This is a genomic window from Rhodococcus sp. NBC_00294, assembly GCF_036163995.1.
GTDB lineage: Bacteria > Actinomycetota > Actinomycetes > Mycobacteriales > Mycobacteriaceae > Rhodococcoides.
The window spans coordinates 1-56883 of record NZ_CP108045.1 but is presented as its reverse complement, the minus strand read 5'-3'; the positions used below and the strand labels follow the sequence as shown (position 1 = coordinate 56883).

At 64.9% G+C, this 56883-nt stretch carries 55 protein-coding genes and 1 pseudogene; 38 read left to right on the top strand and 18 right to left on the bottom strand.

Going from position 1 to position 56883, the window contains the following annotated elements; all coding sequences use genetic code 11:
* Positions 1-69: 69 nt before the first annotated feature.
* Both OHB23_RS22630 and OHB23_RS22625 read right to left on the bottom strand, forming a co-directional pair.
* A complete protein-coding gene (locus OHB23_RS22630; protein ID WP_328811752.1) occupies positions 70-429 on the bottom strand; it encodes a helix-turn-helix domain-containing protein in 360 nt (119 codons plus the stop codon).
* 66 nt (positions 430-495) lie between these two features.
* On the bottom strand, positions 496-1215 hold the full coding sequence (locus OHB23_RS22625; RefSeq protein ID WP_328811751.1) for a hypothetical protein: 720 nt from the start codon (positions 1213-1215) through the stop codon (positions 496-498).
* Between the two features lie 270 nt (positions 1216-1485).
* On the opposite strand from OHB23_RS22625, the gene OHB23_RS22620 reads away from it, so the two are divergent.
* Together OHB23_RS22620 and OHB23_RS22615 are read left to right on the top strand one after the other, a co-directional pair.
* On the top strand, positions 1486-2439 hold the full coding sequence (locus tag OHB23_RS22620; RefSeq protein ID WP_328811750.1) for an AbiTii domain-containing protein: 954 nt from the start codon (positions 1486-1488) through the stop codon (positions 2437-2439).
* A 185-nt stretch (positions 2440-2624) separates the two neighbouring features.
* Positions 2625-3338 (top strand): hypothetical protein, encoded by a 714-nt coding sequence (locus tag OHB23_RS22615; RefSeq protein ID WP_328811847.1) that lies wholly within the window; start codon positions 2625-2627, stop codon positions 3336-3338.
* A gap of 441 nt (positions 3339-3779) precedes the next feature.
* Here OHB23_RS22615 and OHB23_RS22610 read toward each other — a convergent pair whose 3' ends face one another.
* Positions 3780-4124 carry a hypothetical protein gene (locus OHB23_RS22610; protein ID WP_328811846.1) on the bottom strand — a complete coding sequence of 115 codons (345 nt, stop codon included), beginning with the start codon at positions 4122-4124 and terminating at the stop codon, positions 3780-3782.
* A 323-nt stretch (positions 4125-4447) separates the two neighbouring features.
* Here OHB23_RS22610 and OHB23_RS22605 point away from each other — a divergent pair, with 323 nt between their 5' ends.
* From OHB23_RS22605 to OHB23_RS22585, 5 genes and pseudogenes are all read left to right on the top strand, one after another.
* Positions 4448-5380 (top strand): 3-oxoacyl-ACP synthase III family protein, encoded by a 933-nt coding sequence (locus OHB23_RS22605; RefSeq protein ID WP_328811845.1) that lies wholly within the window; start codon positions 4448-4450, stop codon positions 5378-5380.
* Positions 5311-5496 (top strand): annotated as a pseudogene (locus OHB23_RS22600) (3-oxoacyl-[acyl-carrier-protein] synthase III C-terminal domain-containing protein); the annotation flags it as partial. The gene OHB23_RS22605 and the pseudogene OHB23_RS22600, both read left to right, overlap by 70 nt.
* 1 nt (position 5497) lies before the next feature.
* Positions 5498-6922 carry an aspartate aminotransferase family protein gene (locus OHB23_RS22595; protein ID WP_328811844.1) on the top strand — a complete coding sequence of 475 codons (1425 nt, stop codon included), beginning with the start codon at positions 5498-5500 and terminating at the stop codon, positions 6920-6922.
* A complete protein-coding gene (locus tag OHB23_RS22590) occupies positions 6919-8103 on the top strand; it encodes an acyl-CoA dehydrogenase family protein (RefSeq protein ID WP_328811843.1) in 1185 nt (394 codons plus the stop codon). Before OHB23_RS22595 ends, OHB23_RS22590 begins: the two co-directional genes overlap by 4 nt.
* On the top strand, positions 8100-8480 hold the full coding sequence (locus OHB23_RS22585) for a thioesterase family protein (protein ID WP_328811842.1): 381 nt from the start codon (positions 8100-8102) through the stop codon (positions 8478-8480). Before OHB23_RS22590 ends, OHB23_RS22585 begins: the two co-directional genes overlap by 4 nt.
* A 21-nt stretch (positions 8481-8501) precedes the next feature.
* Here the strand turns inward: OHB23_RS22585 and OHB23_RS22580 are convergent, their stop codons facing one another.
* On the bottom strand, positions 8502-9059 hold the full coding sequence (locus tag OHB23_RS22580) for a CGNR zinc finger domain-containing protein (RefSeq protein WP_328811841.1): 558 nt from the start codon (positions 9057-9059) through the stop codon (positions 8502-8504).
* A 94-nt stretch (positions 9060-9153) separates the two neighbouring features.
* Here OHB23_RS22580 and OHB23_RS22575 point away from each other — a divergent pair, with 94 nt between their 5' ends.
* Positions 9154-10371 carry an MFS transporter gene (locus tag OHB23_RS22575; protein WP_328811840.1) on the top strand — a complete coding sequence of 406 codons (1218 nt, stop codon included), beginning with the start codon at positions 9154-9156 and terminating at the stop codon, positions 10369-10371.
* A gap of 47 nt (positions 10372-10418) precedes the next feature.
* On the opposite strand, the gene OHB23_RS22570 is transcribed toward OHB23_RS22575, so the two are convergent.
* Positions 10419-10607 (bottom strand): hypothetical protein, encoded by a 189-nt coding sequence (locus tag OHB23_RS22570; RefSeq protein ID WP_328811839.1) that lies wholly within the window; start codon positions 10605-10607, stop codon positions 10419-10421.
* 117 nt (positions 10608-10724) lie between these two features.
* Here OHB23_RS22570 and OHB23_RS22565 point away from each other — a divergent pair, with 117 nt between their 5' ends.
* Complete coding sequence (locus OHB23_RS22565; protein WP_328811838.1) at positions 10725-11075, top strand: LuxR C-terminal-related transcriptional regulator; 351 nt, start codon at positions 10725-10727, stop codon at positions 11073-11075.
* Positions 11076-11340: 265 nt separating this feature from the next.
* On the opposite strand, the gene OHB23_RS22560 is transcribed toward OHB23_RS22565, so the two are convergent.
* From OHB23_RS22560 to OHB23_RS22550, 3 genes are all read right to left on the bottom strand, one after another.
* Positions 11341-11943 carry a hypothetical protein gene (locus tag OHB23_RS22560; protein ID WP_328811837.1) on the bottom strand — a complete coding sequence of 201 codons (603 nt, stop codon included), beginning with the start codon at positions 11941-11943 and terminating at the stop codon, positions 11341-11343.
* 371 nt (positions 11944-12314) lie between these two features.
* Positions 12315-13019, bottom strand: a complete 705-nt coding sequence (locus OHB23_RS22555) for a hypothetical protein (RefSeq protein WP_328811836.1) — start codon at positions 13017-13019, stop codon at positions 12315-12317.
* Between the two features lie 3 nt (positions 13020-13022).
* Positions 13023-14030 carry a ComEC/Rec2 family competence protein gene (locus OHB23_RS22550; RefSeq protein ID WP_328811835.1) on the bottom strand — a complete coding sequence of 336 codons (1008 nt, stop codon included), beginning with the start codon at positions 14028-14030 and terminating at the stop codon, positions 13023-13025.
* Between the two features lie 415 nt (positions 14031-14445).
* Between OHB23_RS22550 and OHB23_RS22545 the strand changes: the two genes are divergently transcribed.
* From OHB23_RS22545 to OHB23_RS22535, 3 genes are all read left to right on the top strand, one after another.
* On the top strand, positions 14446-14844 hold the full coding sequence (locus tag OHB23_RS22545) for a type II toxin-antitoxin system RelE/ParE family toxin (RefSeq protein ID WP_328811834.1): 399 nt from the start codon (positions 14446-14448) through the stop codon (positions 14842-14844).
* A 122-nt stretch (positions 14845-14966) separates the two neighbouring features.
* Entirely contained in the window at positions 14967-15446 is a 480-nt protein-coding gene (locus OHB23_RS22540) for a helix-turn-helix domain-containing protein (protein ID WP_328811833.1), read from the top strand.
* The gene (locus OHB23_RS22535; protein ID WP_328811832.1) at positions 15443-15955 is read left to right on the top strand and encodes a SecB chaperone; all 513 of its coding nucleotides are present in this window, start codon (positions 15443-15445) and stop codon (positions 15953-15955) included. The genes OHB23_RS22540 and OHB23_RS22535 overlap by 4 nt, the downstream gene beginning before the upstream one ends.
* 90 nt (positions 15956-16045) lie before the next feature.
* Here the strand turns inward: OHB23_RS22535 and OHB23_RS22530 are convergent, their stop codons facing one another.
* Positions 16046-17101, bottom strand: coding sequence for an Abi family protein (locus OHB23_RS22530; protein WP_328811831.1), 1056 nt, complete (start codon positions 17099-17101; stop codon positions 16046-16048).
* A 354-nt stretch (positions 17102-17455) separates the two neighbouring features.
* Between OHB23_RS22530 and OHB23_RS22525 the strand changes: the two genes are divergently transcribed.
* Entirely contained in the window at positions 17456-18055 is a 600-nt protein-coding gene (locus OHB23_RS22525; RefSeq protein ID WP_328811830.1) for a hypothetical protein, read from the top strand.
* Between the two features lie 126 nt (positions 18056-18181).
* On the opposite strand, the gene OHB23_RS22520 is transcribed toward OHB23_RS22525, so the two are convergent.
* Positions 18182-19354 carry a site-specific integrase gene (locus OHB23_RS22520; RefSeq protein ID WP_328811829.1) on the bottom strand — a complete coding sequence of 391 codons (1173 nt, stop codon included), beginning with the start codon at positions 19352-19354 and terminating at the stop codon, positions 18182-18184.
* A 2202-nt stretch (positions 19355-21556) separates the two neighbouring features.
* On the opposite strand from OHB23_RS22520, the gene OHB23_RS22515 reads away from it, so the two are divergent.
* Complete coding sequence (locus tag OHB23_RS22515; RefSeq protein ID WP_308115840.1) at positions 21557-22477, top strand: ParA family protein; 921 nt, start codon at positions 21557-21559, stop codon at positions 22475-22477.
* 892 nt (positions 22478-23369) lie between these two features.
* Here the strand turns inward: OHB23_RS22515 and OHB23_RS22510 are convergent.
* Entirely contained in the window at positions 23370-25271 is a 1902-nt protein-coding gene (locus OHB23_RS22510; RefSeq protein WP_222647653.1) for a hypothetical protein, read from the bottom strand.
* Between the two features lie 766 nt (positions 25272-26037).
* Here OHB23_RS22510 and OHB23_RS22505 point away from each other — a divergent pair.
* Entirely contained in the window at positions 26038-26877 is an 840-nt protein-coding gene (locus OHB23_RS22505; protein WP_222647652.1) for a class I SAM-dependent methyltransferase, read from the top strand.
* Here the strand turns inward: OHB23_RS22505 and OHB23_RS22500 are convergent.
* Positions 26840-27820, bottom strand: coding sequence for a hypothetical protein (locus OHB23_RS22500; RefSeq protein WP_222647651.1), 981 nt, complete (start codon positions 27818-27820; stop codon positions 26840-26842). The genes OHB23_RS22505 and OHB23_RS22500 overlap by 38 nt on opposite strands.
* 28 nt (positions 27821-27848) lie before the next feature.
* Positions 27849-28196, bottom strand: a complete 348-nt coding sequence (locus OHB23_RS22955) for an ImmA/IrrE family metallo-endopeptidase (protein WP_374198550.1) — start codon at positions 28194-28196, stop codon at positions 27849-27851.
* Here OHB23_RS22955 and OHB23_RS22495 point away from each other — a divergent pair.
* Positions 28134-28319 (top strand): hypothetical protein, encoded by a 186-nt coding sequence (locus OHB23_RS22495; protein WP_261776383.1) that lies wholly within the window; start codon positions 28134-28136, stop codon positions 28317-28319. The genes OHB23_RS22955 and OHB23_RS22495 overlap by 63 nt on opposite strands.
* Positions 28320-28444: 125 nt before the next feature.
* Here OHB23_RS22495 and OHB23_RS22490 read toward each other — a convergent pair whose 3' ends face one another.
* Both OHB23_RS22490 and OHB23_RS22485 read right to left on the bottom strand, forming a co-directional pair.
* Complete coding sequence (locus tag OHB23_RS22490) at positions 28445-28909, bottom strand: hypothetical protein (RefSeq protein WP_222647649.1); 465 nt, start codon at positions 28907-28909, stop codon at positions 28445-28447.
* Positions 28910-28919: 10 nt separating this feature from the next.
* On the bottom strand, positions 28920-29630 hold the full coding sequence (locus OHB23_RS22485) for a hypothetical protein (protein ID WP_222647648.1): 711 nt from the start codon (positions 29628-29630) through the stop codon (positions 28920-28922).
* Between the two features lie 946 nt (positions 29631-30576).
* Between OHB23_RS22485 and OHB23_RS22480 the strand changes: the two genes are divergently transcribed.
* The 19 genes from OHB23_RS22480 to OHB23_RS22390 all read left to right on the top strand — a co-directional run bounded on the left by OHB23_RS22480 (position 30577) and on the right by OHB23_RS22390 (position 49076).
* Positions 30577-31686 carry a hypothetical protein gene (locus OHB23_RS22480; protein ID WP_328811828.1) on the top strand — a complete coding sequence of 370 codons (1110 nt, stop codon included), beginning with the start codon at positions 30577-30579 and terminating at the stop codon, positions 31684-31686.
* Between the two features lie 117 nt (positions 31687-31803).
* Positions 31804-32634: a hypothetical protein gene (locus tag OHB23_RS22475; protein ID WP_222647646.1), complete on the top strand. Its 831-nt coding sequence runs from the start codon at positions 31804-31806 to the stop codon at positions 32632-32634.
* On the top strand, positions 32631-33479 hold the full coding sequence (locus OHB23_RS22470) for a hypothetical protein (RefSeq protein WP_328811827.1): 849 nt from the start codon (positions 32631-32633) through the stop codon (positions 33477-33479). Before OHB23_RS22475 ends, OHB23_RS22470 begins: the two co-directional genes overlap by 4 nt.
* Entirely contained in the window at positions 33476-35110 is a 1635-nt protein-coding gene (locus tag OHB23_RS22465; RefSeq protein WP_328811826.1) for a cutinase family protein, read from the top strand. The genes OHB23_RS22470 and OHB23_RS22465 overlap by 4 nt, the downstream gene beginning before the upstream one ends.
* A 54-nt stretch (positions 35111-35164) precedes the next feature.
* A complete protein-coding gene (locus OHB23_RS22460) occupies positions 35165-36829 on the top strand; it encodes a peptidoglycan DD-metalloendopeptidase family protein (RefSeq protein ID WP_328811825.1) in 1665 nt (554 codons plus the stop codon).
* Positions 36826-37425, top strand: a complete 600-nt coding sequence (locus OHB23_RS22455; RefSeq protein WP_328811824.1) for a hypothetical protein — start codon at positions 36826-36828, stop codon at positions 37423-37425. The genes OHB23_RS22460 and OHB23_RS22455 overlap by 4 nt, the downstream gene beginning before the upstream one ends.
* Positions 37422-38084: a DUF6668 family protein gene (locus OHB23_RS22450; protein WP_328811823.1), complete on the top strand. Its 663-nt coding sequence runs from the start codon at positions 37422-37424 to the stop codon at positions 38082-38084. Before OHB23_RS22455 ends, OHB23_RS22450 begins: the two co-directional genes overlap by 4 nt.
* A gap of 21 nt (positions 38085-38105) precedes the next feature.
* The gene (locus tag OHB23_RS22445; RefSeq protein ID WP_328811822.1) at positions 38106-38282 is read left to right on the top strand and encodes a hypothetical protein; all 177 of its coding nucleotides are present in this window, start codon (positions 38106-38108) and stop codon (positions 38280-38282) included.
* A 104-nt stretch (positions 38283-38386) separates the two neighbouring features.
* Positions 38387-38674: a hypothetical protein gene (locus OHB23_RS22440; protein WP_328811733.1), complete on the top strand. Its 288-nt coding sequence runs from the start codon at positions 38387-38389 to the stop codon at positions 38672-38674.
* Positions 38671-38958, top strand: coding sequence for a hypothetical protein (locus OHB23_RS22435; RefSeq protein WP_328811821.1), 288 nt, complete (start codon positions 38671-38673; stop codon positions 38956-38958). The genes OHB23_RS22440 and OHB23_RS22435 overlap by 4 nt, the downstream gene beginning before the upstream one ends.
* A 20-nt stretch (positions 38959-38978) precedes the next feature.
* The gene (locus OHB23_RS22430) at positions 38979-39620 is read left to right on the top strand and encodes a hypothetical protein (RefSeq protein ID WP_328811820.1); all 642 of its coding nucleotides are present in this window, start codon (positions 38979-38981) and stop codon (positions 39618-39620) included.
* Positions 39621-39668: 48 nt separating this feature from the next.
* A complete protein-coding gene (locus OHB23_RS22425; RefSeq protein WP_328811819.1) occupies positions 39669-40520 on the top strand; it encodes a hypothetical protein in 852 nt (283 codons plus the stop codon).
* Positions 40514-42019: a hypothetical protein gene (locus OHB23_RS22420; protein WP_328811818.1), complete on the top strand. Its 1506-nt coding sequence runs from the start codon at positions 40514-40516 to the stop codon at positions 42017-42019. Before OHB23_RS22425 ends, OHB23_RS22420 begins: the two co-directional genes overlap by 7 nt.
* Positions 42020-42122: 103 nt before the next feature.
* Entirely contained in the window at positions 42123-43622 is a 1500-nt protein-coding gene (locus OHB23_RS22415; protein ID WP_328811817.1) for an SCO6880 family protein, read from the top strand.
* Positions 43623-43687: 65 nt separating this feature from the next.
* Positions 43688-45421, top strand: coding sequence for a hypothetical protein (locus tag OHB23_RS22410; RefSeq protein ID WP_328811816.1), 1734 nt, complete (start codon positions 43688-43690; stop codon positions 45419-45421).
* Positions 45418-45726, top strand: a complete 309-nt coding sequence (locus tag OHB23_RS22405) for a transposase (RefSeq protein ID WP_328811815.1) — start codon at positions 45418-45420, stop codon at positions 45724-45726. The genes OHB23_RS22410 and OHB23_RS22405 overlap by 4 nt, the downstream gene beginning before the upstream one ends.
* Positions 45723-47723 (top strand): type IV secretory system conjugative DNA transfer family protein, encoded by a 2001-nt coding sequence (locus OHB23_RS22400; protein ID WP_328811814.1) that lies wholly within the window; start codon positions 45723-45725, stop codon positions 47721-47723. The genes OHB23_RS22405 and OHB23_RS22400 overlap by 4 nt, the downstream gene beginning before the upstream one ends.
* Positions 47720-48268 (top strand): DUF4913 domain-containing protein, encoded by a 549-nt coding sequence (locus OHB23_RS22395; protein ID WP_328811813.1) that lies wholly within the window; start codon positions 47720-47722, stop codon positions 48266-48268. Before OHB23_RS22400 ends, OHB23_RS22395 begins: the two co-directional genes overlap by 4 nt.
* 55 nt (positions 48269-48323) lie before the next feature.
* Complete coding sequence (locus tag OHB23_RS22390) at positions 48324-49076, top strand: hypothetical protein (RefSeq protein WP_328811812.1); 753 nt, start codon at positions 48324-48326, stop codon at positions 49074-49076.
* Positions 49077-49285: 209 nt separating this feature from the next.
* On the opposite strand, the gene OHB23_RS22385 is transcribed toward OHB23_RS22390, so the two are convergent.
* The 3 genes from OHB23_RS22385 to OHB23_RS22375 form a co-directional block, all read right to left on the bottom strand.
* Complete coding sequence (locus OHB23_RS22385) at positions 49286-49567, bottom strand: hypothetical protein (protein ID WP_328811811.1); 282 nt, start codon at positions 49565-49567, stop codon at positions 49286-49288.
* Between the two features lie 173 nt (positions 49568-49740).
* Positions 49741-49968, bottom strand: a complete 228-nt coding sequence (locus OHB23_RS22380) for a hypothetical protein (protein ID WP_328811810.1) — start codon at positions 49966-49968, stop codon at positions 49741-49743.
* Between the two features lie 119 nt (positions 49969-50087).
* Complete coding sequence (locus OHB23_RS22375) at positions 50088-50978, bottom strand: hypothetical protein (protein ID WP_328811809.1); 891 nt, start codon at positions 50976-50978, stop codon at positions 50088-50090.
* 328 nt (positions 50979-51306) lie between these two features.
* Between OHB23_RS22375 and OHB23_RS22370 the strand changes: the two genes are divergently transcribed.
* From OHB23_RS22370 to OHB23_RS22360, 3 genes are all read left to right on the top strand, one after another.
* A complete protein-coding gene (locus OHB23_RS22370; protein WP_328811808.1) occupies positions 51307-52245 on the top strand; it encodes a hypothetical protein in 939 nt (312 codons plus the stop codon).
* Between the two features lie 461 nt (positions 52246-52706).
* On the top strand, positions 52707-54539 hold the full coding sequence (locus OHB23_RS22365; protein ID WP_328811807.1) for a hypothetical protein: 1833 nt from the start codon (positions 52707-52709) through the stop codon (positions 54537-54539).
* A gap of 82 nt (positions 54540-54621) precedes the next feature.
* On the top strand, positions 54622-55794 hold the full coding sequence (locus OHB23_RS22360; protein WP_328811806.1) for a hypothetical protein: 1173 nt from the start codon (positions 54622-54624) through the stop codon (positions 55792-55794).
* Positions 55795-56883: the final 1089 nt, after the last annotated feature.

Sequence of the window (56883 nt, the reverse complement as noted above, 5' to 3'; positions counted from 1 at the left end):
GTGGCCGGCGCCGTCGCCGCGTTCGGGGCGCCCAGACCGGGTCGCCGCGAGTGCGGCACTACATGCTCGTCACGCCGGCGTTCCGGGTCGATCACCGTTCCGCGAGAACGTGTCTCGGTACAGACTCGGGCTTGTACCGACATGACGCCGGAAGAGTGTGCGCAGGTTGGTAGCAGTCCCCAGCCCGCACTTGCGGGCCACGACCTCGACGCTCGCGTCGCTGGTCTCGAGCAGTCGTTGGGCCAGGTGGATGCGGTGGCGTTGCAGCCACTGATGTGGGGTCGACCCGGTGGTGGCGGCGAAGTGCCGCATGAAGCTGCGTGGGCTCGTGTGGGCTCGGCGGGCGAGGCTCTCGACGGTCAACGGCTCATCGAGGTGTTCGAGCATCCACGTCATCGTGGTCGTCAGCGGGTCGAGAGGGCCGGTCACGGGCATCGGTGTCTCGATGAACTGGGCTGCCGTTCTTTCGTCGCAAGTCGCGTCACCGCACTCGATCTACTCGAAGCCAGTCGCTGGCAACCCGGTGACCGAAGACGAGGCCGAGATGAACTCAGGTCCCGGTAGCATTACCCAGCTGACCATGGCTTCCGTTCGATCGAGTTCCGGGGGCATCGGGTAATGGGCGCATCGGACCGCGATGAGACGGTCTTGATCGACGTTCAAGGTCATTGCGTGCAGGTCCAAGTTGGCGTCGGGCTGGCCTGGAATTCTCAGAATCATAGGGGGAAGACTCACTCGGCCGGATGGGGTCAAGTACATCTCGAGGTACATCCGCTCGTGCCAACCCTCTTCGGGCACTCGCAGAATGAGGGCGTTGGCGCCACCGCGTTCGGGTGATCTGGTGTATGGCTCAAATTGTGCAGGTGGTTTCGTTATCATGAACTGCAGAAGCGCTGGCCCGATGATTTCACCAGGTTTTGCAAGTAAGACGTCTCTGATCTCCGCCAACCCGCTCCCGCCTTCGGAATTAACATGCATCCGCCCCGACGCATGGTATGAATGCCGAGTTTTCACCTGCTCCATTGTCTCCCAGCCTTCCGGGGCGGTAAGACCAACCGTGGGCGATCCGCCAGGAAGCGATACGGCCGGCCTGTCAAGCGCACCTGCGGCGTTAAACCAATACAGGTCGTTGCTGGGCTTTAGCTCGAACGTGGTTACCGCCCTATAGTCGTCAGTCTCGCCGCGGGCAAACAACACGCGCACTTTTCCGCTCATGATCCATCTTCGTAACCGCGCACCGCAGTGTTACGTTCGATCAAGCCGGACCCCGCGATGTCCGCGCGTCGACCGAGACGTTCCGGCCAGGACCTCCTCCGAGTTGCAACCGCTCCTGAACTTCAATTCCCAGCCTCTGCTCGTTACAGGCGAGATTGCTCTCTAGCCCTCGGTCGCGCTTCTCATCGTCTCACTCATCGCTTCGGTCTGGAGCCCCGCTCAAGTGCCGTTTAGGGCGGGCATGTCGTAGTGGCGTGAAAAGATCGAGACGTGGCCGATGATGTGGTGCTTCGTGATCTGAGAAACCGGGTGCTCGACGAGGATGCGTCCATCTCCGGGCTGCTTCGGATGTGCGTGATGCTGAGCTCGCTGACGGGGTCCGAGTCATTGCGATCCTGGGCTCAGGCCGAACTCCGCGGATACAACGACGACGTTGATTTGCCCGAGTACCGCAAGCTTGCGCTGCCGCTGTACATCGACTCACAAAGCGGACCAACCCTAGTACGAGGGCAGCAAATCTCGGTGTTCGCAGTCCCGAGGGAGACTAGGTCGGCGTTCGACGGACCGGTTCAGTTTCGTCAGGCAATCCAAGAACTGGCTGAACTGGCGAATTCTGATGACGGATCCATCGCGATCTCTCGACCAGGATTCGCCGAGGTGGCCGCACTATGGACTAGCCAGTTGGGTATGTTTCAGCAGGTAGACAGGATCTACCACCAGGTGAGCCGCTCTGCGATTGCGGGGATGGTGGACGTGGTGAGAACTACATTGGTCGAACTGGTCGCCGACATTGCCGTCGGCGTCCCTGTCCATGAACTACCTACTAGGGCAAGGGTGAATGCTGCCGTGAACGTGAACGTGTACGGAGGGTCGCAGGACGACAACAGCATCACCGTGGGTAGCAACAGCGGGGTGGTCGGCCAGGGAACGGGCTCGTTGCAGTCACAGACAAACGGGGTCGCAAGCGAGCACCTGGCGACGTTGATTGCGGATCTCAGAGTGGCTTCCGAAAGCATCGCCGACGAAGACGATCGCGCCGACGTGAATCAAGCAATCGACGACCTTGAGACGTCCGTGTCGGTCGACCAACCCGATGTTGCTGTAGTCGACCGCCGAGTGAGATCGCTCCGACGACTCGCCGACTCTATCGGTGGCGCACTGGTTGCGGCTCTGTCATCAGAAGGTGCCCGGCTCGCGCTGGCCGCCGCCGGCGTGGGGATCTGACGCTAGTTTCTCAGGTCGGCGTCGACTGGACATTCCCGTGTCGTCGTACTCAAAGAGCTTCTTCAACCATACAGATCGCACCCACGGTGACTCCCAGCTGCATCCTGAACCTCTATCGCGAGCCTCTGCGCACCCCAGTTTCGCGCTGTATGGCCGCAACAAGGGCAGTCTGAGATGATTCGCGCATGGACGGGTGGGGTGAGTGGGTACGGTTCGTGGTCGCGCCGGCAGCGTTCGTGCTGGTGACCGCATGGATCGCTACCCGGAATGCCCGTAAGACGCCTCACGAGCGGCTGAAGAACTTGGTTGACATTGCAAAGAACATGCCCGACGGTGCAGATCCAAACGGCATTGTCGTCGGTGCCATTGCGCGAGAGCTTGTCGATTTCGACCGGCGCCTAAGAGCCGACCAAAGCACCTTGCGGGCTCGGTGGAAAGAGCGATTTTTGCAGTGGGGTGATCGCCCGTTACTCGCAGTGATGGCGTTCTCCAGTGCACTGTTCGTCACAATTCCTTTGTTGAGCTTCCTGGACGTACTTAAGCTCGGCCGCTTCTGGGGTGGCCTCCTGGGCTTCGTAGCTCCATGTGCCGTTCTGATTTTGGGTGGCGTTTTCTCTGCCTATGTCGAATATGAACAGCAAAAGCGCATGCAAGAGCAGAAAATTGCTGAAGGGGAAGCCCGCGACGCCGTCGAAGCAAATAAGAAATTCAAAGGGAGTCTGTCGCTCCATATCCCGACATGGTCACCCGAAGAGGTCCGAGACTTCGCGGACGTAACGCGCGATGCGATTACAAAGGGAATGTCCACCGGCGACCTGCTTGAGCTGCAGTCGAATTTCAGACGCGAGCGGCTGCGCAAGCGTAACGCCGCTTCCGAAAAAGAACGACCCACCGCCTAGGTAAAACTTCTTGCCCGGTGGTCATCCGCTGCCCACGTTCGCTGGCGGCACGTTTGTTGTGCCCATATGCGCAGGAATGCGCGCTGACAGTCGACGGCAACCGCGGCCCCCGCGGCAACCGCGTGCCTACGGTGGTGGCGAGGGTCGTTCCGTCGCGAGCACTGCAACACCCGTGCCCGCGGGATGCGCCCGTCCCGTCGATGTCGGGGGCCGTCTCGGATGTTGTTGGCGGGGTCGTAACGTTGTTCATGGTTGCCAAAGGTCCGATCTTCAATTGCGCGGCCTCGGCGGTGTTAACGCACCGTCCAAGGTTGCGCTGCTCCTCAGCATTGAGGGCACGGAACGTTGTGGCGACAGTACGTGCGCCTCCGTTGTTGTTGAACATTTGCTTGAGTTTCGTCACCTTCGTGACGGTGAACAACCGGTGTGAGTGCGGAACGGTCAGAAGATCGGCAGCTGCGCCGGGTCGATTCGGGCCCGCCTTCGGCGCCCGGAGACGCCGGTAGTAGCGCCATTGCGGCGTTGCGGCGGCAATGGTCGCGGTGCAGCAGGATCGACGACGCCGGCGCGTGCGGCGATCATCGCGCGCACCGCGCGGGTGACCGCTTCCGGTGTGTCGAACTGTGCACGCCACCGGGTGGAACCCGCCGTCGGCGCACCGAGCACGGTGTCGGCAAGCCGGTCGAGGAGAACATCGAGACGCTCGCGAAGCGCCTGAACAGCGTCGTCGAGGATTGCTTCCGCCACCGCAGGTGGCCGGTGTTGCTCATCGACGGATGTCGCCATGCCGCCACCGTACGCAAAGATTCCCGGTTTCGGTTTGCATCGTGGTGCACCGTCCGGGGTGCGCACGTCACCCACGTTGCAATCAGGCGTCCGTCGAACCAGGCCACTGCGGGCGGTCGGCGCACTGTGCCGACATCCACGGATTCTGGACAGGGTGCATGACGGCTCACTAGAAACAGTGGAAATGATTGTTGGGCAACCAGTTCGAACCACTTCGTGTCCCCATAAGTCGGGACATGTTTCGCTCCCAGGTTCCTCCTAGCGTTGTGGTCGCAACTGACGGATCCGGATACACGACCTACTGAAACGGGAGCGTTCAGCGAATGCACAGTGCAGAAGATCCTTCACGGGCGATCACCCTGACCGGGACGGGGTCGTACGTGCCCGACACATGTGTGGCATCAGCGGACGTCGAGGAACGCCTGGGCCTGCAGGACGGGTGGATACACGAGCGGACGGGCGTGCTCGAACGTCGAGTTGCATCCCCGAGCCAGGCGGCATCGGACCTCGCGGTGATCGCCGCATCACAGGCCCTGGCATCCGCTGCAGTCAGTGCGGCCGACATCGGCCTGATCATCGTGGGTACCTCGACACCGGACAGTCCACTGCCTTCGACCGCCTGCATCGTGCAGGCGAAGCTCGGTGCCACATCTGCCGTCGCCTTGGACATCGACGCTGTCTGCACCGGGTTCGTCTACGCGCTCGACATCGCACACAAGATGATGATGGGCGATCCCGATCTGAACCATGCCCTCGTCATCGGAGCCGACGTGTACTCGCGCATTCTCGACTACACCGATCGACGCACCAGTGTGCTGTTCGGAGACGGCGCCGGCGCGGTCGTGTTGTCACGCACGAACGTCGGTGCGGCCATCGATTATTCGAAACTGGGCAGCGACGGCACTCTGTCCGACTACGTCGGAATCATCGGCGGTGGCAGCAGGCGGCCACTGAGCGTGGACCGCCTGTCCGCCGGGGAACAATATTTCCGGATGAACGGCCGCGCGGTTCGTGACTTCGTCCACGATCGACTCCCCCAGATGATTCACGATGCGCTCGATGCTCGAGGGCTCGTCGTGGGCGACGTCGATCTGTTCGTTCCCCACCAGGCGAACGTTCGCATCCTCTCGAGGAAGTCAGTAAGCACCTCGGCTTCGCCCACGATCAACTCGCTGTCACCGCGGACAGATTCGGTAACACCGGAGCTGCGTCGATACCCATCACCCTCGACGAGGTGGTCCGACAGGGCCGCTTGAGCGGCGGGGGCAGGGTCCTGCTCGCCGGATTCGGAGGCGGCATGACCTGGGGCACGATGCTGCTCGATTGGCCGACAGGTTCGCGTCCCACGCAGTCGACCGCAGGCGGGAACTGACATGACCATCCTCGACACCTACCGACACCGCACTCCGTTGTCGCGGAGGCACTTCGCCGCGGCGACACGATCAATCCCGGGAGGGGTCACCCGCAGCCTGAACGCCTGGCCCCCGTACCCGACGTACATCGATGCGGGAGAAGGTAAATACCTCCGGGACCTCGACGGAAATCGGTACCGCGACTTCCTCGGCAATTACACGGCGCTGCCGTTGGGCAACACCAACGAGGCCGTGCGGACCGCGGTCACCAACCAACTCCGGACAGGCAGTGTCTACAGCTTCTCCGGAAACCTCGAAACGCACTTGGCCACCGCAATCGTGGGGCGCGTCCCAGGTATGGAGAAGATCCGCTTCACCGGATCGGGTACGGAAGCAGTGATGTTCGCGTTGCGACTGGCGCGCGCAGCAACCGGTCGACCGAAGATCGCGAAGGCGGAGGGCGGCTATCACGGCACCGTCGACGACGTGATGGTGTCGAACAGGCCGCCCGCCGACCTCGCTGGACCAGGCGACCGTCCACATTCCGTACCGGAGATGCGCGGAATACCGGACAGCCGGGTCCGCGACACGGTGATCGTGCCCTTCAACGATGCCGAGGCGACAGAGGCTGTTCTCCGTCTGCACCATACGGAGCTGGCGGCGGTCATCGTCGAACCGATGCTCGGTGTCGGCGGCATGATTCCTGCCACCGACGGTTACCTGCAGCGGTTGCGTACGGTCTGCGATGACCTCGACATCCTGCTCATCTTCGACGAGGTGATCACCCTCCGCCTCGCCGTCGGAGGAGCGCAGAGCCTGTACGGCGTCACACCCGATCTGACCACCATGGGCAAGGTCATCGGCGGCGGGCTGCCCATCGGAGCGTACGGCGGGCGCGCCGACCTGATGGCGCTCCTCGAACCGGGTCGAGGAACAGATGTCTACGACGCACGTTCCGGCGGTCCCGTGCTTTATCAAGGAGGCACTTTCACCGGCAATGCCCTCAGCCTCGCAGCAGGACTCGCAGCGCTCACGCAGCTCGACGCTGCGGCGCTCACTACGCTGAACGATCACGGTGATCGGCTGCGCGACACCCTGAACAGCCGCCTCCGAGCCGCCCGACACCCGGCTTGTGTCACCGGTAGAGGGTCCCTGTTCAACGTGCACATCGGCCCCACCGCCGTCGACACCTTCCGCGACACCCGCTCTGTCGACGCTTCCGGTCAACACCGCTTCTTCCTCGGCATGCTCAACCGCGGCTTCGTCCTGGCCGCTCGAGGCATGGGCTGCATCTCCACCGAGCATGAAACACACGACGTCGACGACTTCGTCGACGCTGCGTTCGACGCGATCACCGATCTCGCACCCCGCCGCGCGGACATAATCTCCGACTCTCACGCCGCGTCCACCGATTCCTCACCTCAGCCGTTGGAGGCCACCCGATGAACCTCACCTGGACACCCGAACAACTCGCGCGACGCGAGACGTACCGAACCTTTGGACGGAACGCCGTCGCACCCGGTGCCGCGGACAGAGACGCCAGTGGCGACTTCCACCGCGCCGCCTGGAAAGAACTCGCAGCGTCACAGTTCTGGCTCTTCCATGTCAGCACCGACCTCGGCGGCCATGGCGGAACGCTGTGGGACTTCCTCGCCAATCTCGAAGGCCTCGCGGCGGGCGCGGAAGATTCGGGGTTCGTTCTGAGCGCCGTCGCTCACGCCGGTCTGATCCACGTGCTCTCCGAGCACGGAACACCGGAACAGCAGCACCGCATCATTCCGGCACTGACAGGCGGCGCGCTGGGTGCGACGGCGGCCACCGAACCTCAGGGCGGCTCCCATGTCGCAGCGGTGGCGACCATCGCCACTCCCGCCGCCCACGGCGGGTGGACCCTCACCGGACACAAGAGCCACATCACCAACGCCCCCGCTGCGGACCACCTGTTGATCGTCGGACGCATGCCCGAACTCGGCAAGAGGGACATCACACTGTTCGTCGTCGAGCGTGGCCGCGCCGGGCTGAGCACAGGAGAGCATGAGAACCTTCTGGGCCAGCGCACCAGTCCCACCGGACCCATCCACCTGCAGGATGTCGCCGTGACCCGCGACGACATCGTCGGCCGGCCAGGGAACGGACTGGCGACGCTGTACAGCTTCCTCGCCTTCGACCGCCTCATGTACGGCGTCGTCGTCGCCGCCCAACTGGAGGCGGCCTTGCCCGGTGCGATCGCGCGTATCACCGAACGCCACGCCTTCGGATCCCCTCTAGCCGAGCACCAGATGATCCAGGACAAACTCGTCACCGCGCGGACCACCATCGAATCGTCCCGGCACCTGGCCTACGCGGCGGCGGACTCGCTGATTCGCGGCGACGATCGTTTCAGCGTTCTGGCTTCCTGCGCGAAACTGTCAGCGTCGGAGGGAGGGGTTCAGTCGGCGCTCGAGCTGATGCAGATCTTCGGACACTCCGGGTACGAGCGGACACAGCCCCACGAACGGCGCCTCCGTGACGCCGTCGCGATCCGGATCGCCGGCGGAACTACCGAGATGCAGAAGAAGAACATCTTCAAGGACACCGCCGAGCGCTTCGCGTGCGCATCGACAGGAGAGCAGGAAGGCACTCCATGAGGACAGTGCAGTTGCGTCAGAGTGTCGAGGTGGGACCGCGGGACTGCGCCACCCAGTGGGGGAACGACGGCCTCGACGTGTTGTCGACACCGACGATTCTGGGAACGATGGAACGGCTGTGTGTCGAGGCGTTGGCGCCCACCCTTCAGGTCGGGGAAATGACAGTGGGCACCGGCGTGGAGATGTCCCACACTGCTGCAGCGCTTCTGGGGGAATCGGTGATCTACCACGTCGAAGCATCCATCGATGGTCGGCGCATCGACGTCACGTTCACCGTGACCGGCAGCGATCAGACCATCATCAGCCGGGGTCGCCACTCGCGTGCCACGGTCGATGCCGAGCGCTTCAAGCAAAAGCTGGGACTACTGCCCGCCTGATCGTCGATCCGGGCGCGGGTGTCACCGGATGGGGCGCTGCCTCGCGCGGTGGGCGGCGACTTTGGCGATGGTGCCGCATGCCCGCCCCGCGGGGCCGTTCGCGTACATCCCGCACCACACGCGGCTCAGATTCGGGGACCGGTCGTAAAACACCCGCTCGCACCCGGGGCACGCCCGCAGCCGCCGCCACTGGCCGTCGGAGACGGCGTCGACCACGATCGCCAGGACGTTTCCGGCGCAGGTGTTACCGCGGGCGCGATGTCGGATCGTCGCCGTGTCAGCGTCGAAGTAGGCCTCGACCGGGTACATGTCCAACCAGTCCTGCAGCCCCGGGGGGTGGTGTCCGCCCAGTTCCCGCCTGATCCCGTCTCGCAGTGCACGAACCCCGGGCAGTTCATCACCGGTCGGGCAGGACACCACGTCGGAGAACTCGGCGTGCCACTGCTGCGAGCTGGAGGCGATGTCGGTCAGGTCATCCACCGGGCCGCGGGTGTCGTGGGAGATGGTGCGGGTGTTGAGGAATGTGCGGACGTCGTCCAACAGTCCAGGCGCGGGGTTGCGCGCGTACTCCTTCACCACAGTTCAACGGTACGCCCGCACATGCCAGTCGGTATGTAACCTTCATAAGTGATCGTGATGGTTACATATCGTGCCACTGGGGGGGACGGACGCCATGGGATCGACACCGACCGAGACAGTGATCAGAACGCGCGGGTTCCTGCCGTGGGTATTGGCGACGATCGGAGCCCGTCTTCCGATCGCGATGACGCCGCTCGCGCTCGTCGTCGTTGCCGAACACACGACCGGCTCTTACGGGGTCGGCGGTGCCCTCGTCGCAGCACATACCGTCGGCGAGATCGCCGGGTCTCCTCTCATGGGGAGGGTGGCCGACCTCTGGCCGAGCCGATGGAATCTCGCGGCAGTACTCATCCTGCAGGGCGCCGGGTTTGCGGTGTTGTCATGGGCACTCACGAGCGAGCAGCCGCTGGCAGCGTCGATGACTCTCGCGCTTGCGATCGGCGTGATCGCTGCAGGAGTACCGGGGGCGCTTCGGTCTCGTCTGACGCAGATGGTGCCCCATCCGACCGTGGTCACAGCATTGTCCATCGACAGCGCGATCAACCAGGTGTGTTGGGGTGTGGCGCCGGTCGTCGTCGCACTTGTCGCTGTCACCACATTTCCGTCGGCAGCGTTGCTGCTCGTGGCCGCTCCTCCGCTTCTCGCGGGCGTGACCTGTCTGGCCCTTCCGGAGTCTCGATCGGAACCGGAAGTTGCTGCCGGCGGAGTGGTTTCGCTGGCCCGAATGCTGCGCACGACGCTCGTTCTCACAGTCATTCTACGACTGGCTCTGGGCATCCTCGCGGTCGCCGCCATACCGGCGTTCACTGCGGTAGGACATGCAGGACTGGCGGGGCTCGCCCTCGGAATGTACGCGGCGGCAACCGGAATCGGCGCCGTGACGATCGGGGCGCGGAGGCCTGCACAACGTGACGCACAACGAGACGCGGCGCTACTGCTCGCACTGTTGGCGGCAGTGCTGGTACCCGCTGTCCTGCTGGCCGACAGTGTGGTGGGTCTGATCGTGGTGTTCACGCTCGCCGGTTTCGTCGAGGGCCCCACCGTCGTCGCCCTGTCGGTCCACATCCAGGACAGCGTGCCCGTCCCCTGGCGCGCAACGGGTTTTTCGATGCAGTACGCCGCGCTGGGTGTCGGATTCGCGCTCGGGAGCCTCGCACTCGGCCCACTGCTCGATGTCACCTCCGCCGCCGGCGCTGTCTCCGTGATCGGAACTCTCATGTTCGTCTGCGCCGCCGCGGTTGCTCTCCTACGCCGGCGTGAACTCGTGCGCGCGCACACGGACACCGCGACCGACGCCACGCCCACGCCCTAGGCGCGTCGCCGTTCGGCTGGCAGTGCCGTCGCTGCCTGCAGCGTCACTCATCGATCGACTCCGGGCGCCCGACTCACCGTCAGCGGACGCAGGTGTCTTTCGGCCTCGACACGGGACGGATCCTGGATGCGACCGACACGGCCCGGCGTCGCACGAGTGCGGCGAGCGGCGTTGTGAAGATCGGCGTGGTCGTCGACCACACCGATCTTCGCCGGTGCGTCTCGTCCGCGATACATCAGACACCGACCCTCGTCGCCGTCCACTCGCACAGCACTCGACACCTACCGGGCGACGTCGAGCTCCTGGTCACGGACTACCCCGCCGAACGAACCTCGCTGCCCGACCACGTGCGCGTGCTGCTGGAAGTGTCCGCGACCGGATGCGTCGCCCGGATCGAGGCCACCGACACGGCCCCACGAGCGACCACCACGGTTGTCTGGGACCTCGGACACCGAATACACACACTCCTGCATCGACAACGGAATGACAACGCCGATGCGGCTCCTTCGCAACAGTTCTCAGACCGAGAGCGCGAGGTCCTCGCGGGACTCGCAGCGGGCCACACACGCCGTCAGATCGCCCAGAACCTCGGCATCAGCATCCACACCGTTGACACGTACAAGTACCGCGTGAAGGAGAAAGCGCAAGCAGAAACGATGGCCGATCTGGTCCGAACCGCTATCAGCTTGGAGCAGACCGGGTGAAGGTTCATGAGCTCTAGGGGACCTACGACAGCGCCTAAGTCACACACCTGCGGCGTGAGCGACCATCTCGTCGATCAGCGTGACCCACCGCTCGCCGATGGACGTCCACCGACGCTGCGCGGGCCATACCGGTGCATACGTCGACTGCGCTGATGCCCGGCTCAGTGAAGGCTCACCGCCCGCGAACCCGTAATGGTGGTTAATCACCGCCACTGACGACGAAGGGGCCACCGTCACGACGACCGAGAACGGTGCTCGTGAACCGCTACACCGGGAGTTGCCATTCCCGCATGGCGCCGGTGGACACGGTGCGCCACGCTCCCATCGGCCGTCGGTCGCCACCGCCGAGTACGCGGATCGTCTGCTGTGCGCCCCACCAGCGATGCAGACGGATCGCGCGGTGCCAGTACCAGCGCCACCGTTGGATCTCCTCGGTGCCGAGGTTGATACGAACGTAGTCGGTTCGCAGCCCGTCACCGACGACCGATTCCCAGCACAGGCCGAACCACACATCGGCGACCTGGTCCACAGGAATGTCGACCTGCCCCTCCAATGCGTCCGACGCGACATCGAAGTGCTCGCACGTCTTCTGTGACCACCACTCCTCGTCGAGGCGTCGGGTCCCCCGCCAGAACACTGTCCGCGCACCGTGACGGACACCGGGGCCGGCGGCGGACACGCTCGGCCTGTATCGCCGGGTGGTCCTGTCGCCGGATGTAGTCAGCGCCCCGGTGGTGCCGGTGCTGAAGGTGAGGCCCTGCAGCGTGGCGAGTCGACGATTGGACCGGTGTGACCATGTGGTGAAGGCAAGGCTGGCGGCGGCGATGAGGATCGCCAGTCCGGAGATCTGATCCAGGAAGTCGAGCATCAAGGCCTCTCTCGGTGCGACTGCGCGGGCGACCAGCAAGTTCCGGTGGCAGTGTTGCCGGGTCAACTGTCCTGGGTGTTAACGCACCGTCACGGGTTGCTACGGCAGGTCCCGTGTCAAGCCGCTAAGTCCCGTCGGTCACTGTCCGCGGCTTTGGTGGTACTGGATCGGTTTCGGCTCCTCGGTTACCCCTTCAGGTTGCCCACCCATCGCGCGAGAACCGTCCCACCCGCGACGGGCGTGCGAAGAAGTACTCGCGAGACAGCGGCGGATCCGCACTGCCGGGCGGTGAGTCCATCACCACCGACGACCTCAAACTCGTCGCTGAGATACCCCCGGTCTCGCCCTGGACTCAGAACCGCGTTAATCAACTAAGCCGCTTCTAATCTTCCCGCTGCCTCAATCAGCGAGTTCGCGTACTGGTCGGCGGCACGCCGAACAAACGTCTCAGTGATTGCACTCGACCACATCAGGATCCAAAGGATCGAAAGCACCAATACTGCGACAATCCACGACTGGTTGGTCGTAGCACTGTCGAATACTGGAAAGGCAATTAGAGCGCCACCCAAGCAGGCAGTGACTACAGCAACAGTGATGCCGATTGGCCTGCATCCGTAAAGATTCCGACGGAATCCGTAGGTTGCGTTGTGGCGCATTATCAGACCGAACCCGTCGGCCCGCGTCCGGTCTCGAAGTACTGTGATCGCTGTTTCGTACGTATGCGTCGCAGCATCGAGGTCTGACGTCTCGTCCGCAGCGGACGGTAGAGCAATTCCGGTTGCTCTGCTGACCTCATGATGTCGATGGGCGGTCAGGACACGATTCGTTCCGCTCGTCCACCTGAGGAGTTGCATTGTCGGTGAGCCACCCCATTTCTTGAACAGTCGATCTTGCTGCGCGAAGCCCCGGTCCCTCACGAACTGCATCAGCAGGAAGTGCAGACCGCTGACGCCGATCAGGAGTCCGAGTCCCGCGCGCCAAGCGCCCAGTCCGAATAGAGCGGCGCCGAGAGCGAGAGCCGGCACTGCCATGACGGTGACAGGCGCGAGACGCGCCTTATAGTCGTAAGCATCCACGGGCTACTCCGCGAGCCAGCCGCTGGCCTCAGCGGGCCGGTAGCCGATTCGTTCGGCTCCTCCGCGGTTCCAGCGAAGATCAATGCCTCGGGTCGCCATGAAGGGATACCCCCGGCGCTTGGCAGCGTTGGCGACCTCGGATCGAGGAAAATCGTCCGCCTCGCGCCCGACACTCACGAATGTGGTTCCGCGAGGGATTCCACCGTTCTGGGGGCCCAGTACACGGTCGAGCGTGGCCGGGTCGAGGTTGTGCCGCGAACCGTGATGGGGGAGCTGAAAAAAGTCGAGTTCTCGGTGTTCACCAACGCTCTCCAAGTGATCGAGGGCCCGGTTGAGTGCGGGCACACCTGCATCGCCGGTGAAGAGCGCGTCGTAACCCTCTACGGCGAGCTTGACGATGATGCTGGTGTTGTTCCGCGGTGTGGTCCCCCCGTTATCGGTCACAAGCGTCTCTCCCGGGTCGTGACTGACACCCTGAAGCGCGGTCATGACGGCGCTCGCGGCTTTGGACAGTGTCCGGCCGATCGATGCAGCAAAACCTGCGTACTTGACCTGCTCACCCAAGAGCTCCGTGTAGTAGAGCTCAGTCGGACCGAGGATCCTGAGAGCTCCACCGAAATAGGTATCACCGGTGAACCCGGAGGCAACGCGGGTGCCGTTCACTTGCGCGGTGGCCACCAGGTCCTCCGTGAGAGGCGACTTGACGTCGTCGCGAACGTGGCCGAAGCCAGCAGGTCGGTTGATGATGAGGGTGTCGACATCGAGATTCTCGATGGCTCCGAAGAGACCCTTGATGTGGTCGTCGTCGGGGTGCGTACAGATCATCAGGTCGACTCGCCTTGTTCCGTAGTAGCGCCGTACGTGGTCCGCGATCCGGTCGCCGTCGTCGCTGAACCCGCCGTCGATGACGACGACCACGTCGCGACCGGTCGCGGGATCGGTGAACTGCGCCGTGATCGCGTCGCCGGTCTTGGCCTTCTCGCCAACCCACAGGAAGTCGATGTCAAGCATGGTTGTGGCCCTTCTTGTTGCAGATATAGGTTGCGATCTATATCGACCATACTCTATATTTACGCAGGAGGGATCAGCGACACCGAAAGTGCGCTGGCCGGCCATCTGAGGAGAGAAACTATGACGCGCAAAGCTGTAGCACCTGGAACGCCGGCTCCGACATCGGGCCAGTACCGCCCGACGGGCGGTGGTAACGAGGTGACGGTTCCGAAGGGGCATCGACTGCCCCCGCCTCCGAAGGCGGGTCAGAAGTGGGTAAACGTCGATCCGACTAAGAACAAGAGCGGACGAGGCTGAACCGCGCTCCTCGAACGCAACCGGAGCCGTTCAGGTCTTGTCATGAGCGGTAAGTGTCGCGTCCGACGTATATGGTCTGTTTTCAGGATGCAGATCAACAGAGGCGGAGACGACTGGCGTGGCAGCGAGCAGAGTGCCCCGTCTTCTCGCCTGCACCGCAGCCAGTAAGTGGGTCTGGTTCCAGAACGACTACGACGCCCGCTCTAGAGCCCGCGAAGAGTTCGCTAACTTGCCGGTCGACGCGCGGGCGAAGTTGGATGTCGCCATGAGCCGCCATCTGCGCGGGGACTCCAGAGCGGGGGATGTCGATCATCTCGGCCATGGAATCTATGAGCTCCGAGTGCGGCATCTCAACAACCAGTATCGACTTCTGTTCATGGGCTGGGGTGTGCACAGGGTGGTGCTCACGGCGTTCCGGAAGAACCAACAGAAGACCCCAAAAACTGATCTACAGAGGGCCACGAAGCGGGGGACGCGGTGGCTGGAGCTGTTCGCCGATCCGACTGAGGCCGAATGACGTGTGCGAACGGGGCACCCGAGCAACGCACCCGGCTACTGGTATAGATTCCAGCCGATACTGTGAGGCCTGTTCCCCTCGAGCTGTTCAGCTCGACACGGACGCCAGGAGGAGACGAGACCATGAGTGTCGACGACAAGCGCAGGAGCGCGCTCGCCAAGATCTTTGCAGATGATGCGTCCGCTCTAGCCAACGAAAGCTACGACACCGATCCCGCGTACCGCGCTGCCCTTGAGGATGCCGAGAGTCTGCACGAGATTCTCGACAAGTTGGTGAAGTTGCGCAAAGCGCTGGGTTTGACACAAAAGGACATTGCTGAACGGTTGGGAGTTCGGCAACCCACCGTCTCCAGCTTCGAGAATGAATCGAGTGACCCACGCCTGTCGACATTGCAAAGGTATGCGAGAGCTGTAGAGGGCCAGATTACCTTTAGACTCGAAATGCCGGCTCATTGCGACTGGATAACTACTCCTGATCGCGCTCAGTATTCGGGGGGTTCATCGGCCGCTCATAGCGCAGCCGTAAAGACAGCGGATGATGTCTTTATTTCGCGCTGGGCAACCGCTGACTCGAACCAAAAACAGTACGGCCTCGCTTCGTGATAGACATCGATAACCCCGATCTGCACGTCTCGGCGAGACGTCTGAATGCCCGCGCAGAGGTCAGAGACATACGACTGTTGAAGTCAGCGGTCGAGATGGAGGAGTTGCCCGATGGGTCGACTGCGCTTGCCTACGATTTGAATTCGTTTCCCGAGGTGCAGCACTCACCTGGTGAAACGTTTTTCGTGGTTCAAATATCGTATGATCTAGAAATTTTTAGTCAATCGAACAACCCTGAACACGAAGCTACCGGAGAGCAACTCGCTCAACGAACCACGGTAGCGCACGTCCAATTTACTTTGGCTGCGTTGTTCACTTTGTCGCTTCGAGCCAGCGATTCAACTCCATCGGACGAAGAGCTCGAAGCCTATAGTTCAACAACGGCCCAACTTATGCTGTACCCGTACGCGCGTGAGTACGTTTACGATGTCACAGGCAGGCTAGGCCTACCTTCCCTGACCCTCGGGATGTTGAAAATGACTGCAACAAGCGGTAAAAGTTCGGACTAGACCTAGCGGTCCAAACTCTCCGACTGCATTGCCAATCAATGGCGCGTTCTCGCCGTGCGCGGGGTATGAGGCACAGGCCGCAAAGGCAAGTCAGGGTATTTCTCCGGTGTCTTCGAGTCCGAGCGATAAGGGACTGGAAATCGATGTGGTCGACCAGAGGGGCAGCTCGGACCAGTTGGGAGGAAACCCCATCTCACCCAAAGAGCGTAGACCGTAAGGAAAACGGTCGTCGATCAACAGCCTGAGCCTAGTAACCCATGTATTACCAGGTGAAATCGCGTCGAGTAAGAACGCCGCACTGCAGATGGTTCCGTACACCGTGTCAGTTTGGGCTGGTACCCCGTCGAACTCGGGGAGTGATTGCAGCAGAGGGGTACCGATTGGCATCAATTTTCGATTCCACAATCTGGAGTGATGCGCACAGATGTTCCTCACGATGGCAAGCTGTTCAAGCGGCTTCGAAAGTGCGCCACTGGGGCCGTCAGAACGTCGTCTTCGGTCCCGTCGGTGAGCGGACGACCCCCGGCCGTGTCGCGGCACATCTGACACGCCGGGTTGCGGGACGCCGAGTTGTCGAGCGATCGCGTCGCGATCCTCTGCCTTCAGCCCAACGTACAGCTTTGACAAATCACTGAAGTCGAGAACCTCCGTCAGGACCCACACCGGCACCTGGCCGGCATAGTTTTGGAAGTGGTGCTTGAGAGATACATCTTTGCCTCTCTGCCTCTTCACCCGTCCGAACGCAATCGCCAGCCAATCCATATGGTCGCCCCGTTGCACAAAGTCCATGTCGAAGTTCGAAGCGTCGAGGTGGGCCAAAGAACCGCGGGCACCTAGCGTGTGGCCGATTTTGCTTCTCATCGCAACTTCGACTCGTTCGATGGCACTCAGTAGGTGATTTTTCAGATGACGGTCGAACTCGTACAGACCGGCCACATCGTCGAAAGTCGTTCCTGGCATGAACTCATCGACGCGTTGGCCAGCGTCGTTGCTTGAGTAGAACGGGTACCAGTATCCGCTGAGACGGTAGTACCCGACCATACTCAGCCAGCGCTCAGCGTTCTGCTCGTCAGCCACGAGCATCCCTCGGGATGACAACCGCTCAATCTGCTGTTCGATCGTGAGATACGGCTTGGGATCGCGCATCTAGTCAGTATAGAAATCCGGCCCGCACCCAGCGAAGCTGAGGCGGGCCGAACGATTGCGATCATGGTACCGCGGTCACTCAGTAGCGCGCAACAGTGCGCAACTGAGACGGGCTGAGCAGGCTCAACCGTCTTCTGCGGACTGCAGGAATGCTCAACGACGGCTTCCGTTGCGCATGCATGTTACGCAACCGCATCCTGAGCAGCGTCTCTGCGCTCAGGCTGTCGGCACAGTTGCCTGCGCGGCGAGGGCGCAGCGCGTATAGACACGGCCCCAAGAGCACCGGGAAGGGAATCACACACGGAACTTCCCATTCAGAACCAGTAGGGGCCCAGCTACTCCATCCTGTTCAGTGTGAGCCAAACCGAGACCCCCAAATTGCTATTGTCCTTTATGACGACCGAGATCCGCGATCTGAGCGCAACCGCCGCAGACCGGGGTCGGACGATCCTTGAAACGGAGGCTCGGTCCGAAGCTGATCCTGCATCCTTCAACTCCGCCGAGTTCTGGAGGACGGCGGACCTCTTCGTGTACGCAGCTGCTTTGGTCGCATCATTCTTTCTTCCGAGCCCCTCGCGCAAACGAGGATTGAAAGAGTCGTTCCCCGATCGCGGTGCAGCCCTGTGCGCGTTGTACGAGATCGACGAGTGCCATTTCGCCGGAGTCAGAGTGGTCCGTCACAGCTTCGCTCACATCGACGAACGTTACGAAGAATTCTGGCTGGACGATCCGAACCGCAACATCGGTTCTCACTTATACGTGGCTGAATCCTCAATGCAGCACGCTGGTCCGCTCGCGCGGTTCCACGGGTTCGATCCCGAAACGCAAATCCTAACGTTCGGCGGTGATGCAATTGACGTCGAATCAGTGACGGAAACCATGGCGTCGATCTACCAGAAGTCAGACGGGGTCAATCGTGCTCTCGCCCGTGCAGTGGCCTCGGAGCGGGGCTAGGTTCAACGGCGTAACGGAACGAACTCTGTAGCTCATCACAAGCATCGCGCGACTCTAGATCACAAGCCGCCAATGGCATCGCGGTAACACGGAAACCATACCCCTTGCACTAGAAGCGGATTGCGGTCAAAGCCCGATGTCGTTGATTGCGTTACCAATGAGTGGCGCGTTCTCGCGCGCATAATGTTCGAGCATGGCGGGTGTGGTGTGGCCGGTCTGCCGCATGATGGCGTGGGCGTCTGCGCCATTGCGAAAGGCCTGGGTGACGAACCCGGAGCGGAGCGAATGTCCGCCGAGTTGAGAGACGAGCGCAACGTCGTATCCGGCACGTTCGGCGCGGCGCCGGATGGTCTTGTGTACCGCAGCCCCTGACAGTGGTGTGGTGCCGAGGTTACCGTTCTTGGCGATGGCTCGGAACAGCGGCGCACGAGCGGCGGTACGGGGCACTCCCCCGCGGCACACATGGCTATCGAACGGATCGCCGCCCCGTAGCAGTCGGATGACGGAGGGACGGCCACCGGCGTCGAAGGCTGCAACAACCTGGACCCATCGCACGTACGCGCAGGGTGGGCACGTGGCGTGGGAGTCGGTCGCCGGGAGCGCCCGAACGACGCCACGGCCTTCCTGGTCGGTCTTGGTCTTCCGCAGTCGGATGTGCAACCCGTCTTCGCGATGCAGAGTGACGTCGCGGCATTCGAGACCCGCGAGCTCGGATCGACGAAACGCGCCCGCGAAACCGAGGAGCAGCAGCGCGGTGTCGCGGCGCTCGTAGACGTCGTCGGCCCACCCGTCGCACTGGAGGCGGGCGGTCTCGACGAGGTTCCGGATGTCGGACACCAGCAACGGCGCCCGTTGAGTGCGGGGTCGATCGCCGGCGGTGGCGTACTGCCGGCGAATGCCCGCCAGGGCCGCTGTCACCAGGTGGTGCTTCGTGGGCGAGGTGTACCCGGCGGTCTGATGAAAGTGGTTGATAGCGGATGCCCACGCCGACAGAGTGCCGGCGGCGTAGGCCCTCTCCCCCACCGCGGTGACGGTGTCGGCGGCGTCGACGAGGTACGCGGCGACCGTGACGGGGTGCGCCGGGAGTGCGACGTGCCCGTTGCGGACGCACCAGTCGGCGAACCGTTTCCACCCGGAGGAGTAGGCGCGGCGGGTGCCGGCCGACCGGGACGAATCCACCGCAGCAGCGATGCGAGCGGCCACCGCCACGGGGATCGCCGGCGCTGCCGTGCCCTCTGACGGACCCGAGACAGTCGTCCGAGGGGTCACCGGGGCCGTTTCGGCTGGTCTGGAGTCCATATCCGCAGAGTAGACCCCTCGTCCGACATGGTCGCGGTCTATAACTGTGCTGAACTGGCAATTCGAGGCTTACGGTGCGTTAAGTGAACTTAACGTCATTCAAATCAACGCAAATGTATGCGACTACAGCAGGTTTCATCGGTTGCAGCTGAGCGCCGACCGATCGAGCTGCACGCAATAACTCTGCGGTGACCAACTACCGCGTGCGCTGCAAGATACCTCCAGCTCAAGCGGTGTCTGTGGCGATTCCCGCGTCCTTGAGCGGGCGGCCCCGACGAGTCGTGACCGTACGCAGATACATGCGTCCGACGGACGCGGGCGGGCAGCACGGCTTGCCGCGGCGTCTGCTTCAATGCAGTTGTGAGCCGCGATTTGGGAGATGACACCACGGTCACCCCGTCCTTGGGTGCTGAGATCACAATGACCGACCACACTTCCGGGATCACCGAGCGCGGTCGAATAATCGATGACTACGGCAACGGCGTGCTTTCGGCCGAGTCGTCCGGGCGTGCCTGAGCGCCGGCTCGCCGGTGGGCGATTGCGCTGGACTCGGGGCGGCTGGTCTTCGCAGACAGCGCCGATTTCGCGGCGCCCGCAGCGCCGAGCAGCTGCGGCGGCGACGAAACCGGTCATGCTGCGGGGACCTCTCCCCTATCCGCGCCCACGCAGCGCTTTCGCGGGTAGTTACCCATCGGGGTCGTTGCCCCAAGGATGCGCCCGCGCAGCAACGACCACCACCGCAGCGCTTCAGCCAGATCGAGCTCGTCCACAACGCTGATAACCGACTCGGCGTGGCCGGTCGAACGCGGAGTGCTCGCAACCAGTACCGCGGATACCCGCTCGACGGTTCACCATCTCGCAGGAACCGAGAAGCGTTGAGCATTGTCGCGCCGGGGGGGATCGGAGACTGTGGTGGTTGAGGCGTCGGGGGCGGTAATTACGTACCACCCAAACCAAATTGTTTCGTCTCGCCTCTTCGAAGGTACAAAGTCCCTCTCATGTTGCGCAGGTGGGTGCGGCGCAGACACCGCTCGCGGGCGCACGAAGTCAGCCGCGTCAGTACGCGATTGGCCTACAGCACTGTCGTCATCAGCGCGCACCTCCGCCGCCGCTCAATACACCGAGCAAACCAGGGCACCCCACGGTCCCATTTCGTCACAGTGACACATGGGTAACACTTGCTCGATCGAGCTGGGCAATCTAGTCGGCCTGGGCGACGTGGTCAGGCGTTGGCCACCCAAGCCAAGTTTGGATCCCGGTAAGGCCATACGTACAGCCATATGCAGCGCCATACGATGGGCACGACATGCGGCTCAAGAGGTCGCCAGTAATCAGGGAGCGGCGCTACCAGCGGTTCGCGATGCCGACTTTGCTCCAGCGTGCAACGAAGCAGTTTGCTCGAGCCCCTACTAAGGTTCTGACACTTGCCTCTTGTGGACGGTGGTCAGAGCTCATACATCGAACGCAGGCTTGCTGCGAACTCCCCCAGTTGAGCTCAGGGGGGAACACCACTCGCCCGCCGGGTCCGCGATTGGCTGAACTACGAAAGTTGAGTCGGTAGGCATTTGCAGACTTGCGATCGTGCACTACCGCGATCGGCTATGGAAAGTGTTCTCGGTTGCGACAACGGGGCACCTAGAAATCCGACAGCCCGACTCTACATCGCAGGCGCGCCCTGTCCCGCCGTTCGCGCCAACCCGCCACACGCGATGTAATATTTAAGTCACAATCTGGGTCTGAACTGCGCAAACACCAGCGGCCGCACCTAAGACCATACATACAGCCATACATCAAGCCATATTTAGCGCTTTATTGATTGTTTTACATGCGATCGGTACAATTGCTTTCCGCACGCACGTATGCAAAGCTTACATAGCGCTCGGGTTTGTGCACATGCTCAAGGCTGCGTCAACAGCTGCACTATCGGCAAAGCAACAGGCTTGAGTACGCTCCAGTCATCGAGCCCTGATGTCGGACGTTGGCATTGCTGTATTTGTAACCTTGTTGCCAGCCTGACTACACGCTTGTCTTAAAGCTATGCAGGCAACCGCCGACACAGGCTTCCGTACCGCTGTGTACAAGCGGTCTTGTCAGGCTCTATGTCACGCCAGCCGCACAACCGCACACATAGCTGGTCGCTATGTCCGCCCAAGGACCGTGTCGCACGCCTGATTTCGGGCGTCAGTGCAGTACCTTCGGCTCGTGACGACATCTGGAAACTCGCGGACGCTGCTGGTAGCGAATCAGAAGGGCGGAGTTGGCAAAAGTTCGATCGTCTCTGCAGTTGCCGGCATGGTTGCAGCCGCGGGCCGACGAGTACTGGTTATCGATGCTGATCAGCAGGCCAACGTCAGTTCGTCCGATCTCGGGGTCGAAGGCGACGGGGGACGAGGCCTGAGCATGGCGTTGCAGTTCGCGCACGCGTTAGAGCCAGTTCGCGAGGTCCGACCGAACCTTGACGTCGTTCCCGGTGGACCGGCTCTTGCGGTAGTCGCATCCGTGGCTGCAACCGCTGGTCAAACGGGTATCGACCTGCGGGCGAATCTTGACTCGACATTGGACGCGTTGTGTGAGGTCGAGCAGTACGAGTTGGTGCTCATTGACTCGGGTCCCGGTGACGCTCCTCTTCTCGATGCTCTGCTCGGCACGGCTCGGTACCTTCTGGTCCCAACCAAGGACGACGACGCGAGCTTGTCTGGCGTGGAGCTTCTTGCGCTGCGGTACATGCGAGCTCGTCAGGCCGGATCGGCAATCCAACTGCTGGGCGTTGTCTTGTTCGACACGAACCCGCGAGCCACAGCCCGTAATCGCGAGGTATTCGAACAGGTTGGTGACCTTCTGGAGGGCAGTGGCGCCGACCCGTTCGAAGCCTTCATCCGTTCGGACCGTGCTGCCGCGGTGGATCTTCGTACGCGGCACCTCACACCTCTCGAACTCGTTCACGCGGCGGACATGGATCAGAAGAACCGTTTGCAACGTCTCCGTCAGAAGAGCAAACCAGGGGAGCGGTTGTGGTCTCGCGATCCGTCAGGACTGGCAAGTGACTACCAGTCGCTCACCAAGGAGATCTTGAGTCGTGTCGCGAGGGCTGAGCGTGACTACGTTCCTGGCGGTGCGGCATGAGCGGCCGGAAGCGCCGTGCAGCGTTCGATCCAAACCTTCTTGGCGATCTAGGTGACGTTTTGCCACCGATCGACGTACCCAGGTCGATAGCGCAATCTGGATCCACCGGCTCTAGCAACGATGCGAGCGAACATCTCTCGGCACGTGTATCGGTGGGAACCGACATTGCAGACCGTGACCGCCAGAACAACGTGTACTCGGATCGACCAAAATTGGACGACTCTTCAACAGCCTCGGGTGCGCCGGCGCAGTCGTTGCCAGGCAACAGTGCATCGCCACCCTCGACGGCTGCTGACGAGGAGGTCAGAACTGTTGACGACGGGGCGAGTTCACGCCGTCGTGTTGACGCGCGGCGCAAGGGCAGCCGGCGCGATGCGTCGCCGAGCTCGAGCCGGGTTGCTCCTCCGGAGGTGGCGTTACCGCAGGATGTGTACATCTCGCTGCGGTCCCTGACGCTCAACGAACGCAGTTCCGATCCGTCGACTGCACGCTCGTATGGCCAGGTAGTTCTGGATGCTGTTGAACGTCATGCTACCGAGCTGAAGGCTCATTGGGTCGGCGGGGCAAGTAGTCCGACCACCGGTTTGTTCCGAAGATCGGAACCTGGGCGGCCGACTCGTCGTCGACACAGTGAGCCACGTGCACGTGTACCGCTTGCCGGCGTGATCAACGCTGACGCGGTTGTCCTCGACCAACTGGCAAGTGACTGGGGTGCTGGAAGTAGAAGCGCATTGGTCGAGCAGGCACTGCGCCTCTATCTGCAGGTACCAGCTACCGACTGATCTGACCCGACGTCCGAACAACGCGCCGCTGTTGGTGATGGTTCTTATGCGGCGACTCAGCTACCTGCGTCCACCCCTAACATGTGAAGTGCATTCGATTGAACGGTTGATCATGCGCCCCACACTGTGGCTGTCGTGCTCCATGTCGAGGGGTTTTGTTGCCGCCTCATGCTCGCGGACTCGACCTCATCCAGGAAGCCGGTCAGTGATGCATACGGGTCGTCTTCGGGCCTGTACCGCGGCTCATCCGCCATGACCGAGTCCCAAAGTCCCTCGTCGGGTGGTGCCATGCCGTCGTCGACGACGACGACCGTTGCGTGCGACGACGGGGGAGCGGGAATACGTTGGGCCTCGCGTTCGGCCAGCCATTCGCGCCAGATAATCCGTTCGGCCCGGTGGCGGACGGTGCGGGCGCGAACCGCAGCGGCCAGGCCGTGCCGGTGAGCGATGTCGTCGAGCTTCACGTCTCCGAGCTGCACGTGCCCGCCCACAACAGTGAGAAGGCCGGCGGTGCGTAGGTCGAGGATCGTCTCGTAGCCACTCGATCGCCCGATCCGCACTGCCTGTGCCAACGTCTCGACGGTCATGGGGCCATCGGCGGCCGCGACTGCCTCGTAGAGGACGCGGTGGCGCTGGCCGATGACGCTCCACGCCGGGTGGATCGTGTCGATGACAGCCGGCCGAATTTCCCGCCCTGAGTTGCCCTCTGGCGGCTTGTCTCCGCTCGGTGGTACCAGCGCATACCGATCAGCGTTCTGACCGACTCCACGAGAGATGAGCAAGACCGGGGATCCAGGGGTGTCCCTGAGTCGCTCCAATACCGACCACACCGTTGTCTCAGGGAGCAGTCCCGCGGCAATGGAGAGCGAACGTCCGCCCAACGCCACCACCGGAACACCCTCGACCAGTTCCCCTCCTGATGCCGCACCCCACGCGAGAGCGTGCAGGACAGCGTGGGTGGACCAGCGATCGCGTCGGGAAGCGTATTCACGGGTGGCCCAAGACTGAGCCGTCGTGAGCCACGCCGAGAAAGCCGGGTCTGCTGTGCCCCCTGTGTGCTTTAACTTGTGCCCGGTATCCCGGACTAGCTCAGGAAGTGTCGATGCGGCCCATTCGAGGGCTCGCGCTGCATCCCTCCGGACCGCGCCGAGGGCGTTGCCGTAGTGGGCGTACGCGTCGCGGACACCTGCCCAGTCGTCCGCCCTGAGCCGGTCGGTGATGTCGTCGGCGGTCGCGCCGGCCAGGACCGCGTGGGTGATGACCGACTGGCGAGCTTCGGAGCGCGATGCCCACCGTGTGCGATCGAGTCGGCCGGTGGCCGCGAAGGTCGTGACCGATGCCGGTGGGGGAGTGGCACGGCAGAAGCGGCCGTGCAGTCGGGCAGTACGGCCGGTTCCGATGATCCGCTCAGCGACCGTGGCGGTGCGGATCTCGGTATCGACGGTGCGCATTGCCCCGGCCACGCGGGCGCGGGTGTGGGGGAGTCCGCCGAGCAGCGCAGTAAGGCGCGTGAGCAGTGCGGGTTCGGACCCGATGGTCAGGGTGTCCATCGCGGCCGTGAGATCGCCGGCCAGTACCCGGTGGCCACCCTCGCGGCACGCGGAGCCGGGGACGGTGATGCACCCGGTCGCAGCGTTGGTCATCGGAACGATGTCCAACGTCGGCAGACGAGCGGCCAACAGATCCAGCAGTGGTCGCAGCTCGGCGACGCCGGCGGTGACGCCCGGGGCCAGGGGGACCAGGACATGGCGGCCGCCGCTGGTGGAGACGTCGACGATCGCGCGACCGCCGGCTTCCGCCAGCCAACCCAGGGCCCGGTCCACATCCGCCTGGACAGCAGCACCGCCGTAGGTCTTAGCGTCGAAGTCCAACGCGATGACGCGTGCCCGGCCGTGAGCGAACAACGGAACGGCGGCAGGTACGAGCGGGCGTTTCGTCGTCAACGAGCGCGACGAGGCGAAGCCACGCGCCGACGCGTCGTACAGACGCATGGATCGGCGCGCCGCGAGCATGGGCGCAAGACGGCGCCACAAGGCGTCGGGTGTCGACGCCGACGACGCGACACGATGATTGATGCTTGAAACTGAGTCAGGGCAGCATGTACCCTGAGACCTGTCCGTCAAGACAGTCCCTTTCTTGGGGCATCGAGTCCAGCGAGTTGGCGCTCACTGGCTCAGACTTCAACGGTCCCCCTGGTTGCCCCCAGGGGGACCGTTTCTTTTATGCGGTGAGCGGTAGCTCCACACCTCCCTCACCACGAACGTCGGGGCCGAGCCTCAAGTCCATTCGTCCGGCCAGGTCGCAGAACACATCACGTCCGAAACGCGCCACGGACGAATATCCATGGCGACGAGCGAGCTGCTTGGCGTCGATCTGGGCGGGCACTCGAACGGAGTGAGCGCGGGGCTTGTTCGATACTCGGAAGCGGCCGGTGACAGGAAGCGGGAACGCGTTTAGGGGCAGCGAAATCTCCGGTCCTAGTTTCAGATCCGGACGACCCGCCAAATCGCAGAACACGTCTGCGCCGAAGCGCGAGACTGCGCTGTAGCCCTTCTCATGGGCTAACTGCTCCACGCACAACTCATCGGGAAGACGAAGCAAGTACCCCGTGCGTTCGCCCAAATGTGGCTGAGCCATGAGCATCCCTCCTGTCGCCGGTCTTGAGGATCGTGCCACAGGAACGAATCTGATACAGGTGCGACACGCCGGGGGTGGGCAGCGCTCTTGCTCGTCTGCCGGTAGTCCGATCCCGGGTGCCCTCTAGGTAACGTCCTGCGCATGGATGTCTCGAGCGTAGGAACGACTGCCGTACTGACAGCACAAATGCGAGCATTGGAGTCGTCTCGGCCCGATCGACTGTTTCAGGACGACTTGGCCGGCCAGCTCGTCCGCGCGACCAACACGGGTATCAACCAGATCACTCTTGAGCAGGTCACGGGGCAACGTGTTTACGAATCGCTGGCCGTACGGACGCGCTGGTTGGATGAGCGGTTCGAGCAACACGTTGGCATCGACAACCCCCTCGTGCAGCAGATCGTCCTCCTGGGCGCCGGCCTCGACACACGTGCTCTACGTCTGGGATGGCTCGGTCGCGGCGTCGAGGTGTACGAGGTCGATCGCGGCGACGTGGTCGACCTGAAGAGCCGAGAGTTGCGGCGGGAGCACACCGAGCATTGGCACGGGGTCACGGCCGACCTGACCGACCGGGGTTGGGTGAATGACCTGCTCGGGAGCGGCTTCGATGCAACTGTCGCAACGCTGTGGTTGGCGGAGGGCCTGTTCATGTACCTCAGCGAGGTCGACAATCAGAGCTTGTTGCGAGACGTCGAGCACCTGAGTGCGCCGGGTTCGCATCTGCTAGCGGTCCACTTCGGTCGTGGCGCCCTCATTGATGCAGAAACACAGGCGATGTCGGCGGCGGTGGCCTCGAACGGCTACGGCTTCGAGTCTGCGATCGAGACGAGCCCTCAGCAGTGGTTGGGGTCTCGTTGGGGCGTTGATACGGCCCTTTCGATTGCGCAGTACGCGCCCGCCCTCGGACGAAAGCTGCCATATGACGAGGTGGCGCTCGGTGCTGAGCTCACGTGGATGGTCGATGCCGAGTATCGACCTCGGTGAGTTCGAATCGCATCCGGTAAGCGGTGACTGGACTGGCCGCCGCTGACCAGCACTCGGCCGCAGTGCGAGGGACCTCCACCTCGTCGAACGCGTTGCGATGTGGAGTCTCCCGCGACCGTCTCCAAGCGTTCTTGCGCTCGTACAGCAGACGAAACCTGCTGACTCGCCCGCGCAGTTTCACAATCTGGGGTACGAGCAGCGCAGCGACGAGCTGCACAGTCACGAGCGTGGTCAGGGCAACCGCGATCTGCGATGCGTTTTGTACGTATGCACTCGAGAACAAGTCAGGAAAGGCGTTGACCAGGAACACCCGAACGACAATGTGGATAGCGAATAATATCGCCGTCACGGAAGCGGAGGCGATGATGAGCAGCATTATGCGGATCGCGCCATCAAACTCAGTCGCAGCCCGAGCTATTAGACGCAGAGCGATCGTGGCAACAAGGGATATCGTGAGCGCGACATAAGACCACAAAACAATCTGCGGCCAGGTCCAGGCGAACTCATCCGGAAAATACTGAATAGGCTTACGCCACAAGTCGCTTATTGCGAATGATCCAATTATGACGACCGATGTGAAAAAAGCCAGAACGTGCGGAGCCCAGACCCTGAACGGGGCGCCCGCGATCCAAGCAGTGGCAGGCACACAGAAACCGAGAGCGAGAGTCGTCGACAATATGGTCAAGATGTAGGGGAGATTGTAAAGGTGCTCACCGTCCGCGCTGATCGGGAAGTTGTCGATGTAGTCCTCGACAGCCGGCAGGTGCAGTGAGCGCGCCGCCACGAACAGCAGGATTGCGATGGCCGTCCAGTGCGCGCCACTCTTCGGAGCGCGAAAGGAGCCTGATCGCGCCAGAAGATACAGGCCGATGGCGAGGAGGCCGAACGCGCCTATCGTTGTCACCGCGTCGAGTAGCCACACCGCAGGCATGGTACCCGTCATGAACACTGTTCAATAGAAACCAAACGGTTCAGTAGTAACCGAACGTACGAGCAAGCCGATCGATCATTGTTGATCCTCTAAGTTGCCCATGGCGTGACGTTATCCGCCGTCGTTGCTCGTCGATGCGCGCCAGCAAGATAGTTGCGAACCATTCAGCTTCTTGCTCTGCCCGACTCAACGTACTCATACTCTCCGGAGTGGCAGAATACGGAATTCCGACTTTGCAAGCGAACGACCGAAGTCGAAACTCGACAAGGTCGCGAGGGAGTGCATCGAAAAGCGAGGCGACTTCGTCCAGGGAGACCCGGCGGTCATGATGGAGAAGCACGTGACCCATTTCGTGCACGACTACGAACTGCTCTTCCTCCAAGGACAGGTGCGGCGCAACGACTATCTCGTCGCGATCTGCGTAGGGCCAGAGCTCTCCCGTGATGTCGCCGCTCACGTGTATGCCCGACGGCTTCTCCACCACTTGGATCGGTCGATCGCGGCGCAGTGACTCGGTGGCTACGAACGACTCGATCGACCACGTAGGTCCGGGATCGAGTTCCTTGACGAGTGCTTCTGCGACCTCGCGAGGTGTGGCCGCCTCGGGCGAACAGGGCGGCCGGCGTCTGGCCATAGTTAAGCCTCGACGCGCCAGAGCCGCCCAGACGCGCGGAGCTGTGCCCACTGAGCGCGCAGATCGTCCACCGACGCATTGGTGGGCAAGCCCATCGGACCATCGGCACCCCGAAAGTGGGGAACGCCGATGACACGAGTGCAAAGCATGATCTCGCTCTGCATCAACGGCCTGAGGTACACCGCAGGATCGTCGTCGAGAAGCGAGGTGTCATCATGCCACTGACACGCCTGCGCATAGGCGCGCCGAGCGATCGGTCCGGGTATAGAGGTGCCCGCCAGGTGCTCGCGCACCTCACGACTCGAATAGGGGAGATCAGCACCGTCGAGCTTCAAGATGAGCTGGTCGACGACGCTGTCATGGTCACCTGGGGCCGCTGCGAGTTTGACCATCAGGCTCAATCGGTACGACAGGGACTCGTCCTTGGCCGTCAGGGACGTGCTGGGCGGGGCATACACGTCGGTCATCTGGGAGATTTTAGATGGCGGCGGTCTGTAGCGCACGCTGCTTGCGGTGCCATCGCTCGTGATAGCGGCCACCTTCGTCAGCTGAAAGACCCGCTAACCAGCGTCGATACCGTTGGTCATCATCCAGCGAAGGAGAAGACTCCTCAAACGGCGCGGCGTCCCCGAGATACGGGGCGAACGTCGTTTGCAGGAAACCTGGCACCGTGCGGCTTGGCCCACCGAAGCGTTCGAGTACCTCTGTGGCATGAGCCGCGCTCAGCTTCTGAGCGAACTGGATCAAACCGCGGAGCGCGGTCGATCCACCCGGGAGGTCCGTGGGTGCGAGGTTCTGCTGGATGAGTGTCAGACCTTCTCGCAACACTTCCACCGGCACTGCGACGTAGCTGAAGTCCAGTGGATCACCCGGCACAGGAATGTTCGGCGCCGATGTGCCGCCAGAGGCACCAGTAGAGGCGACGGTGTCCTCGAGCGAGACCGGGTCGCGCATGTCGAGACATCGGGCCGCTGAACCGCTTTGCCACTTCAGTGCCTTGTCGAGCCGATCTAAAGTCGTCGGCCGAGGAAAGGCCGTGGACGGGGTAGGGCTCTCGATACGAGCAAGGGTGGATGGTGCCGGCCCACCCGTTTCGTGCAGACCGTCGCGCGTGAGCCCCAAAGCGCGTCGCCGCAGCGTTACTGCATCGGCGAGGAACGCCAAAGGCGGCGGGATCTGATCAAGCACACGGTAGAGCGTATCGCCCGTGAGCACGTTTAACGCCTTTACACCCCGCCAGGCCGCTGAATCAATCATCTAACGCTCACAATAAGTTCGTTTGCAGCGCACAGTCTCAATTTATCGTGCGTGGGGCCTCCACTCGAGCCGAGTTAACCGCTCATAACGTGTTAATGTACTTCGTACGAGCGGATACGGGCGAGAAGCTGGCCCGGAAGCTCATCGACAGCGGGTTGTGAGAGGCATATGAGATGTTAACGCGCATTTCAGCCCATCGGCGCGGGATGGCAACATCCCGCGCCGATGGGCACCTGCGCTCTGTCGACGCTCCGGTGTGCAACTCGCTTCACCAGCAAGACGGGCTCAACAACCTCCTCTTCTGTACGCGGCCGATGCACACTGCGCACACGGACCACCAGTCAACCTGCGATGACGGATCCGTCCTGGCCACGTGGACGTCAAAGTCTCAGCCGGTCGTGATTTCCGCGGCACGGTCATGTGCCTCATGACTTCGGTTGCACGCGATCACGCGCGTATCCGAAAGCCGTTCGGCAGCAGCAATTTCGATTGGTGTCACGCCGTCGGGCAGCACGTAAACGATGCCGGTGTAGCGCGAAGAACCGAGGCGCTCCCCCTAATCAGGGCGCCTCAATTACCGCACCCACCAGCATCTCGACATCTCCCGGTCGCACTCACAGGAAGGACGTCCTCACATGCTCTGGATCTTCCAGCAGCCGTGGCTATGGCTCAGCTTCTTCGCCGGTAAGTGACCTCGCGCCACTCATCCCGACAAGGACTCATTACCTGACACGACCTGTGCGGGAACCGGCAGCCGCACCTGCCGGTTCCCCACGGCGAAACCGATCAACTCGTACAGCTCCCATGAAAGGGCAGAATGTTAAACAGTGACAACAAGTCTGGACGTCATCGACGCCAGACCGCGACCCGGTCCACCGTGGTTGCTGCATCTGCGGTCGCGGTGGCGGTCGCTTTCGCAGGTCCCGCCGCCGCCGACGAGGTCCAGCCCGGCCTGACGACCACGCTCCCGCAGCAGCCGGGTCTGTCCACCACCGCACCCGCACCTACCCAGCAGCGCGAGTTCCTGCCCGGCTACACCCCGTCCCCGCAGGTACAGCAGTCGCAGTGGCGCAGTTACGACGACTACCAGTCCGGCCGCCAGCAGTCTTCCACCGTCCCGGCCGTCTACTACTCGGCGCCTCCCGCGCAGCCGGCCCCACAGGTCGGGCCGCCCGCACCGCTCGCGCCGCCTCCAGTGCCCACCGTCGAACGTAAGGTCATCGCACCCATCGACATTCCCGAGGGCTACATCGGCGTCGGCGGCGAGATCGTGCCCTACGACCCGAATGTCGTGGACCCGAACCTGGTGGAACAGTTCAACAACACCAGTCAGGCCTTGCAGGCAGACGGCGGAAACTTCCTCGTCGACGCCGGATTCGCCGACGCACCCCGAGCCGACCGCATCTCCGCGGGAGTCGCCACCGGCATCGTCGCCGGCGGCACCGCAGGGTTCCTGACCTCGCTCGTCCCCGCGACCGTCATCACCGCCACCGGAGCAGGACTCGGCGGAGCGCTCGGCGTCGCCGCAACCACCGGTAGCGGGGCGATCGTGTGGGGCGGACCCGTCGGGTGGGTGTTCATCCCCGGTGCAGCCGCACTGGCCGGTGGGGCTGCGGGAGCTGCACTGTCCGCGCCGATCGTCCTCGGTCTGACCGTCACCGGCGCCGCACTCGGCGGCCTGCTCGGCGCCACGGTCACCGGTGGAGAGCAGCAGATCATCACCGAGCCCGCCCCTGTCCCCGCACCAGCACCCGAGGCACCCGCTCGCGCCGCGGCCGCGCCGGTGTGGACACCGCCGCAGGACGTCCAGCAGGTGCTCGACACGGCCCCCGCCTACGTCGAGCAGGCCCGCCAGGCCGTCACCGACGTGACCGGCGGCGCCGACGTCCTGGGCGCGGTCGACACCGTGATTGCCGACAACGCCCCCGCGCTCGAGCAGGGCGCAGCAGCCCTGAACAGCGCTCTCGCATCATTCGTGCCCGCCTGATCGCCGGGTGCGGCCGGACCTCCTCACCGGGATCCGGCCGTATCCGAAGGTTCGGCCGACCACCTCGCCAGAGACACACCACGCCCACTCACCGACACCGAGGAAGGAGACGCGGAGATGCCCACCTCGAACCGAGCAGACGACGAGTGGTTCCCCCCGTTGTCCGCCCACCCCACCGCCGAATCCGATGTCGCAGCAATGGATCCGGTGGTCGACCACTCCGACGAGCACACCGGACACGTCGCGGTGATGACCCCACCGGACCAGCGGACCGACGACCACCTCGCCCCGTGGCAGGCAGTCCTCGCCGAACTCCCCACCGCGACAGCACCGGTGAACGTCCCCGCGGCGCCCCTCGCTTCCGAGGCAGGGTGGGTACGCCGCCATCGGTCCTCCCTGGCGGTCGCGGTGTCCGCCGCCGCTCTCGTGGCCGTCGCAGGCGGCGCTGCATGGGCCGTGCTGCCCTCCGTGACCGACGACGCGCCGGCCCCCTCGCTGGCGCAGGAACTCGTCGCGACCACGGAGGCCGTGACCACGACCTCCACAGCACCGACCCCGACCACGCCGGCTGTTCTGCCCTTCGAGCAGTGGTGCGCCCAGCAGCCCGGCGGCGAGGTCGCCTCCGCGGACTCCGCCGATCCGAACCTCGCGGCCATCGCCCGCATCGAGGATGCCTACTACCGCAGCCGCGACGTCGGCGCGGCGAGCGCGCAGCTCGCCGACGGTATCGACCTCGACCCCGCTGCGTTCGCCGCTGCCGTCGCCGCCATCCCCGCCGGCACCGAACACTGCGTCCTCGCCGACGAGAGGGCGCCGTCGCAGTTCCGGGTGACGGTGATCGAACGTCGACCCGGCGGCGAGCAGAAGCGGTTCGTCAGCTCCATGACCACCGCACCGGCCGCCACCGGAGACACTGCCGTCATCGCCGCCATCGGCCCTGCGTCGTGACCGGCGCATACGGGACAAGCCCGTCCTACCTGGACTGGCTGCCCACCGCCGCGGCCGCCGACACGGAGCCCGTCGCGGCGGCCGATCCGGCACAAGAGGTCGTCGTCGAGGACGGTCCGACCGCCGCGGCCCCGATCATCGTCGTCGCCGGCGCCCACGGCGGATCCGGAACAAGCGTGGTCGCGCTGCTGCTGGCGATGGTCTCCGACGACACCGTCGTCGTCCTCGACGGAACGCCCGTCGGCGGGGACATCAGCCGCCGCACGCCCGCCCCCGTCGCGCAGACGGCCGCCGTGTGGAGCGTCTGGCTCACCGGTGACCGCGCACTGACCACGTCCACCGGGTGGACCGTTCTGGGTCGGGACCGCCGCGACGACGCATCGCCCTCGCACCTCGCGGCGGCGGTGACCGCCGCCCGCGCCGCGGTCGGTGGCCACGGGCTCGTGGTCGTCGACGCCGGAGCCTGCATCGGGTCTACGTGGTTCGACGCCGCCGCCGACCTGGCCGATCACATCGTCGTCACCATCGACGACCGACCGGGGGCGGCCAACGCCGCGCGCCCCGTACTGACGGAGCTACACCGGCGCCTCGGCATCGCCGGGATGGGCCGCAGCGTGCAGCTCGTCGTCACTTCCCAGCGCCCCGGCGTCGACCACGTCACCGGGCCGCTCGCCGATGCGCTGACCGGCCGGGTCGCCGGGGTCGTGCATCTGCCCTACGACGCCGAACTCGCCGCCGGTGTCGGTATCGACCCCTCCCAGTTGTCGGCCGCCGCTCTCGGCGCCGCTGTCGCCGTGTTGTCCGGATCCCGCGCTCACCTGCACCGAGAGGCCCACCGACCATGACCCCACGCCCGCACCACCTCGTGCCGCCGCAGACGTGGCGGGGGCGGCTCCTCGCCGCAGCCGTCACCGCCGCCCTCGCGGCGGCCGCGGCGACCGGCACCGCCTCTGCTGCACCCACGTCGGCACCTCCCACCGGGTGCGACGTGCTCCACGTGTTCGGGTTGCAAGGCACAGGAGAGTCCGGTGACGCCGCGGCCACCGACGTCGACTCCGGGTTCCTGGGCTCCGCGATCACCATCCCGCTTTCCCTGGCCGCCGCAGAGGTCGGGCGCACCCTGATCCCGTACGCAGCGAGCTTCGGCGGCAAACCCGGCGACAGCACCGACCTGCCCTACGCCCAGTCCATCGCCGACGGTGTCGCAGCGGCCGAGAAATTCCTCACCGACTACGCCGACCAGTGCCCCGGCAGCAAGATCGCTCTGACCGGCTACTCGCAAGGCGCCCAGGTCGCCTCCGAACTCGCCCGCACCATCGGGGCGGGAACCGGACCGGTTCCCGCCGCCGACGTCGCGGCGGTCGCGCTGTTCTCCGACCCCACCCGCCCCGCGGGCGCGGCGACATTCCCCGGATCAAGGACACCCGACGCACCGGCACCGCCGCCCGGGGTTCCCGCAGCCGATCTCGACGGCCTGGCCGTGACCGCTCCGCCCGCCGACGGCGGCGGGATCGCCCCCACACTCGCCGCACCCGCCACCCAGGCGAACTCCATTGACCGAACCTCAACCGGGGGCAGGGCATTCGGTCAGCTCAGTGGCCGCGTCGCGCAGTTCTGCACTCCCGGCGACCTCGCGTGCTCACTGCCGGCGAACTCGTCGCTGGCGAAGATCGCCACCAACATCTCCGGTCAACTGCACCTGCAGGAGCAGGACCCGCAGCGCACCCTCGTCGATCTCGCCGGGGCCGTGGGCGGAGCGACACTGCGCACTGCTGCCGACGTCATCGACGAGGACGTCGACTTCACGGGCGGCACGTTCCAGGTCGCCTCCGGCGGAGACACCGTCCTCGGCCGCCTCGCCGAGAACTCGGCACAGACATCCGACACCCCGGAAGCCGACGCGAAGATCGTCCGCGCCGTGGTCAAAGCCGGAGTCATGGGGCTCGGCGCCGCGGTCACCGTGGCCAAGAGAGTGCTGACCCCCGCCACGATCACCGAACTCGCCACCGTGGGCCTGGCCAATCCGCCGGCGGCTCTGGCGGTGCTGGGAACGAAGATCACCGCCGCCACGGCGCAGCTGTTCCCGCCGGCCACCATCTCGTCGGTGCAACGGCGGATCTACTCCGAGATCACCCGCGGCGCCCTGGACAACAAAGGCCTGCTGACCCTCGCAACGGACGTCCGCTACTGGGACACCGTGCGCCTGCACGGCACCTACGACCAGGTTCCCGTCACCGCCGACGGACAGACACCGGCGAAGTTCACCGTCGAGTGGTTCACCCGCCTCGCCGCCGCCCTCGCCGACACCGGCAGCTCACAGACGACCCGCAGCTCGTCGAGCACGAGCACGAGCACCACAACACGAGCACCCGCGACCGGCACCACGTCGACCACCTCCACCGGGCCGAGCACGACCACCTCATCGAGCACGAGCAGCGCACCCACGACGCCCGGTTCCACCGCCGACGGTTCCTGACCGCCCGCACTGCTCTCGTCCCACCACCGCGACCACCGGAAAGGAGTCCCCATCGTGTCGACATCGACCGGCACCAAGAGTGGTGCCGCAGCAGCGGTCGCCGCCGCCCTGGCGGTACTCCTGGTGGTGGTCGCGGTGGTGGTGCTCTTCGCCCGCCCCGACGACATGTGCGCTCTCCCCGGCGCAGGGGCGCCCGGCGCACCGGTCCCGGCGGGAACGCACGTCAAACCCACCGATCCCGCCGCGACGACACTGACCTCCGGATTCGGCCCCCGTTGGGGAACCAACCACAACGGCGTCGACTTCGCCGGCCCGATCGGCACCCCGATCTACGCGTTCACCGACGGCACTGTCCGAGAAGCCGGACCGGCGAGCGGATTCGGGAACTGGATCATCCTCGACCACCAGATCGACGGAAAGACCTACTCCACCGTCTACGGCCACATGCGCGGCGACGGAGTCCTCGTCTCGGCCGGCCAACACGTCACCGCCGGGCAGGAAATCGGGCTCATCGGCAACGCCGGCGAGTCCACCGGGCCGCACCTGCACTTCGAGGTATGGGACGGCGGGCGCCTGCCCGACGGCGCCGGAACAGCACTCGACCCGGCGTCCTGGGTGGACGCCGCAGTCGCTCCCGGCATCGCACCGCCGCCGCCCGCGCCCGGCGCAGCCGGAACCGGCAGCGGCACAGGTGGGCTGGGCGACAAGCAGCTCTCCCTCGCCGAACAGACCGTCGCCATCGGGGAAGCGATGGGCATTCCGGAACGGGGCATCGTCGTCGCCCTCGCCACCGCGTCACGGGAATCGACGTTCCAGCTCTACGCCAGCTCCAACGTCCCCGACTCCCTGAACTACCCACACGACGCCGTCGGATCAGACCACCTGTCGGTCAACCAATTTCAGCAGCAGGCGACGATCTGGGGCGACACCGCCACACTGATGAACCCCGCCACAGCGAACCGCCTGTTCTACGAGCACCTTCTCGCCGTCCCCGGCTGGGAGTCGATGCCCGTCACCGTCGCCGCTCAGACCGTGCAGGGCTCGGACCTTCCCGAGGCGTACGCCGAACATGAACCGCTCGCCCGCACCCTCTACGACCGGTTCAAGGGTGCAGGCAAGGACCTGTCCGCCGCCGACCGAGCCGCCCTGGCCGGGGCCGCAACGGCGGCCACCGTCGGCAGCGGCGCCGTGGATACGGAGTGCGCAGATGCGGCGTCGAACCCGAACGGCCCGACCTTCACCCCCGGCGGCCCGTTCGGGGCGAACGTCATCGCGGCCGCGATGGCATGGCTCGGCACCCCGTACGCGTGGGGCGGCGGCAACACCGATGGTCCGACGAACGGGATCAGCGACGGCGGCGGAGCCGGCGACGCGAACGGCGATACCGGCAAGGTCGGGTTCGACTGCTCCGGCCTGACCCTCTACGCAGTGTTCCACGCGTCCGGCGGCGCGATCAGCCTCCCGCACTTCACCGGCGACACCTCCAACGCGGGCCAGCTCTACGACCCACGCGGACAGGAGATCCCACTGGAGCAGAAGAAACCCGGTGACCTCATCTACTTCGGGTCCGGCGGCAACACCCACCACGTCGGCATCTACTACGGCGTCTCCGGCGGCACCGAAATGTTGCTCAACGCCCCGCAATCCGGCGACGTGGTCTCGATCATGCCGCTCTCCGGCTGGTCCGGAGAAGACATGTACGTCAGGAGATTCGGATGACCAACACGACCACCACTCACCGGGCCGCGTTCGCGGTGATCGCCGTGGCCACGGCCGCCGTGTTCGCAGGATGTGGAACAACCACCGAGGAGAGCGTGCCCGACGGCGGCACGCCGCCGACGTCGACAAGCGCCCCTGCCAGGGCGGTGTGCACCGACCGCATCGACCACGTCACCCGCACCGACACCTGCGACGTCGACGCCGTCCTCGCGGGCGCCGCCGACGCCCTGTACTCGTACCGCCCCGCCGAGCAGACCCAGAAGGGAGTGAACATCGACTCCGCGGCGACGCTGCTCAATCCCGCATGGGTGCGAGAGCTCGGGGTGTCCTACTCCGCGCTCGCCCCGGTCACCGGCGCCGACTGGGACCGATGGGCCGCAACGGGCCTGGCCGTGGACGCCGAGGCGAACGTGACACCGGACGACCACCCCGCCGACACCGACACCCTCGCCCGACGCGTCGTCGCAGTGCACCAGAGCGTCGTCGACTCGGGCGGCGCCGAGGTCGAGGAGCTGACCCCGATCGCGCTTTACATGACCGCCACCCGAGCGAACGCACTCGCCGGATGGTCCGTCTCCGGGATCACCGTCCGATGAGCGCCCCGGTGACCCGACTCGACCTCGAGACCGTTGCCGCGCGTCGGCCCGCGCCCGGCGTCATGGCGCCGCCCCTGCATCGTCAGGCGCCGGTATGGCAGGAACGCATCGAGCGCACCGATCTCTGCGCTGCGGAGCCGCTGGTGTGGTTGTTCGGCGCTCACGGCGGGGCCGCGGTCTCCACCCTCACGGCCTCCCTGGCGTGGGCCGGCGACAGCGGCCGCGCGTGGCCTTCCGGTGGACACGGTGACTCGCCGCTCGTCGCCGTGGTCGCCCGCACCCACGCCGCAGGTCTGCGCGCCGCCCACGACCGGGCGATGGCCCACCTCGCCGCGCTGACACCCGATCCGGTGCAGCTGCTCGGACTGATCCTCGTCGCCGACACCGACCGACGACCCAGCCAGCAACTGCGCCGCGAGATCACCCGCGTCTGTTCGGTGTTCGACCATGTCTGGCACATCGGGTGGGTCGAGCCGTGGCGGCACATGTGCCCCGACGAGCTTCCCGAATGGGGACCGCGCGCTCAGGTACCCACCGACAAGCGCGCCGCCGCCGACACCCGCACCGTTCCCGTCGAACCGGTCCGCGCTCTGCACGACGACCTCCTCAGCGCCGCAGTCGCCGCGCTGCGCACCTCGCCCGAACCGGGGCAGCGATGACGGTGACCGTGGTGCTCTCCGGTGGCCACAGCGACGGTGACGCTCGCCTGGTCGGTCGTCGGTGTGCGAGCGGCGATGGCCGACTGCGGCGACCCTCGGCCGAATCGCCCAGTACCGCTCCTCGTGCTGGCGAGTCTGCTCCTCGCCGCGGCCGGCATCGCTCACGGCGTTCCGCACCTTCCCCTCGGCATCTCATGAGAGGCACCAGCGGTGGCCGCTCCCCGCCCGGTCGACCACCACTTCCCCCGACCACCACTCACTGATCTCGATTCCTCCGCACCTCCACCTGAAAGGAACCAATCATGTTGCTGCACACACTGACCTCGACAACCGACTATCTCGCCCAGGTAGGACCGTCCGGCGTCGAGGCGCCTCCCGGCGCACCGAAATACCAGCAGTTGTTCAACATCGGCATGTGGGTCGCCACCGGCATCCTCGCGATGGTTGGCGTGTTCGCCGGGGTGAAGTTCGCCATCGGTCACGCCGACGGCACCAACACCCGCGGCCAGCAGATGGGCATCGCGGCAGTCGGTATCGGCGCGGTGTTCGCCGGCACCGCGACCACCCTCGTCAACACCCTGATGACATGAGCACCCGAAGCCTCGCGGCCGTCATGCGCACGGAGATCCCCACCGACTCCTCCCCGAAGACCCCACCAGCGGAGGTGACCGCCGGCCTCGAACAAGTCGGTGCCTGGTTCTACTGGGGTGTCATCGCGACCCTGGCGATGCTCGGTGTCGCCGCCGGGATCTATCTGGCGACGGCGTACCACCGGGGCGGGCAACTCGGCGAGGGCGAGAAGCGCGCGGGAATAGTCGCCGTCGCGGCAGTCTTGGTCGCCGGATCCGGCGGCTGGGCGGGGATCCTCCTGTGACCGGCCAATTTCGGCGTCGGGTGAGCGCGTCAGTCGCCGCGGCGCTGATGATCGTGGCCACCGTCGTGGGATGCTCCGACGACCCGGCGGCGGTGGGCGATGCACCCGCCGCCGCCGTCGACGTCAACGCACCGCCTGCCGAGGTGACCTGGCGGCCGTATCAGGGCGTCGAGGTGCCGTTCAGCAGCGTCGATGGGCCGGCCGCGGACACCTCGTCGGCCGCACCGACCGGGTACTCCGCCACCCCGCAGGGTGCGGTGCTCGCCGCGATCCAGGGACAGGCCCGGCTGGCGTTGGCGCCGGATACCGCCTGGGCCACGGTCACTCGGGAACTTGTCGCACCCGGTGACGGACGCGACGCATTCGCGATCGCCCGATCGGCCGCCTCGATCACCGACGCTGCCGACCCCGCCACCACCGCGGCGTTCACCGGGTTCCGGGTCTCGTCCTACGACGAGTCCCGCGCCGTGGTCGACGTCGCGACGACCATGCCCGGCGGCCAACTGACCGCGGTGCCGGTGACCGTCCTCCGGTCCACCGGCGACTGGAAGATCGCCCTCCCCGCCCCGACCGGCGCCGAGGACGATCCCACCGCACCGGCGGCGACGGACCCGATTCCGCTGCCGTCGATGGACGGATTCACCGCGTTCTCCGCCCCCTGACCAGGCGTCATCACCCCGGTCATCGCCCGACCCCGACAGGAGCCTCCCGTGCAGGAATCACCCACACCACCGCCCGAACCGAACTGGATCGACGAGCACCCCAAAGCCCGCTGGCTGGCGACCTCACGCACCACCGGCGCGGCCGCGGTCGGGTTCATCGTCCTGGTGGTCGTGCTCGTCACCATCGTTCTGGTTCGCAGCGGGGATTCCGGCGACACCCCTCCTGCCGCAGCGCCGCCCGTCACCGCCGCTCCGCCCTCTACCCCGGTCACCCCCGGCGGCGAGGGTGGGTTCGGCCCGTCCCTCGCCGACCCCTACGGCCGCGAGATCGCCGTCCCGAACAACGAACAGGGACAGGTACTGCCGCAGACCGATCCCGGCGACCGACCGGCCTTCGTGAAGGAGGTGCCGGTCGCGGCTCCGTCCGGAATGCGTTGGGAACGAATCGGTTCGACGGTTGCACCGTTCTCCACCAGTGACGGCCCGACTCGTGTCGACGGTCGCCTCGCCTACGGATTCGCTCGTAGTCCACAGGGCGCCGCGCTGGCCGGCTGGCAGATTTCCTCTCGGTTGCTCCGCAGCGGTGCCGACGTCCGCGAGGCGTACGCCCGGCAGGTTGTCGCGGATCCCGGTGTCGCTGAATCGAAGCTCGCCGCACTCGAGGCACAGGGTCGCTCCGATTTTGTCGCCACCAAGCTGATGTTTTTCCCCGCCGCTTTCAGGATCACCGCTTTCACCGATGACTTCGCTGTCGTGCACTACGCATTCCCGACCGGCGGCAACCAGTGGACGGTCGTGCAGCAGTCCCTGACATGGGACGGCGACTGGAAGCTCCGGATGACTGCCACCGACCCCCAGCTGCCCGACATCTCGAGCTTGGCCGGGTTCACGACATGGTGACCACCCTGCGACTTCTTCTCACCAGGTGCGTCGCCGCGTTGTTGATGGGTGCAGCAGCTCTGATGATCGCGGGCGGTCCAGCGTCGGCCCAACCTACACCACCTGCCGATCCTGACGCGGCGGCGCAGATGAGCGAGGACCCATCGTTCTTCAACACCTGCAACTCGATCGGAGGAACCCTCGGAAACGTCCAGCTCCTACCGGGAGTGTCCGGCGACACATTGTGCAAGATCGCGACTGTCGCAACAGATCCGAGCGGTGCGACCTCCGCTGCGGTCGACTGGGCGGCGTCCGGAGCTGTGGGTGAGGCCGCCGAAGCGTTCCTGGAAGGATTCGGGCAGGCGGTGAACCTGATGTTCACCTGGTGGCTGGACATTCCGTTGCCGGATCTGGCGAACCCGGAGTCGGTGGGTGTGTTCCACAGCTACTTCTACTGGATCAACGCTTCCCTGGTCGCGGTGTCCATCGCTGTCGCCGCTGTGCGCCTGGCGGCCGCGAACGCCTCCGCTCGCGCCGAGCGGGCCACCGACACCGCGAAGATCCTGGTGCGGACGGTGTTCGCGACGGCGACGTTCGCCCCGCTGCTGATCGTCACGCACGCCGGGTCGGTGAAGTTCGGGAAGTGGATCGTCGAGGACGCCGCCGGTGGGAACGTCGCCGACGTGCTGGGAACGATGTTCGACCTGTCGCAGGTGTCGTCGTTGCTGTCCGCGGGACTGGTGATGGTGTTCGCGCTCCTGGGCATCGTCGGTGCGCTGGTTCAAGCGGTGTTCGTGGTCGTGCAGTACGCCATGTTGATCCTCGTGGTGGGGTTCTTGCCCACCGCCGCGGCCGGGTCCGGCACCCCGACCGGCGAGCAGGCGTTCAAGAAGATGATCGGGTTCGCCCTGGCGACGGTCCTTTTCCCGATCCTCTCGGCCGGGGTGTACGCGTTGGCGCTGTGGTCCGCCGGCGGCGACGACGCGATGAGCAAGCTCTGCGGGATGGCACTGCTGGCGCTGTCGTGCCTGTGCCTGCCGGTTCTGCTGCGGCTGATCGTGCCCGCCGTCGCCGCCTCCGGCGGCGCATCCGGCGCAGCGGCGCTGGCCGGCGCCGCGGTGGCCACTGGCGCAGTCGCCGGTATGGCGATGAAGGCCGGGAGCGCAGGGGCCGCGGCAGCAGCGAGCGGCCGATCCGGGGCAGGAGTCGTCGGTGGGCAGTCACCCGACCGAGCCACCGGGGCCATGACCAACCCACCGACGACCACCGCGGGGCAGGGTGGCGGCGGCCGATCCGGAGCCGTAGCAAGCCCGGCGGCCGCCGCGGGTGCGGTGTCCGGGGCGCAGTCGGCGCCCGGTAAGTCGGGGGCTTCGCCGGGCGCAACCGCCGCCGGCGCTGCATCGGCTGCCAAGACCGGAGCCACAGCGGTGGCCGCAGTGATGAAGGGCGCCGAGAAAGCAACGGGCGCAGCAGCTGGAGACAGCAATCGAGACGGCCAGCGAGGCGGACGCACGCCATGACACCCACGTGCGAGACGCCGACGTCCGAGCACACCACCCGCAGCGACGAGAGGACCCCCATGACCATCGAGACCGCCCGCGCCGACGCAGTCGGAGGTGCGCGATGACCGCGCAGGACACCGAACGGCCGGTGCGCACCTACGCCGGGTTCGTCGACGAGCGCCGCACCTACGCGTTCGGACTGACCCCGTTCTCCTTCGCGGTCATCGCCGCGATCGTCCTGGTGACGCTGGCGCTGATGTTCATCACCGGGTCCGCCCTGGGGTCGTTGGGGTTCGGCGCCGTCCTGGCCCTGCTCTGGGTTCCTCTGGTGGTCAAGGGCCCCCAGGGCAAGACCGGCTACGAGATGCTGCTGCTGCGCCGGCAGTGGCGACGGCAACGCCGCACCGGCCGCCACATCTACCGGGCCGGGCAGTTGTCGAACCAGGCGGGCGGTCGCTCCCGGTTACCCGGTATCGCCGCCGAAACCGAGCTGTGGTGGGCGCTCGACACCAACGGTCACCGCTTCGGGATGATGCGGATGCCCAGCACCCACCAGTACACGGTGCTGCTGCGGTGCCGCATCGGCGGCGCCGCCGGCAACGACCAGCACATCGTCGACGGGCTGGTCGGATCGTGGGCGAACTTCCTCGCGATGCTCGGTCAGGTCCCCAACATCGCAGCGGCCGCGGTGACCATCGAAACGCTCCCCGACACCGGCGAGCGGGCGCGGGCGAACGTCGAAGCCATCACCCACCCGGACTCTCCCGCCACCGCGCGCCAGATCCTGGCTGAGCGTGTCGCCGCGTCCGCGACCGGCTTTCGGGTGCACGGGCGGGTGGCGATCACCTTCGACGCCGCCACCCCCGCTCAGCGCAAGGACCCGATGGCCGCCGCCGAGATGATCGGGGCGCAGCTCCCGGTGCTGTATTCCCAGCTCGCGCACACCGACGTCACCGCCCTGCCTATGAGCGACAGTGAATACGCCGCCGTGGTGCGCCGGGCGTTCGACCCCGCCGCCGAGCCGGACATCGAGCGCGCCCTGACCCTCGGTGAGTACGTCTGCGACTGGGCCGACGCCGGCCCGATCACCGCAGAGGAGGACGTCGACAAGGTCACCTACCGGCACGACTCCGGTATTTCGCGGGTGTGGACGATGACGTCACCACCATCCGGATTCCCCACCGAACGCGTCCTGGCCGGGCTGCTGTCCCCGAACTCGCAAGTTCCCCGCAAGCGGGTCACCGAGATCTTCCGCCCGTACTCCCCGGCCGACGCCGCCAAGACCGTCGAAGGTGACTTCAAATCCGCTGTCGCCGCAGTCAACACCGCCCGGGGGATCGGTTCCGCCACCGCGGACATCGCTCTGGAATCGACAAACACCGCTCGCGTCGCCGAAGCGCGCGGGCACGGATTGGTGTCGATGTCGATGGTCATCACCGCGACCGCCGAGTCCGCCGGGGAGCTGACCGCCCTCGATCCGGAGATGCGGGGGTTGATCTCCGGCGCCCGCATCACCGCACGCCCGGCCTACATGTATCAAGCGGCCGCATTCCTCGGCGGACTCGGAATCGGGGTCCTGCTTCCCGACCACAGCACCATCCCCACATCGCTACGCGGCTGAACCCACATGCCGCTGCGCGGCTGACACCGCCGTTTCTCGTCGTCCACTCCTAGGAGGTCCCTTCCATGCTCCGCTCCCCGCTCGGCCCGGTGTCGCTGCGCCGCCGCATCTCCGACCTGACTGGTTCCGGTCAGCTCCGACCGGCGAAGCAGTCCCGCTCCGTCACAGACCCGATGAAAGCCGCCGCCACCCGCCGCCGCATCGAAGCCAAAGCGACTGCGGTGGCCGAAGCGGAAGAGCTCAAACGAGCTGTACGCGAACGGGACCCGTCCCGCACCGACCGCAAGAGAAGCGGGTGGCGTAAGGCGCTCCCTCTGCGCACCCGCGGGTTCGACGGCCGCGGCGGTGGCCGGATGTCCGTGGTGGACCGCCCCGCCAGCTTCCGGGCGACCACCGATCAGGCGTGCGGACCGTGGCCGTTCTACGTCGGCACCGGCCACCCCCAGTCCGGAACACCCCTCGGTGTGGACCCCGACAGCGGGCAAGCCGTCTGCTACGACCCTGTCTCCGCGGTGTATCGCTCACCGCGCCAACAGAACACACCGTCCCTGTTCATCCTCGGACTGCCCTCGTTGGGCAAGTCCACCGTCGCCCGGATCCTCGTGGCCGGCGCTATCGCGCAGGGACAGATCCCGATCATTCCCGCGGACCTCAAACCCGACGAAGCCGCGCTGGTCGGGTACTACGGCGGCCTGGTGATCCGCCTCGGCCACGGCGAGGGCTACCTCAACCCGCTCGCTGTGGGCGCACTCGGCTCGATCCTCCCGCTGCTCGATGAGTTTCCTGACGTGCAGCGCAAGGTCGCTGCCCAGGTGCTCCAACGCCGCCGCCGCTTGGTGTCGGGGCTGTGCGAGCTCGAACGCGGTGGCCCGCTCACCCAGTCCGAGTCGAACGTCCTCGCCGTGGCGTTGCGCGTCCTCGACGCCGATCCCCGGTTCACCCCGGAGCATCCGCCGCTGCTCTCGGATCTGTTCACCCTCATCGAGAAGGGCTCACCGGAACTGGCCCGTAAGACGATCAGCGTCGACGACCCCGACAAGTACGCCGCCAAGGTCGAGGGGTTGCTCGAGACGTTGATCGGTCTCCTCGACGGCGAGCTCGGCGAAGTGTTTTCCCGTCAGACCACCGTGCCACTTGATCTCGCCGGGGAGCGGCCGCCGGTGGCGGTGTGTGTCGATGTGTCCTCCATCGGCACCGAGGACCCGACCCTGGAAGCGGCGATCATGCTCGCCTGCTGGTCGGACGCGTTCGGCGCCGTCGAAGCCGCCCACGTCCTCGCCGACGTGGGGCTACGCGAGAAGCGCACGTTCCTGGTGGTGCTCGACGAGCTGTGGCGGGTTCTGGCCGGAGGCTCGCAGATGGTGCTACGCGTCGATCAGCTCACCCGCCTGACCCGCACGATGGGAACGGCGCTGCTGATGATCACCCACACCGTCGCGGACCTGGAAACTCTCGCCACCGCCGTCGATATCAGCCGCGCCAAGGGCTTCATCGAGCGCGCCGGGGCCGTCATCGTCGGCGGATTGCCGACGCAGGAGATGGGCAAGCTCGACGGCATCATCCCGTTCACGCAGCAGGATCGGGATCTGGTGTCGTCGTGGTCCACTCCGGCCGGCATCGACGACACCGGACGCGAACTGCCCCCGCCCGGCCGGGGGAAGTTCCTGCTGCGCATCGGCACCGCCCGCCGCCCGGGGGTGGTGCTGCAAACCGTCATCACCGCCACCGAAGCCGCCGCCGGGTACCACGACACGAACGCCCGCTTCGCCCACGTCGGCGGCGGCGGCGGCGGGCGATGAGAGGCAAGCCGTATCCGGCGGAGATCCGGACCCGGGCGGTGCAGATGGTCATCGACCGGCTGCCCACGGCCCGCTCGACGTGGGCGGCCATCGAAGCGGTCGCCGCGCACCTGTCCCTGCACCCCAACACCGTCCGGTGGTGGTACCGGCAAGCCCAAGGCATCACCGACGAGCGGCCCCTGATGCCCAGTGAGCAGAACGGCGAGATCGCGCGGCTGCGTGCGGAACTCGTGGAAGCGCAACGCTTGATCGCCGACCTCGTCGGCTCGGCGCAGTCACACCCGAGAGAAGGAGTCATCGCATGAGCACAGGGAGAGGCGCGAAGAACCCGGGCGCCGGTGTCGACCCGATGCTGGCCCTGACCGGCGGCGCGATCATCCTCGCCGCCCTCGCCTACGGGGGGGCCGAAGCCGCCTTGCACCTGGGCGGCCCGCTGTCCGGAATCGACCAGCACGTTCCCGGGTCACCGTTCGCTCTGGTGGCAGCGCTGGCGAAGGGGTCGCTGGTGTGGCCGGTGGGGGCGACGATCATCGCCGCCGCATTCGGCATCGTCGGCCTGGTGATGGTCGTTGCCGGCACGGTGTGGGCGATGACGCGGCGGCGGCGGGTCACCCGCGTCGACGACGCCGGCCGGTTCCTCGGCCGCCCCCGCGAGGTGGCGCGGCTGGGGGACAAGGCCCTGCAGGCGGAGATCGCCCGGTTGGGTGACCCCGTCGCCGCCGATGAGCCTGTCGCGGCGCCGCTGGGGCGGTTGGTGTTGGGGCCGAACAAGTTCGGCATCACCCTGTATGCCGGCCCGGAGGACGTCGCCACCCACATCTGGGGACCGCGGATGGGCAAGACGAGCTGCGTGATCATCCCGCAACTCCTCGCCGCCCGCGGCGCGGTGCTCACCACCTCCAACAAACGCGACGTCGTCGACACCACCCGCGCGTACCGGGCCGAGAAGGGGCCGGTGTGGGTGTTCGACCCGCAAGGAGTCGCGCAGGAGCTGCCCCGGTGGTTCTACGACCCGCTGACCTGGGTGCGCTCCGCCCGGCCGTCCACCACGCAGGGCCTCACCGACACCGCCGAATCCGACACTCGCCGTGCCGAGTTGGCGAAACTACTCGGCGAGGATGTCGTCGCCACGATGAGTCGGTCGGCGCAGGAGACGAAAGCCGCGACCCTCGCCGGAATCTTCGCGTCGTCGTTGACGGGGGAGAACACGAAGCGCGAACCGTTCTTCGACCCCATGGGCCAGCGGCTGGTCACCGGGTTCCTCCTCGCCGCCGCGCTGGAGCATCTGCCGCTGCCGATCGTCTACACCTGGGCGACGACACCGGAGAACCAGGAACCGGTGCGGCTGCTGCGAGCGCACGGGTTCGGGCGGTGGGCGGAGTCGATGATCGCCCAGTACAACGCCCCCGACAAGCAACGCGGGGGAGTGTTCGCCACCGCGGCGAACATGCTCGGCGCCCTCGCCTACGCCGAGATCCACCCGTGGATCTCCCGGATGGGGGAGCGCGACACCCGCCCGGAGTTCGACCCGGCCGTGTTCGCCGCCGAGGACGCACCCACCCTGTTCTGCCTGTCGATGGAGGACGCCGCCAACGAGTGCGGCGCCCTGGTCACCGCATTGACCGTCGCCGTCACCGACGCCCTGGTGGACCGGGCCACCGCCACCCCCGCGGACGGGAGCTTGCCGGCGGGGCGGCTGCGGGTGCCGGCGACGTACGCGCTGGACGAGGCTGCGAATGTGGTGCGGTGGCGGCAGTTGCCGAACCTGTACAGCCACTTCGGCTCCCGCGGCATCACCGTCACCACCATCCTGCAGTCCTGGTCCCAGGGGGAGGAGTGCTTCGGTCAGGGTGGGATGAAGAAACTGTGGGGTGCGTCGACTATTCGCGTGTACGGCGGCGGCGGTTCCACCGACGACGGCCGGTTTCTCGAGAACACCTCCGCTGCCCTCGGTGATCACTGGGAGATGAGCCGGACCGTCTCCACCAACTCGTCCGGTCGGTCGAGTTCGCAGCAGCGGCAGAAGATCCGCACCCTGCCCGCGGATGCTCTCGAGGCGATGCCCGCGGGGCGGGCGATCCTGCGGGCCGCGAAATGCCCACCGGCGCTGATCGAGACGATGCCCTGGTACACCGGGCCGTTTGCGGGCGCCGTAGCCGACGCGCGGGTCCGCGCCGGCCAGGACAGCGCCGTGCACATCAATGCCGACGACCCCGATCCGATGGACGCGACATCGCTGCTCCCGTCCCCGACCAAGCGTCCTGGCGCGGTGCCGCGGCCGTCCGCGGTGGTCGTCTCGTGAGCGACGAGTTCGACTTGGACGCCGGCCCGAACGGCTCCTGGCCAGGCCATGCGCCACCCGCCGACGACGACCTGGACGACCTGGACGACCTGGACGACCTGGACGACCTGGACGACCTGGACGACAGTGACACGGGCGACGAGTCAGACACGGCGGGGGAGCAGGCCGACCCCGAGGCTCGGGGCCCGTACTACCCGAACGCGTACCGGTTCTTTGCCGACTTCCTCGCCCCCGCCTACCGGCGCAAGACCATCGACCACCCGGCGATGCGGTGGTGCCCGAGCTGGTTCCTGCACCCCGAAGCTCGCGCCCGGGTCGACGCACTGTGGCGGGCATGGGAGTACCTACGGCTCGACCCGGCGACCGGGATGAGTGTGTGGTGGAAGGACCACGCCGATCACCACATGTCGAGGCTGCTGTCCCCGGACGGCACCTTCAAGGACTGCACCCCCGACCACCGGCAGATCCACCCACTCCCGAGCATCACCATCCCCGCCGAACTACTGGCACTCCACACTGCAGATTCACCGGTAGCACCCGCCTGAAAAGCGCATGTGTGACAAAGACCCGCCCCGCCCACCACCGAATGAGGAGACACCCATGGCCGACGACGAACACGAACAGCTCTCCCGCCAGACCGGCATGGTCCTGCGCACCGCCGTCCAGGTCGCGATGCAAGTCGCCGAAGCTCTCGCCCGGCGCCGCGAACAGAACCTCCGCACCGCGTCCGCCGCATCCGAGGCACGCTCACGGGCCCTGACCGCCCGGCTGGCTGCTGAACAACGCTCGGCAGAGGCGTTCCTGCGCCGCACCGGTGACCGGCAGTGGTGGGCCACCGCCGACGATGCGCAGATCATCGACGCAGTCCGAGTCGCGCACACCTGGAAGGACGCATCCCCGGCCGCCGAGCGGGCAGCGGTCACCATCGAGGACCGGCTGCGCACCGACAAGGGCATCGACCTCACCGCGCTACGCGACACCGTCGACACCGCTGCCGTCACCGCTGCCGTCGAACGCGAACTTTCCGACCGTGCCGAACACGAACGCCAGCTCGATCAGAACACCGACCGATCCATGCCCGATGAACCGGAATCGCGGAGCACCCCGGCAGCGCAACACCTCCCTTTGACCACTCTTGAGTGGGACACCCCGCAGCGCCGAGAGCAGCATCGGACTGAGCTCACCATCGCGGGCCTCGACACCGAAGCGATCGACGCCCACCTGCTCACCGACACCGCCAACGCCGCCGCACTCGACACCAGCTCCATGCGCATGCCTACAGCTACACCTACGGCCACACCGGGAGACCGAGGACGGGATCTCGATTCCAGCATGGACCGCGGCGGCAGATAGGTCTCACGATGGGAGCGAGAGCCGTAGCGCACGGGCTGAGACGCCAAGGCCGGAACCGGCAAACCATTGCACTAGATGACGATGGTGTTAGAGACCGGGACCGATTCCGAAATCCGGACTCAGCGAGATTGCGTCGCCGGCGGGCAGGGTCAACGACGTGGTCAGGATTTGACGAGGAAATAACCTTCGTCCTCGGCCCGAGGGATGCCTTACTGTCGCACTACAACCTCGTCGTGAGACTTTCCGCCGTCGGTCGTCCAGACGACGCGAGCAAGAGGTGTCCCTTCGGAGAATGCGGCGTACTGCCCTGCCGACATGAACTCCACAGCCTGCCGTGGACCGATCACTGCGTCGCCTGCCGGATCTGTGTCTACCTCCACGAGATAGCTCACAGAAACGGCGTATACGCGGTCCGTCCCCGTGTATTGAAGAACGAGCCTGTCGTCGCCGTCGATTGGTTCGTGCTGCTCCATAGTTTCCCAGCTGCTCACATGGCAAGCTTACGAAACCTCACCGACAGCAGCAGGGGTGCGCACGACAAGCGGCAAGCCCCGCCCAGCTGGCCAGGGGCTTCTCCGCGGTCGAGCCGCGGCACACGTTCCATCGATCGATGGCGATCAGCAGAGCTTCAAGGACAGGGGCTCGGCGGCCCTGGGGTCGACCGCTAATCATTGGGTTGGCGCGCCCCACCGAAGAAAACCTGGCGGATGTCGATGCCGTCGCCGGTGGGAGATTCCGGGACCTGCGGGTACGACAGAGTGCTGCTGGATCCGACGAGGGACTTGTAGAGGTCGAGGATCTCGCCGCATACCTGCCGGGTGGGCCAGAACGACTCGCACGTCTCCGCCGCGGTGGATGGACTGCGGGGGTGGGTGGGTGCGGGCTGGACCATGGCTTGCCCGTCACCGGTGAGAGCGAGGGTCGCTTCGCCGATCCAGCCGCGAAATAACTACCGGCCTTTCTACTAGATGTGGGGGTAAGTGCGGGTCCACCAATCCCACATATGGACGCTCAACGGCGCGTCGCGTCCTGTTTCGACCGCGATGTGTAGGCAAGTGCCCAGTCGCCGAGTGCGCATGCGAATCCGTCGTCATCGTCGGGGTCGAGCTCGGCTATCCAGTCACTGCCTCGTCGAACGTGGAGCTTGCCCAACGGGTCGGAACGCCCGGGGGTGTACGAGTGTGGTCCGTAGCGCGCGGGCCTGATCCAGAACGGTATGTCGCCGTCGCTGATGCGTCCCGGCTCGGCGACGACAACGCAGCGCGCTTCACATGCGTCGACCTCGACGTGTGCGCGGCCGCCATGGTGTTCACAGGCGGCGACGAGTTGTTCCATGCGGCGAAGTTGTTTCGCCGCCCACCACCGGTCGCCGAAATCGAGCTGGTCGCCATAGTGGGTGCGCATGTACCCGGCCGCGCCTTCGGGGACGGGACCGGTGGCTCCGTATGCGTGCACTCGGGTGACCAGACCGGCCTGGTTGACTCTGCTGTCTTCGTCGAACTCCTCTCGGCCGGGCTCGAGGTCCCGGCGTTGATCGGCGTCAGCGGCGAGTTCAGCGGCCACTGACAGACGCTGCGCCGTGGAGAGGTCATCAAGCGCGGAGATGAACCATCCCTCGGACAACTGGCGCGCGAGCGACGTTGCGGTCCACGTGTCACCGTGGCGCAGGCCTTCGTAGTCGAGGGACTGTAGGACAACAGGGTTCGTGGACCGCAGTTGGGTGATCAACCCGTGGATAGCAGTGTCGATTGCGGGGTAGGTGTCGAGCCACATCGCCGCGTCCCACGCAGCCTCGGACAGAACAGTCAGTTGATTCGCCAGGTAGTGGGCCTGCCCTGGCGTAGCTACCGTGGTCACCTTGACGGAGTGTTCTTGGAAGTCAAATCCAGGCCAGGTTCCCATGATTGATGCCCGTCCCTGGGTGGCGGCTAGCACGCTATAGCTAGTCATGGTTGTTGGGGCCCTTCGTCTGGACGTGGTTCATTCCGACCGCGGCATACGCGTTGCCAAGCGGGTACGCGAGAGCAACCACTCAGGTTGGTGTGTGAATCCGCCGGTGACTCTGTGGCACTACCACGGGGTCGCTCCGGAGAGGCATAAGTATGCCACCACATCTACCGGACGCGCGGAACAAACGACCCGGCTCGCCGCGAAACCGCGCAATCGTCCGCCGCGGCCCTCCGACGCCGGGCCCAGGCTCTTCAGGAGTCGGCGGAGGACAATGGTTGCCATGACGAGTTCACCGGCAGAGTCGCCAACTGCGCGTCTTCAAGAATTGAAGGCCCTCGCTACCGCGTGCCACACAGCCTTCCTCGCGGTCAGCGCCGCCAGTCACTGGAAGCCCGGCCCGGACGCCACTGACCGCGTAGACGCTATGAATCGCGTTGACCCATCCACCAGCAGCGACGGCATCATGGCCGGTGCCGCTCTTGTCTCCGAAGTGGTGGTGTCCTACCTCGAGATCGCCGCTGGCAACCTGAAGAGCATTGGCACCCTCATCGGGGGCGGTGAGCTGTTCGGACCGCCCGCTCTAGCGCGCGCGGTGATGGAGAACTGCGCCCGCGTGTTCTGGGTACTCGGCAAAGGAATTGATCCCGCCGCAGTGCTGGCCCGCGCGTATTTGGAGGAGTTCGACAGTTGTGAGCGCCAGAAATCTGCCGCTAAGCGACTCGGTGGTGGAACATCGGCACCTGAATACGGGGCTGCTCGAGCACGCTGGACTAGTGTGCGCCAGAGGGCCATGAAAGCCTTTCCAGGTGCGACCAGGGAGGCACTCGCCGAGGGTGCACCCGGCCGCACTATCGGATCTGACACCCTTCCTTCGCCCGCCGCAGGGGTCATTGCAATGTTCGAATTTCTGCGCGCCGACGCCGGCGGCACGATTACGGGCGGCGTCGCCGAAGGCATGTACGACTTCCTGTCAAGCAATGTCCATCCCTCGCTGTACACGATCCGCCAACTCCGCCGCTATATCGACCACGGAGACCACTATGGCTCCGAACTGCATATGGACCTCAACTTCATCGAAAAGCTTTTGATGGCAGCGCTTATCACGTTCTACAACGCACTGAGCTACACCATGAGTTTCTACGACCTTGCGCGAGCTCCCCATGATGTACTCACCGAGCAGATGGCCGCGACTTTTCCGGAGGCGTTCACGGGGAGTTAGCAACACCACCGTCCCCGTGCGCGATGCGAATGTCCCGGCTCGCGCTCTACGGCCCCATCTCCGCACAGACGGTCATCTTCACCATCGACCGCTACATTCACGGCGGGCGCCCGACTCAAGCTGAGCGCCGCTGCGAACTGAAGTCCTTGACACGACGCGACACGGGTCGCCGATCGCACTCGATCGGCGCGTCGCAGACAAGATACTTGTGGACCTACCACCCCTTGGCGACGGTGACGGTTCCCCAGCTGTACTAATAACTGATCGGTTTCTTTTGGCCGTTTTGTAAGGCTTGGTGAATTTGCGCTTCTTGTGACATGTCATCAGGATGCACGAGTCGACCGGCGACTGGACCGGTCGTATTCCTCTCTGAGAGAGCAGCATCCATGACGACCCTTGTTCGGCCGCCACGGCGGAAACCGATGTTCTCCTCGACGCCGCGGGCGGTACTGACCGTTGGCATGATCGCGATGCTGGTCGCCACCGGTGGGGGAGCGGTGGCCACCGCGCAACCGTCCACCGCCCCGACCAGCTCTGCGCCGGCAGCGTTGCAGCAGCAAGCCCCGGTCGCGGCCGACCCGTGTGCCACCACCACGGCACCGACGACCACGACCACCACGGCGCCTACCACCACACCGGCGGCCCCGACGTCGTGCGCTGAAGTGCCGACGCTGGCTCCGTCCACCTCGCAGACGCCCACCACAGGAACCGAGGCACCGAGCGTCGCTGACGCACCGGCGCCCGCACCGTCGAGCACGCCGCCGGCCGCTACGAGCTTGACCCCGAGCGCGGAGGCCACCGCGCCGACACCTACCGGCGAGCGGATCCCGTACACCGGGCTACCGACAGAGAACCCGAACAGCACCCTGATCCCCGGCAAGATGCGCTCGGACCGCGAGGAGTGGCCCGAGCCGTTCACCAAGGAAGAAGCCGACCAGGCCGAGATCGGGGAAGCCCGACTGCTCGCCAAACAGCGCACCTCCCGAGCCGCGGCGACCTGCCAGAAATACTGGCCGTCGAACTTCGACGTGTGCGGCGCCATCCGAGACAAGTACAACTCCCTCGGCGGAACGTTCAGCTTCCTGCTGCTGCCCACCAGCGGAAACATCGTCAACCCCGGCAACACCGGCGAGCGCGTCACGTTCATGAACGGACCGATCTACTGGTCCGCAGCCGGCGGAGCACACCCCGTCGTCAACAGCTTCCTCAACCGCTGGGGCATCCTCGGCTACGAAGGCAGCTACCTCAAATACCCCACCACCGACGAGATCGTCCTCCCCGACGGCGGCCGCCGCCAGGAGTTCCAGGACGGCGCCATCTACGTCGCCTTCCAGAACGCCATCGGCTCCGCCATCCAGAACGGACCACTCCGCGACAAGTACAACAGTGTCGGCGGACTCACCCCCGGCAGCAGCCCCCTCGGCTACCTCACCGGAGACCACATCCGGTCACTGCCCGACGGCCAAGGGCAGATGGCACGATTCCAGAACGGCGTCATCTACTGGTCACCCGCGACGGGTGCGTGGCCAATCACCGAACCTGTACTGACACCGTGGAGCCAGTCCGGTTACGAGTCAGGCTCTTACAAGTATCCCACCGGTCAGCCGTACAGCACAGACGGTGATGTCACTATCAGGCAGGACTTCCAAGGTGGTCCGTTGATCGCACCCGGCCCCAAGGTGGAACAACTTGCCGTGCTGAACCCAGGGGCCTCAGCTCCTGATGTACTCCAGGAAGCTCAGCGGTTGTCGGCCGAACTTGGTCGCACGCTGCAGGACATTGTCGAGGCGGGTCTCACTGAAGCTGCTGAGGGCGTCGGCAATGCGAACCCCGGTGTGGATACCCTCCTGCCAACACCGCGTGGACCTGGGGACTTTTTCTTTTCTGCGAGCGCAACCGCACGAGTGAACCACGGACATAACGGCTTGTTCATCACGCTCACGCACTCGATTGAGGCCAACCAGGCCACAGACGGCGTATACATCATCGACAACACCATCGGGTCGAACGGCGGCCGCATGATGAAGAGCCCGGAAATGTTCTGGGTCAACACCTCGAGCGCAATGCGACAGCAAGCAGTCGACTTCGCGCTCACGAAGGTCGGAGCCGGTTACAATCCTCAGTTCTGGTCAAACAAGGTCGTCGATGCAGTAGCGTATAACTGCTCACAGCTCGTTTGGGCGGCATACTACGGTCCGTCTCAAGGTGCAGTCGACCTGGATGCCGGCGGTGGACTGGGGGTTTGGCCAGTCGACTTGAAGTACTCGAACTTGGCAGTGCCGTATCCGGCCTAGTTCGATCCGAAATCGGACCCTCAGCAGCTCGCGCGTATCAATCGCTGATACGCGCGAGCTGCACCCGCAACATGGAGCATTTATGCGTCTCGTCAAATTGTTATTACCCGGGCTTCTTCTTGTTGTCATACCGAACGCATCCTGCGGTGCGCCCGCGCCGGCCGACCAACGCGCACTCTCTTCAACAGAACTCGACGTAATTGACCGCGACACGGTGGGAGCTGTTGTGGTTGGGCCAGCGCAGTTTCCATTCGATTCTGCAAGCGATGTAACCCGCCTTATGACGTTCGACGCGAACGGTAACCTCCTCGGCAGCATCACCGGCGGCGCACTGCTGAACGCTCAAGTCGACGGCCTCGACAATCGCTTAGTAACAGCGAATGCTGACCAACTGATCTCGGTATCGAACACGCACAAAACCGCAACCCCCATCAAGAAACAGGTTGTCGAATCGTCGATTCAGGACGAGGGCAGAACGCGAACTGCAACTTGGTTCAATGATGGGCGACAAGGTAGCACCACTACGACTACGTACTGGTCAACTGAACACACCGGCCAGCAGACGACAGGCACCATCCAAGGGATGGCTTTAGCATCAGCATTCTGCGGTGCTTCTATTTACGCCCTGGTGGAAGACATCGATTCTCTATCGTGGAACAAGCCGACCCAGAATTGGCTGTACCGTATCGAAACGAACGGTACCCGCACCGAAGTCGCTACTTGGGAAGCAGACCCCAGCGTTCGACCTGCCTCACGCCAGGCCGTCTGTTCAGCAGATGGAACCTCGATGACAGTTCTGTACGCCTCTCGGCAAGGCACACCCGCGGGCAGTCTGCCGACACTACAACAATGGGTGTTCAACCTGCAGGATGGCTCGATAGATAAACGCGTATTACTTGAAGCAAACGACGAATGGCGAATCCATGCAAATGGAGTTGCCTCATCGAAAGAGAGACTTTATTGGATCAATTCGAGCGGATCAGTTTACTCTATCAGCAGCTCGTCTCTGCTAGAGCCAGCCAAACTCGAATGGAAAGTACCTCATACCGGCCCCCGAACACGGCTCTCCATACACGGAGGTAGAGTTCAAGTGTTGGATTACGCAAACCACCCAACATTGCATGAATTTGAACTTGCGTCCGGAAGAAAGACGCGAGAATCAATAAGCTTGCCGTGGCTGAGCCCAATCATAGATTCACCTACAGCCAGCGGCCAGAGTACGAATACAGTTACCGACCTCCTTGTGCAGGGATAAGCGCGCAGTGCGTATATCACAAAAACTCATGAGCAGCGAACGTGCACGCCCTCAAATTAGGATCAAATCATGAGATTTGCAATTGGCTGGATAGCAGTCGGCGCGGCAACAGCGGCATATATGATGTTGATCAGTGCTGATCCTTTGATGCAAATAACGAGCTGTGAGACTTTCGCCGCGGAATTTGATTGCAATCAATCACTGCTGAGCTACTTCGGGTATCGGTTCGTCTTCCTGGTCATACTTCCAGTTGCTCTCTGCCTAACGGCGGCGCTACGCACCGATGTCCATACCGCATGCCTCGTCTCCGCAGCCCTCGTGTTAACTTGGGCAATTGGCGTTGGAGGAACTTTACTAAGCCGGTCGCCAAATATAGTGAATATATACGCTTACCTACTGCCAACCGTTGTTCTGGCTTTACTATTGACAGTCTTACAGAAACGCTTCGCGAAACCCCTGGGAATCACCCGAAGCTAAACACTTTCGCACGGTCGCCGACGGTGCCTTTCGGCTGACGGTTCGGAGCTGCACCGGCACGGGCGGGGACGTGGGTGGTGATGGCGACGCATGTTCGTGCACTAACGCGTACACCGTTGCCTTCACACCCCTTGTAGTTCGGGAGGACCCACCGCAGGCAAGGCAATCGGGTCAGCTCAGGGTTGAACGGCGGCGGTACGACCTGTGGTGCACACCGCTACTCGTCCACCGCGTCCGGACGAGTGCAAGATCCGGCGAAGACGGAACGTCCCTGGCTTCTGATCGCCGGCCAAGTGCGAGCTGGACCATGTGTCCGCTGACTTACAAGATGCACTCGGGGCAACGGAAGCAGCGTCCTTATAGGTGCGGCTCACGACAGACTCGGGCCACACTGTGGACGTGCGGCGAGCGGACGCAACACACCATGTACCGTCCATTGGCTTCCGCCAGCTATTGGCCCGAGCCTCGCTTATCGGCTCTTCTGGGCCCATGCGGCCGGGGGTGCGAACGACCCTTCCAGTGCCTGGGCGTTCAGCTAGCAGCGCTCGCGGATGCTGCGAGCGCTACCCGGTAGCCGTCCGCCGCCGGTCAGAAGCGGCCACAGGTGCATCG

What these genes read in the sequence shown, in the direction of transcription:
- OHB23_RS22625 (WP_328811751.1), bottom strand. Translation starts at nt 1,215, where the DNA reads ATGAGCGGAAAAGTGCGCGTGTTGTTTGCCCGCGGCGAGACTGACGAC.
- OHB23_RS22615 (WP_328811847.1), top strand. Translation starts at nt 2,625, where the DNA reads ATGGACGGGTGGGGTGAGTGGGTACGGTTCGTGGTCGCGCCGGCAGCG.
- OHB23_RS22610 (WP_328811846.1), bottom strand. Translation starts at nt 4,124, where the DNA reads ATGGCGACATCCGTCGATGAGCAACACCGGCCACCTGCGGTGGCGGAA.
- OHB23_RS22605 (WP_328811845.1), top strand. Translation starts at nt 4,448, where the DNA reads ATGCACAGTGCAGAAGATCCTTCACGGGCGATCACCCTGACCGGGACG.
- OHB23_RS22595 (WP_328811844.1), top strand. Translation starts at nt 5,498, where the DNA reads ATGACCATCCTCGACACCTACCGACACCGCACTCCGTTGTCGCGGAGG.
- OHB23_RS22590 (WP_328811843.1), top strand. Translation starts at nt 6,919, where the DNA reads ATGAACCTCACCTGGACACCCGAACAACTCGCGCGACGCGAGACGTAC.
- OHB23_RS22585 (WP_328811842.1), top strand. Translation starts at nt 8,100, where the DNA reads ATGAGGACAGTGCAGTTGCGTCAGAGTGTCGAGGTGGGACCGCGGGAC.
- OHB23_RS22575 (WP_328811840.1), top strand. Translation starts at nt 9,154, where the DNA reads ATGGGATCGACACCGACCGAGACAGTGATCAGAACGCGCGGGTTCCTG.
- OHB23_RS22570 (WP_328811839.1), bottom strand. Translation starts at nt 10,607, where the DNA reads ATGTATCGCGGACGAGACGCACCGGCGAAGATCGGTGTGGTCGACGAC.
- OHB23_RS22560 (WP_328811837.1), bottom strand. Translation starts at nt 11,943, where the DNA reads ATGCTCGACTTCCTGGATCAGATCTCCGGACTGGCGATCCTCATCGCC.
- OHB23_RS22550 (WP_328811835.1), bottom strand. Translation starts at nt 14,030, where the DNA reads ATGCTTGACATCGACTTCCTGTGGGTTGGCGAGAAGGCCAAGACCGGC.
- OHB23_RS22540 (WP_328811833.1), top strand. Translation starts at nt 14,967, where the DNA reads ATGAGTGTCGACGACAAGCGCAGGAGCGCGCTCGCCAAGATCTTTGCA.
- OHB23_RS22530 (WP_328811831.1), bottom strand. Translation starts at nt 17,101, where the DNA reads ATGCGCGATCCCAAGCCGTATCTCACGATCGAACAGCAGATTGAGCGG.
- OHB23_RS22520 (WP_328811829.1), bottom strand. Translation starts at nt 19,354, where the DNA reads ATGGACTCCAGACCAGCCGAAACGGCCCCGGTGACCCCTCGGACGACT.
- OHB23_RS22510 (WP_222647653.1), bottom strand. Translation starts at nt 25,271, where the DNA reads ATGCTCGCGGCGCGCCGATCCATGCGTCTGTACGACGCGTCGGCGCGT.
- OHB23_RS22505 (WP_222647652.1), top strand. Translation starts at nt 26,038, where the DNA reads ATGGATGTCTCGAGCGTAGGAACGACTGCCGTACTGACAGCACAAATG.
- OHB23_RS22500 (WP_222647651.1), bottom strand. Translation starts at nt 27,820, where the DNA reads ATGACGGGTACCATGCCTGCGGTGTGGCTACTCGACGCGGTGACAACG.
- OHB23_RS22495 (WP_261776383.1), top strand. Translation starts at nt 28,134, where the DNA reads ATGATGGAGAAGCACGTGACCCATTTCGTGCACGACTACGAACTGCTC.
- OHB23_RS22490 (WP_222647649.1), bottom strand. Translation starts at nt 28,909, where the DNA reads ATGACCGACGTGTATGCCCCGCCCAGCACGTCCCTGACGGCCAAGGAC.
- OHB23_RS22475 (WP_222647646.1), top strand. Translation starts at nt 31,804, where the DNA reads ATGCCCACCTCGAACCGAGCAGACGACGAGTGGTTCCCCCCGTTGTCC.
- OHB23_RS22465 (WP_328811826.1), top strand. Translation starts at nt 33,476, where the DNA reads ATGACCCCACGCCCGCACCACCTCGTGCCGCCGCAGACGTGGCGGGGG.
- OHB23_RS22455 (WP_328811824.1), top strand. Translation starts at nt 36,826, where the DNA reads ATGACCAACACGACCACCACTCACCGGGCCGCGTTCGCGGTGATCGCC.
- OHB23_RS22450 (WP_328811823.1), top strand. Translation starts at nt 37,422, where the DNA reads ATGAGCGCCCCGGTGACCCGACTCGACCTCGAGACCGTTGCCGCGCGT.
- OHB23_RS22440 (WP_328811733.1), top strand. Translation starts at nt 38,387, where the DNA reads ATGTTGCTGCACACACTGACCTCGACAACCGACTATCTCGCCCAGGTA.
- OHB23_RS22435 (WP_328811821.1), top strand. Translation starts at nt 38,671, where the DNA reads ATGAGCACCCGAAGCCTCGCGGCCGTCATGCGCACGGAGATCCCCACC.
- OHB23_RS22420 (WP_328811818.1), top strand. Translation starts at nt 40,514, where the DNA reads ATGGTGACCACCCTGCGACTTCTTCTCACCAGGTGCGTCGCCGCGTTG.
- OHB23_RS22415 (WP_328811817.1), top strand. Translation starts at nt 42,123, where the DNA reads ATGACCGCGCAGGACACCGAACGGCCGGTGCGCACCTACGCCGGGTTC.
- OHB23_RS22410 (WP_328811816.1), top strand. Translation starts at nt 43,688, where the DNA reads ATGCTCCGCTCCCCGCTCGGCCCGGTGTCGCTGCGCCGCCGCATCTCC.
- OHB23_RS22405 (WP_328811815.1), top strand. Translation starts at nt 45,418, where the DNA reads ATGAGAGGCAAGCCGTATCCGGCGGAGATCCGGACCCGGGCGGTGCAG.
- OHB23_RS22400 (WP_328811814.1), top strand. Translation starts at nt 45,723, where the DNA reads ATGAGCACAGGGAGAGGCGCGAAGAACCCGGGCGCCGGTGTCGACCCG.
- OHB23_RS22390 (WP_328811812.1), top strand. Translation starts at nt 48,324, where the DNA reads ATGGCCGACGACGAACACGAACAGCTCTCCCGCCAGACCGGCATGGTC.
- OHB23_RS22380 (WP_328811810.1), bottom strand. Translation starts at nt 49,968, where the DNA reads ATGGTCCAGCCCGCACCCACCCACCCCCGCAGTCCATCCACCGCGGCG.
- OHB23_RS22375 (WP_328811809.1), bottom strand. Translation starts at nt 50,978, where the DNA reads ATGGGAACCTGGCCTGGATTTGACTTCCAAGAACACTCCGTCAAGGTG.
- OHB23_RS22370 (WP_328811808.1), top strand. Translation starts at nt 51,307, where the DNA reads ATGACGAGTTCACCGGCAGAGTCGCCAACTGCGCGTCTTCAAGAATTG.
- OHB23_RS22365 (WP_328811807.1), top strand. Translation starts at nt 52,707, where the DNA reads ATGATCGCGATGCTGGTCGCCACCGGTGGGGGAGCGGTGGCCACCGCG.
- OHB23_RS22360 (WP_328811806.1), top strand. Translation starts at nt 54,622, where the DNA reads ATGCGTCTCGTCAAATTGTTATTACCCGGGCTTCTTCTTGTTGTCATA.